At 42.1% G+C, this 57,671-nt stretch carries 64 protein-coding genes (2 of these 64 only partly in view); 10 read left to right on the forward strand and 54 right to left on the reverse strand.

The window, feature by feature from the left end:
* From NLX78_RS03860 to metH, 14 genes are all read right to left on the reverse strand, one after another.
* A protein-coding gene (locus NLX78_RS03860) for a hypothetical protein (protein WP_250261197.1) crosses the window boundary here: on the reverse strand, positions 1–597 show its 5' portion. It extends 261 nt beyond the left edge of the window; the window shows 597 of its 858 coding nt (coding positions 1–597); its start codon is at positions 595–597; its stop codon lies beyond the left edge, outside the window.
* The gene (locus NLX78_RS03865; RefSeq protein WP_061831508.1) at positions 594–1,307 is read right to left on the reverse strand and encodes a hypothetical protein; all 714 of its coding nucleotides are present in this window, start codon (positions 1,305–1,307) and stop codon (positions 594–596) included. Before NLX78_RS03865 ends, NLX78_RS03860 begins: the two co-directional genes overlap by 4 nt.
* A gap of 22 nt (positions 1,308–1,329) precedes the next feature.
* Complete coding sequence (locus NLX78_RS03870) at positions 1,330–2,316, reverse strand: SAF domain-containing protein (RefSeq protein ID WP_254349651.1); 987 nt, start codon at positions 2,314–2,316, stop codon at positions 1,330–1,332.
* A 41-nt stretch (positions 2,317–2,357) separates the two neighbouring features.
* Entirely contained in the window at positions 2,358–3,851 is a 1,494-nt protein-coding gene (locus NLX78_RS03875) for a protein kinase domain-containing protein (RefSeq protein WP_254349756.1), read from the reverse strand.
* 180 nt (positions 3,852–4,031) lie between these two features.
* Complete coding sequence (locus NLX78_RS03880; protein WP_254349652.1) at positions 4,032–5,090, reverse strand: 23S rRNA (cytidine(2498)-2'-O)-methyltransferase RlmM; 1,059 nt, start codon at positions 5,088–5,090, stop codon at positions 4,032–4,034.
* A gap of 22 nt (positions 5,091–5,112) precedes the next feature.
* A complete protein-coding gene (locus tag NLX78_RS03885; RefSeq protein WP_250261194.1) occupies positions 5,113–5,886 on the reverse strand; it encodes an ABC transporter ATP-binding protein in 774 nt (257 codons plus the stop codon).
* Positions 5,883–6,197 carry a thioredoxin family protein gene (locus NLX78_RS03890; RefSeq protein WP_061831513.1) on the reverse strand — a complete coding sequence of 105 codons (315 nt, stop codon included), beginning with the start codon at positions 6,195–6,197 and terminating at the stop codon, positions 5,883–5,885. Before NLX78_RS03890 ends, NLX78_RS03885 begins: the two co-directional genes overlap by 4 nt.
* Positions 6,194–6,532, reverse strand: a complete 339-nt coding sequence (locus tag NLX78_RS03895) for a cyclic-phosphate processing receiver domain-containing protein (RefSeq protein WP_254349653.1) — start codon at positions 6,530–6,532, stop codon at positions 6,194–6,196. Before NLX78_RS03895 ends, NLX78_RS03890 begins: the two co-directional genes overlap by 4 nt.
* A gap of 71 nt (positions 6,533–6,603) precedes the next feature.
* Positions 6,604–7,452 (reverse strand): deoxyribonuclease IV, encoded by an 849-nt coding sequence (locus tag NLX78_RS03900; protein ID WP_254349654.1) that lies wholly within the window; start codon positions 7,450–7,452, stop codon positions 6,604–6,606.
* Positions 7,442–8,260, reverse strand: coding sequence for an Fpg/Nei family DNA glycosylase (locus NLX78_RS03905; protein WP_061831515.1), 819 nt, complete (start codon positions 8,258–8,260; stop codon positions 7,442–7,444). Before NLX78_RS03905 ends, NLX78_RS03900 begins: the two co-directional genes overlap by 11 nt.
* Before the next feature lie 70 nt (positions 8,261–8,330).
* Positions 8,331–9,152, reverse strand: coding sequence for a TIGR01457 family HAD-type hydrolase (locus NLX78_RS03910; protein ID WP_254349655.1), 822 nt, complete (start codon positions 9,150–9,152; stop codon positions 8,331–8,333).
* 129 nt (positions 9,153–9,281) lie between these two features.
* Complete coding sequence (locus NLX78_RS26435; RefSeq protein WP_302057260.1) at positions 9,282–9,407, reverse strand: hypothetical protein; 126 nt, start codon at positions 9,405–9,407, stop codon at positions 9,282–9,284.
* 236 nt (positions 9,408–9,643) lie between these two features.
* On the reverse strand, positions 9,644–10,573 hold the full coding sequence (gene rnz / locus NLX78_RS03915) for a ribonuclease Z (RefSeq protein ID WP_103049124.1): 930 nt from the start codon (positions 10,571–10,573) through the stop codon (positions 9,644–9,646).
* A gap of 79 nt (positions 10,574–10,652) precedes the next feature.
* A complete protein-coding gene (metH, locus tag NLX78_RS03920) occupies positions 10,653–14,093 on the reverse strand; it encodes a methionine synthase (RefSeq protein WP_103049123.1) in 3,441 nt (1,146 codons plus the stop codon).
* Between the two features lie 280 nt (positions 14,094–14,373).
* Here metH and NLX78_RS03925 point away from each other — a divergent pair, with 280 nt between their 5' ends.
* Complete coding sequence (locus tag NLX78_RS03925; RefSeq protein ID WP_254349656.1) at positions 14,374–14,916, forward strand: 1,2-dihydroxy-3-keto-5-methylthiopentene dioxygenase; 543 nt, start codon at positions 14,374–14,376, stop codon at positions 14,914–14,916.
* Positions 14,917–15,017: 101 nt separating this feature from the next.
* Here the strand turns inward: NLX78_RS03925 and NLX78_RS03930 are convergent, their stop codons facing one another.
* From NLX78_RS03930 to NLX78_RS03945, 4 genes are all read right to left on the reverse strand, one after another.
* The gene (locus NLX78_RS03930) at positions 15,018–15,812 is read right to left on the reverse strand and encodes an HAD family hydrolase (protein ID WP_196765476.1); all 795 of its coding nucleotides are present in this window, start codon (positions 15,810–15,812) and stop codon (positions 15,018–15,020) included.
* 155 nt (positions 15,813–15,967) lie between these two features.
* Positions 15,968–16,477 (reverse strand): hypothetical protein, encoded by a 510-nt coding sequence (locus NLX78_RS03935; RefSeq protein ID WP_061831521.1) that lies wholly within the window; start codon positions 16,475–16,477, stop codon positions 15,968–15,970.
* Between the two features lie 120 nt (positions 16,478–16,597).
* Positions 16,598–16,804, reverse strand: a complete 207-nt coding sequence (locus tag NLX78_RS03940) for a DUF896 domain-containing protein (RefSeq protein WP_013310543.1) — start codon at positions 16,802–16,804, stop codon at positions 16,598–16,600.
* Between the two features lie 108 nt (positions 16,805–16,912).
* The gene (locus NLX78_RS03945; RefSeq protein WP_254349757.1) at positions 16,913–17,281 is read right to left on the reverse strand and encodes a LysM peptidoglycan-binding domain-containing protein; all 369 of its coding nucleotides are present in this window, start codon (positions 17,279–17,281) and stop codon (positions 16,913–16,915) included.
* Between the two features lie 188 nt (positions 17,282–17,469).
* Between NLX78_RS03945 and lexA the strand changes: the two genes are divergently transcribed.
* From lexA to NLX78_RS03965, 4 genes are all read left to right on the forward strand, one after another.
* Entirely contained in the window at positions 17,470–18,096 is a 627-nt protein-coding gene (lexA, locus tag NLX78_RS03950; protein ID WP_013310545.1) for a transcriptional repressor LexA, read from the forward strand.
* Positions 18,097–18,719: 623 nt separating this feature from the next.
* Positions 18,720–18,884, forward strand: a complete 165-nt coding sequence (locus tag NLX78_RS03955; protein WP_016821950.1) for a hypothetical protein — start codon at positions 18,720–18,722, stop codon at positions 18,882–18,884.
* 41 nt (positions 18,885–18,925) lie between these two features.
* Positions 18,926–19,066: a hypothetical protein gene (locus NLX78_RS03960; RefSeq protein ID WP_165177052.1), complete on the forward strand. Its 141-nt coding sequence runs from the start codon at positions 18,926–18,928 to the stop codon at positions 19,064–19,066.
* Between the two features lie 231 nt (positions 19,067–19,297).
* Entirely contained in the window at positions 19,298–19,837 is a 540-nt protein-coding gene (locus tag NLX78_RS03965; RefSeq protein ID WP_254349657.1) for a GNAT family N-acetyltransferase, read from the forward strand.
* A gap of 209 nt (positions 19,838–20,046) precedes the next feature.
* Here the strand turns inward: NLX78_RS03965 and tet are convergent, their stop codons facing one another.
* From tet to NLX78_RS03980, 3 genes are all read right to left on the reverse strand, one after another.
* The gene (gene tet / locus NLX78_RS03970; RefSeq protein ID WP_254349658.1) at positions 20,047–21,423 is read right to left on the reverse strand and encodes a Tet(L)/Tet(K)/Tet(45) family tetracycline efflux MFS transporter; all 1,377 of its coding nucleotides are present in this window, start codon (positions 21,421–21,423) and stop codon (positions 20,047–20,049) included.
* 223 nt (positions 21,424–21,646) lie between these two features.
* Positions 21,647–21,922 carry a hypothetical protein gene (locus tag NLX78_RS03975; protein ID WP_250268584.1) on the reverse strand — a complete coding sequence of 92 codons (276 nt, stop codon included), beginning with the start codon at positions 21,920–21,922 and terminating at the stop codon, positions 21,647–21,649.
* 72 nt (positions 21,923–21,994) lie between these two features.
* Positions 21,995–22,354, reverse strand: a complete 360-nt coding sequence (locus NLX78_RS03980; protein ID WP_250268585.1) for a helix-turn-helix domain-containing protein — start codon at positions 22,352–22,354, stop codon at positions 21,995–21,997.
* 223 nt (positions 22,355–22,577) lie between these two features.
* Here NLX78_RS03980 and NLX78_RS03985 point away from each other — a divergent pair, with 223 nt between their 5' ends.
* Positions 22,578–23,048, forward strand: a complete 471-nt coding sequence (locus NLX78_RS03985; RefSeq protein WP_250268586.1) for a hypothetical protein — start codon at positions 22,578–22,580, stop codon at positions 23,046–23,048.
* A 33-nt stretch (positions 23,049–23,081) separates the two neighbouring features.
* On the opposite strand, the gene NLX78_RS03990 is transcribed toward NLX78_RS03985, so the two are convergent.
* Positions 23,082–23,414, reverse strand: coding sequence for a YolD-like family protein (locus NLX78_RS03990; protein WP_254349659.1), 333 nt, complete (start codon positions 23,412–23,414; stop codon positions 23,082–23,084).
* A gap of 161 nt (positions 23,415–23,575) precedes the next feature.
* On the opposite strand from NLX78_RS03990, the gene NLX78_RS03995 reads away from it, so the two are divergent.
* Positions 23,576–24,466 (forward strand): hypothetical protein, encoded by an 891-nt coding sequence (locus NLX78_RS03995; protein WP_250260663.1) that lies wholly within the window; start codon positions 23,576–23,578, stop codon positions 24,464–24,466.
* A gap of 215 nt (positions 24,467–24,681) precedes the next feature.
* Here the strand turns inward: NLX78_RS03995 and NLX78_RS26655 are convergent, their stop codons facing one another.
* From NLX78_RS26655 to NLX78_RS04020, 6 genes are all read right to left on the reverse strand, one after another.
* Entirely contained in the window at positions 24,682–24,765 is an 84-nt protein-coding gene (locus NLX78_RS26655) for a putative holin-like toxin (protein WP_223822117.1), read from the reverse strand.
* A 366-nt stretch (positions 24,766–25,131) separates the two neighbouring features.
* On the reverse strand, positions 25,132–25,515 hold the full coding sequence (locus NLX78_RS04000; RefSeq protein ID WP_254349660.1) for a hypothetical protein: 384 nt from the start codon (positions 25,513–25,515) through the stop codon (positions 25,132–25,134).
* A gap of 14 nt (positions 25,516–25,529) precedes the next feature.
* The gene (locus NLX78_RS04005; RefSeq protein WP_254349661.1) at positions 25,530–26,672 is read right to left on the reverse strand and encodes a hypothetical protein; all 1,143 of its coding nucleotides are present in this window, start codon (positions 26,670–26,672) and stop codon (positions 25,530–25,532) included.
* 254 nt (positions 26,673–26,926) lie between these two features.
* Positions 26,927–27,973: a fibronectin type III domain-containing protein gene (locus tag NLX78_RS04010; RefSeq protein ID WP_254349662.1), complete on the reverse strand. Its 1,047-nt coding sequence runs from the start codon at positions 27,971–27,973 to the stop codon at positions 26,927–26,929.
* Between the two features lie 180 nt (positions 27,974–28,153).
* Positions 28,154–29,206, reverse strand: a complete 1,053-nt coding sequence (locus tag NLX78_RS04015; RefSeq protein ID WP_254349663.1) for a fibronectin type III domain-containing protein — start codon at positions 29,204–29,206, stop codon at positions 28,154–28,156.
* Positions 29,207–29,379: 173 nt separating this feature from the next.
* Positions 29,380–29,808, reverse strand: a complete 429-nt coding sequence (locus tag NLX78_RS04020) for a NucA/NucB deoxyribonuclease domain-containing protein (RefSeq protein ID WP_254349664.1) — start codon at positions 29,806–29,808, stop codon at positions 29,380–29,382.
* 237 nt (positions 29,809–30,045) lie between these two features.
* Here NLX78_RS04020 and NLX78_RS04025 point away from each other — a divergent pair, with 237 nt between their 5' ends.
* Positions 30,046–31,191, forward strand: a complete 1,146-nt coding sequence (locus tag NLX78_RS04025; RefSeq protein WP_254349665.1) for an SPRY domain-containing protein — start codon at positions 30,046–30,048, stop codon at positions 31,189–31,191.
* Positions 31,192–31,325: 134 nt separating this feature from the next.
* Here the strand turns inward: NLX78_RS04025 and NLX78_RS04030 are convergent, their stop codons facing one another.
* Positions 31,326–31,979 carry a hypothetical protein gene (locus tag NLX78_RS04030; RefSeq protein WP_254349666.1) on the reverse strand — a complete coding sequence of 218 codons (654 nt, stop codon included), beginning with the start codon at positions 31,977–31,979 and terminating at the stop codon, positions 31,326–31,328.
* A 442-nt stretch (positions 31,980–32,421) separates the two neighbouring features.
* On the opposite strand from NLX78_RS04030, the gene NLX78_RS04035 reads away from it, so the two are divergent.
* The gene (locus tag NLX78_RS04035) at positions 32,422–32,847 is read left to right on the forward strand and encodes a hypothetical protein (protein WP_254349667.1); all 426 of its coding nucleotides are present in this window, start codon (positions 32,422–32,424) and stop codon (positions 32,845–32,847) included.
* A gap of 45 nt (positions 32,848–32,892) precedes the next feature.
* Here NLX78_RS04035 and NLX78_RS04040 read toward each other — a convergent pair whose 3' ends face one another.
* The 5 genes from NLX78_RS04040 to NLX78_RS04060 are packed head-to-tail and all read right to left on the reverse strand — an operon-like array spanning position 32,893 to position 35,917.
* Positions 32,893–33,453 (reverse strand): phage holin, LLH family, encoded by a 561-nt coding sequence (locus NLX78_RS04040; RefSeq protein ID WP_254349668.1) that lies wholly within the window; start codon positions 33,451–33,453, stop codon positions 32,893–32,895.
* A 2-nt stretch (positions 33,454–33,455) separates the two neighbouring features.
* A complete protein-coding gene (locus NLX78_RS04045) occupies positions 33,456–34,430 on the reverse strand; it encodes a GH25 family lysozyme (protein ID WP_254349669.1) in 975 nt (324 codons plus the stop codon).
* Complete coding sequence (locus NLX78_RS04050; protein WP_113050232.1) at positions 34,408–34,911, reverse strand: phage holin family protein; 504 nt, start codon at positions 34,909–34,911, stop codon at positions 34,408–34,410. Before NLX78_RS04050 ends, NLX78_RS04045 begins: the two co-directional genes overlap by 23 nt.
* A complete protein-coding gene (locus NLX78_RS04055) occupies positions 34,886–35,107 on the reverse strand; it encodes a hypothetical protein (protein ID WP_254349670.1) in 222 nt (73 codons plus the stop codon). Before NLX78_RS04055 ends, NLX78_RS04050 begins: the two co-directional genes overlap by 26 nt.
* 39 nt (positions 35,108–35,146) lie before the next feature.
* Positions 35,147–35,917, reverse strand: a complete 771-nt coding sequence (locus NLX78_RS04060; protein ID WP_254349671.1) for a BRO family protein — start codon at positions 35,915–35,917, stop codon at positions 35,147–35,149.
* Between the two features lie 237 nt (positions 35,918–36,154).
* Here NLX78_RS04060 and NLX78_RS04065 point away from each other — a divergent pair, with 237 nt between their 5' ends.
* Positions 36,155–36,760: a CPBP family intramembrane glutamic endopeptidase gene (locus tag NLX78_RS04065; RefSeq protein ID WP_254349672.1), complete on the forward strand. Its 606-nt coding sequence runs from the start codon at positions 36,155–36,157 to the stop codon at positions 36,758–36,760.
* 549 nt (positions 36,761–37,309) lie between these two features.
* On the opposite strand, the gene NLX78_RS04070 is transcribed toward NLX78_RS04065, so the two are convergent.
* The 20 genes from NLX78_RS04070 to NLX78_RS04165 all read right to left on the reverse strand — a co-directional run.
* The gene (locus NLX78_RS04070) at positions 37,310–37,891 is read right to left on the reverse strand and encodes a 2,' 3'-cyclic nucleotide 2'-phosphodiesterase (protein WP_254349673.1); all 582 of its coding nucleotides are present in this window, start codon (positions 37,889–37,891) and stop codon (positions 37,310–37,312) included.
* A gap of 64 nt (positions 37,892–37,955) precedes the next feature.
* On the reverse strand, positions 37,956–40,100 hold the full coding sequence (locus tag NLX78_RS04075; RefSeq protein WP_254349674.1) for a phage tail protein: 2,145 nt from the start codon (positions 40,098–40,100) through the stop codon (positions 37,956–37,958).
* A 12-nt stretch (positions 40,101–40,112) separates the two neighbouring features.
* Entirely contained in the window at positions 40,113–40,742 is a 630-nt protein-coding gene (locus NLX78_RS04080) for a phage distal tail protein (RefSeq protein WP_254349675.1), read from the reverse strand.
* Positions 40,743–40,822: 80 nt separating this feature from the next.
* Positions 40,823–41,932 carry an acyltransferase family protein gene (locus NLX78_RS04085; protein WP_254349676.1) on the reverse strand — a complete coding sequence of 370 codons (1,110 nt, stop codon included), beginning with the start codon at positions 41,930–41,932 and terminating at the stop codon, positions 40,823–40,825.
* A 53-nt stretch (positions 41,933–41,985) separates the two neighbouring features.
* Entirely contained in the window at positions 41,986–43,485 is a 1,500-nt protein-coding gene (locus NLX78_RS04090; RefSeq protein ID WP_483311668.1) for a hypothetical protein, read from the reverse strand.
* A 9-nt stretch (positions 43,486–43,494) separates the two neighbouring features.
* Positions 43,495–43,905, reverse strand: coding sequence for a phage tail fiber protein (locus NLX78_RS04095; RefSeq protein ID WP_250268612.1), 411 nt, complete (start codon positions 43,903–43,905; stop codon positions 43,495–43,497).
* Between the two features lie 12 nt (positions 43,906–43,917).
* Positions 43,918–44,472: a phage tail domain-containing protein gene (locus NLX78_RS04100; RefSeq protein ID WP_254349677.1), complete on the reverse strand. Its 555-nt coding sequence runs from the start codon at positions 44,470–44,472 to the stop codon at positions 43,918–43,920.
* Complete coding sequence (locus NLX78_RS04105) at positions 44,472–49,886, reverse strand: phage tail tape measure protein (RefSeq protein ID WP_254349678.1); 5,415 nt, start codon at positions 49,884–49,886, stop codon at positions 44,472–44,474. The genes NLX78_RS04100 and NLX78_RS04105 overlap by 1 nt, the downstream gene beginning before the upstream one ends.
* A gap of 88 nt (positions 49,887–49,974) precedes the next feature.
* Positions 49,975–50,118 (reverse strand): hypothetical protein, encoded by a 144-nt coding sequence (locus NLX78_RS04110; RefSeq protein WP_179085966.1) that lies wholly within the window; start codon positions 50,116–50,118, stop codon positions 49,975–49,977.
* 53 nt (positions 50,119–50,171) lie between these two features.
* Positions 50,172–50,597: a hypothetical protein gene (locus NLX78_RS04115; RefSeq protein WP_254349679.1), complete on the reverse strand. Its 426-nt coding sequence runs from the start codon at positions 50,595–50,597 to the stop codon at positions 50,172–50,174.
* A 65-nt stretch (positions 50,598–50,662) separates the two neighbouring features.
* Positions 50,663–51,451 (reverse strand): hypothetical protein, encoded by a 789-nt coding sequence (locus NLX78_RS04120; protein WP_254349680.1) that lies wholly within the window; start codon positions 51,449–51,451, stop codon positions 50,663–50,665.
* 44 nt (positions 51,452–51,495) lie between these two features.
* Positions 51,496–51,708, reverse strand: a complete 213-nt coding sequence (locus NLX78_RS04125) for a hypothetical protein (RefSeq protein ID WP_254349681.1) — start codon at positions 51,706–51,708, stop codon at positions 51,496–51,498.
* A gap of 10 nt (positions 51,709–51,718) precedes the next feature.
* Positions 51,719–52,153: a hypothetical protein gene (locus tag NLX78_RS04130; RefSeq protein ID WP_254349682.1), complete on the reverse strand. Its 435-nt coding sequence runs from the start codon at positions 52,151–52,153 to the stop codon at positions 51,719–51,721.
* Positions 52,150–52,728: a hypothetical protein gene (locus NLX78_RS04135; protein ID WP_254349683.1), complete on the reverse strand. Its 579-nt coding sequence runs from the start codon at positions 52,726–52,728 to the stop codon at positions 52,150–52,152. The genes NLX78_RS04130 and NLX78_RS04135 overlap by 4 nt, the downstream gene beginning before the upstream one ends.
* Positions 52,725–53,300, reverse strand: coding sequence for a hypothetical protein (locus tag NLX78_RS04140; protein ID WP_254349684.1), 576 nt, complete (start codon positions 53,298–53,300; stop codon positions 52,725–52,727). The genes NLX78_RS04135 and NLX78_RS04140 overlap by 4 nt, the downstream gene beginning before the upstream one ends.
* 10 nt (positions 53,301–53,310) lie before the next feature.
* Positions 53,311–53,877 (reverse strand): hypothetical protein, encoded by a 567-nt coding sequence (locus tag NLX78_RS04145; RefSeq protein WP_254349685.1) that lies wholly within the window; start codon positions 53,875–53,877, stop codon positions 53,311–53,313.
* The gene (locus NLX78_RS04150) at positions 53,874–54,272 is read right to left on the reverse strand and encodes a hypothetical protein (protein ID WP_254349686.1); all 399 of its coding nucleotides are present in this window, start codon (positions 54,270–54,272) and stop codon (positions 53,874–53,876) included. Before NLX78_RS04150 ends, NLX78_RS04145 begins: the two co-directional genes overlap by 4 nt.
* 53 nt (positions 54,273–54,325) lie before the next feature.
* Positions 54,326–55,327, reverse strand: coding sequence for a hypothetical protein (locus NLX78_RS04155; RefSeq protein ID WP_254349687.1), 1,002 nt, complete (start codon positions 55,325–55,327; stop codon positions 54,326–54,328).
* 3 nt (positions 55,328–55,330) lie between these two features.
* Positions 55,331–56,386 carry a 3-oxoacyl-ACP reductase gene (locus NLX78_RS04160; protein ID WP_254349688.1) on the reverse strand — a complete coding sequence of 352 codons (1,056 nt, stop codon included), beginning with the start codon at positions 56,384–56,386 and terminating at the stop codon, positions 55,331–55,333.
* Positions 56,387–56,539: 153 nt separating this feature from the next.
* Positions 56,540–57,671 carry the 3' portion of a phage portal protein gene (locus NLX78_RS04165; protein WP_254349689.1) on the reverse strand. Its footprint extends 224 nt past the window's final position, so the window shows 1,132 of its 1,356 coding nt (coding positions 225–1,356); its start codon lies off the right edge, out of view; it ends in the stop codon at positions 56,540–56,542.

Here is a 57,671-nt window from a genome sequence, read left to right on the forward strand (position 1 = left end):
TTGAGAATGCACATCATATTTCCCAAGTACTATTAATAAGGGCAATGATGAGTAGGTAGATAACGGAGACACGGATTCAAAATAAGCATCTAATTCTCGCATATTCTGAGTGAGTGAAAGAACGGCCAGTTTGGCTCGTGCACATGCTTCATGCTGTACAGCCCCCCACCCTGCTCCACTTCCTGCATCAATCAGCGTTAAATCATAATATTGATTCGCTGTATCTATTACTGCCCGTACAAGCCCTGGAGATAGTAACGGCGGTGCAGCTCCAAAGGTGGAGGTTCCCTCCAGTACATCCAAAGTATGTTCGAGTACAGGTGTCGTATAATTACGAATATTTTCTTTAGACAGTGTCCCTCGCAGAACTAAACGTGCGGCAGCATCCCAGCCCCCTTCCTGAAGCTGTAGGGTTGGATCGTCCATACCATACTCTTGTATAGGTAATCCTGATTCAATACCGGTATATCTACGACCTAAATGTGTCAATAATAGTCTTCCTCTATATAGATTCCCTATGGTAATTGCTATTGCTGCCGCCAAAGAGCTACTTCCACTAGCCCCCTTAATGGGGCTCCAAAACAAAATGGTACTCATGCCCTACTCCTTTCCGCACGCTTTAGCGCACGACGACTCACTTTTAATTCCCAACTCATCCATTCCCCAATACAACGGCATAATTCTTTCTTATACATTCTGGATAGCGGTTTTAGTAGTAGCTGTTTTTTATGCTCATTTTCCAGTTTCAGAGCAAGCAGCCCCTCATCCCATGGCAGAACATATGGCTCTTGCTGCCAAGAAGCCGGGAAATGGTTCATGTATTCCCACAGATACGGCTCCTCCACACCACAATCCACAGCCTGTAAAAATAGCTTGTGAAATACAAGATCTTTGGGGAATTCGGGTTGACTGAATAAATGCTCAAGCCAATTCTGTCCGTTGTGCATTAGCATACGGCTATAATCACTGACCCAAACTCGCAGTTCTGCCCCTTTCCAAACAGAAATTGGACAAAAATCAGGTAACTCTACATCCAAAATAACAATGTCATAAGCCTGCTCCGCCTTTTGATCAGTCATCATAACGGTATGCAGGTCTTCCCATGCTGTAAATCCAATTGCTACATCAAAACCACTAAACTGCGTAATGGGAAGTGGTTTGTCGAGCATCCCTATGCTATACCGATACTGTCCCCGCAGCGTAGCATCCACAAGCAGTACCTGTTGGCCGGAAGCTGCTAATATGCTGCTGATATATAACAAGGTATCGCTTTTGTCACAAAGCCCGGCAAATATCCATGTTTTCATACTTCCGTTCCTTTTCTCTCATTTATTTGGCATACGGATCAGAGCTTCCGCCCTGCGTCAGAATCTTTGTTTGTTCTTGATGATCCTGCTCGTTCTCATATTCATTTCTTGTAGCATCAATCCCGCTTGCTGAGTTTTCTATAGTAGAACCCGCATGCTGAGCTGCAATTTCCTCACTCAGACTTCTTTCCACGGGTGTTGAAATCACATTGTTTGAGGAATTAATTGCATTTTCAAGCGAATCCCGCAGCTGCTTGGACAGCTTTTGTTCAGCCACACGTATCAAATTCGGATCCCTATTCATTAACGCTAACACCTGGGCATTAGGCGGATAGGTCGGGATTGCCTTGGGCTGAAATTGGGGATCGACATATGTTAGGGCATAGATAGATGCTTTATGCAGATAAGCATCAACAATCGCACTCGAAAGCGATAATATTTCCTGCTCATTCAAAGTGACCCAGACAATTGGACCTTCCAGTCGAGAAATCTTCTTCTTAGATAATAGAATGTAATCCTGCCCTGTTGGAAATTGAATGCGGATATCCACTTCGTCACCCGACTTGAGGCTGTTGGGCAATACTACCACCTTTAGCTCACGGTTACGTAAATCTTTAGGTGTGGGCTCATCAGCAGTAACCATGGCCGATGTAAGCACAGATCCCTTTTTTAGCTCAATCTTGGCTGTGGTACCGGAAACCTCACTTTTATCTGTCAGCAAATTTGATGGGGCCTGAGAACCGGGAACTTTAATTCCCTTCAAATCATTAGATGCAATCTGTTCGCCGGGGGAAATGTCACGGACAACCGCCCAACCTTTTTTCGCGGTTCGTTGCTCCTGTTCGTACACTTTCCATTTCTGCTCTGCCTCAACTTCAGCCTGTTTCCTGACCTCATCCATTTGATGGATATTAACCATAAGGTAGCCAGCAAAGATAATGCCAACAATTCCTGCGCCAATACAACCGGCGTATAGCTTTTGCTTACTGCTTTTTCTTAGCTTGGACACACAACTTCTCCCCTGCCTCTTTTTGATATATGCCGTTCTATTTAGCGCTGTCGTTTAAGGAATCCGAAGCGTTTTTTCCGGGTATCTGGAATGACTCCGCGAAACAGCTCGTCCAGCACCTGATCCACCTCATCATCTCGTTCGAAGGGGTCTGAGTGGAACGGTAAAGCAAATACTTTATCGTGATCCAGCTCCTTACGAAGCCTGCGAACCGCCTCCGAGGTTGCCAATGGCAAGCAGTAATTCCATTTATGCTGTGGGTGGCGCTGAAGAGATCGGGCTAGCCCTGCTATATCCTGAACTCTCCATTCGGCCCCTGAGCCAACGACAAGCGGATAATCGGCTCTCAAGAATTCTTCCAGTCGTTCATTGTCCTGCCCACTCCCCAGGTCCAGTACGATAAATCTATAGGAACCACCCAACAAAGAAATGACATCCGCACGAGATGTTTGCCGCCAGTAGTGTACTCCATCAACTTCAAAACGCCGACTTGAACTCGATTGTCCAACGGATGTGCCTTCTACGATTTCTTGAAGTCGGGCAAATGCTTTGGCTGTGCTGTGCAGCTCAACCAAAGCTACGGAGCGGGACCTTCGAGCCAGATAGTGGCTCACCGCAATTGCTGTATGAGTAGCACCGGAGCCGGCAGAGACACCCAATACAGCCACTACCCTTGTACCTGCATAATCCATTGAGGCATCATTAACGGATATTCCTTGTTGAGCAGGCTGAAAATCCGCACTGTGCCGCAGTTCTCCAATGACCTCCCCGGCAGATTGAAATCGTTCCTCAGGATGCTGACGCAGCAGTTTTCGAATCACCGGGATCAATTGGCGGGGCAATTCTCCGCGAATATACCCTTCTACTCCCGCAGTCCACTCGCTATATTTGCCTCCTGTACATAGATACAATAGCAGCGCTCCCAAACTGTATAAGTCTGAACGAGCATCCGTCTGACCTGCTCCATATTGCTCCGGGGCAGCGAAGCCCACTGTGCCCAGCTTTACCGTATCTTGATCCAGTTCAGCCTTATAGCTCCTCGCTATTCCAAAATCAATCAGTATAAATTCCATTTCCGGTGTCAGCATAATATTCGTCGGTTTCAGATCCCGGTAAATGACTGGCGGTTGACGGGTATGCAAATAATCCAACACATCCAGTACCTGCAAAGCGAATGGGACGATTTGCTCCTGTGGAATATAGCCTTCATAGCCCTTCATGTATGCTTCCAGCGTAATTCCTTCGATGTAATCCATGACCAGGTATACCGCACCAGATCGAGGATGCTCAAAAAAATCAACAATTCTCGGTAAACGTGGATGACTTAGCGAAATCAGCATCTCTGCCTCCGTACGTACAAGCTTCATCACTTGTGGCCCGGCAACCGACTCCTTCACCGCCCATTGCTTGCCTGGCAGTTTTAAATCCTCTGCCATGAACACGCGGCTCATTCCTCCCGAACCCAATGTGCGAACAATACGGTAACGCTCACCGACAATGGATCCGAATTCCAACTGTGATGGTTGCTTCATTATTCCCCTACCTCCTTTCTAAAGCAGACAACGCAAAAAAGGGAAAGCTGCCGCAAAATCAAATTTCCATGTCGCCATGAAAACCGTTTTCGCGGGATGCTTTCCCTTGATTTAAAACTGATTATTATTTTTAAGGAACAATTTGGATTTATTATATAGCACACCTGTATCTATTGTAAAGTATTATTTTCCATACTTGATCATGTACAGGGTAATTTCATCTCGGTTATGGAATAGCTGCTTAGCTCGCTGAATCTGCATGCCGGACTCCTCAAATGACGCAATTACATCATGAATGAGCGCCAAGGGCTTTTTATGCATTAGCTTGACCGTAACGATAGCAGTACCACCACTTCGCAAACTATATAGTAAATCAGTAACGAGCCTTGCCATTTGCTTAGGACTCCAGCTCATATCACAAACCAGCAGATCGAACGAATTCTCTTTAAATTTGACTTCACTTGCATTTTTACGCAAAAAAGTCAGATTGGCGTACTTCATCAGTGATGGCTCCATCTTTGCCGGATCAACCGCTGTAACTTTCAGTCCCCGCTCCAGTAAGAAGGAAGTCCATCCACCTGGTGCTGCCCCAATATCCAGTCCCTGACGGAAAGCACCAAAATCTATGCCGAACGTTGCTTCTGCTTCCAATAGCTTGAATTTGGCACGAGAAATTTGTCCATCTTCTTTTTGAAAACGAACCGCGCCTCCGCTCCAATCCGATAGGTTATCCTCAGGACGTGATACACCTGCATACCACGTATCTGTATCTGCAAAAACGGACACAATAACATCGGCGCCTTGTACTGTCTGCTCCATAGGTAAATCACTTATTTGTTCACTCAAAGCCTGCTTGAGCGCACCTGCGCTTTCAGTCCAACTGCTATTAGATCCTTTGCGCACTTGTAAAGAAACACGTTGATCCATCAGTTCCTTGCGGTTACGGATGAATGCAACCAGCCGTTCCTGCACCTGAACCAGGTCCGTTCCTTCTTCCTGAAAATGAACAGGAAACAAGTGACGTAAAAACATCGGCGGCTGAGCTGTAATTGTCCTCACTGCCTCAATTTCTTCCTCAGGTAATGTAGCCAGAAAAATTTCACCAGGTAAAAGCATTGTGCTTTTTACAGAGCCAAATAATCTTCTAAGCTCCTCTTGAGCATAGGGTGCAAAACCGTGATTGGCCGTACAAACAAATCTTGATGATGACAAAGTAGATTCACTTTGTTCATCTGTACTCATATATAGTTCCTCCAAAATAACATTACCCTCCAGTGCACACCCGAATCCAGGGACGTTCTCCATCCCAATCCAGCTCAACCGGAACTTCATATGTGTGCATAATCAATTCTTTCGTTAAAACTTCTTTTTTCGGTCCAGCTGCTGCGACCTTACCATCACGAATCAATGCAACATGCGTAAAGAGGGGGACAATCTCCTCAATGTGGTGAGTCACATAAACCACTGATAAGTCTCGCTTGCGGAGCCGATCAATCTCGACCAGCATTTTTTCCCGCTCAAATAGGTCCAACCCGGCACAAGGCTCGTCCATAATTAGCAGACGAGGTTCTGCCATCAGTGAGCGGGCCAGCATCACCTTTTTACGTTCTCCTTGAGATAACGTCCCCAGTGGGTGATGAATCAAGTCGCCTAAATTCATACCCTCCAGCAAAGATATGGCCTTTTCTTTTGCCTCTGTCGGAATTTCCTGATAAAAGCGCAAAAAAGCATACGCACCTGTAGCGACAACTTCCCAAACGGGATCTTTTAGCGCCAGCTTTTCCAACAAGGTCTGGCTGATATATCCGATTTGTTTGCGAACTTCCCGCACATCACATTGACCATACATTTGCCCAAGCACTTCAACCGTTCCATGACTTGGAAACATATATCCTGTCATCATTTCCAGCAATGTTGTTTTACCGGAACCATTGCGACCCAGAATAGCCCAATGTTCACCTTCTCGTATGTCCAGGCTTACATCGTCCAAAATCCGTCTTTCTTCCCGCTGCAACGTAATGCTCTTCATGGATATCATTCCATCACGCTCCTTATTTTGCTCAGCAAGTGTTCTACAGATTCCATTTTGTAGATGATTTCAGGATTTTTGTTTTCACCATTATATATAAGAAGCGCGGGAACGCTGGATATCCGGTACTCCTGTACCAGTTCAGGAATATAGTTAATGTTGCTCTGCACCACTGCTTCTTCAGGGAGCAAATGCTCTGCTACCTCCAGCATTTTACGGGCAGCCGCGCATGTTCCGCACATGGGAGTGTACACAAACAAAGCCAGCTTGCATCCCTCCCATATGGCACGGCGCGCCTCTTTTTGTCCGATCTCTTTCATCGTTCAGACCCTTTTCTGATCTCTCGCATACGCTGTTCGGGTATGGGCCCGTTATGTACGGTGACTCCCTCTGGCTTATTCGCATAGAGTAGCTCATACATGGCTCGCCGCCCCTCTGGACTGGACGAATGCAAGTAAATTTCACGTGGATATAACCGTTTCTCTGCGATAGCAGCAGCCACATCCTTTCCCGTAGGCTGACCTGGACCCAAATCATAATCTAGCGATAGTATCGAAATAGGGTATTCATGAAGCAGCAGCAGACACTCATCCGCATCTCTTGCCAGCTTAAAGCCCGGAGGACAAGGCCGATAATCGTCCATAAACAAATACATCAACTTCTCCTCCTTTTTCCATATATGCAAGCTCACAAGCCTCAAAGATAGTTATTATCAATCAGACCGATTTACTCCCAGCTTAGAATCATTTGAATATCCTCCTGATGTGTCCCATCAGGTCCCGTCTCACTCTCCAAAACGATAGGAATACCTCTTACAGCCTCCTGTTCTGTCATCCAACGCATGCCCTCAGTACCAATGTAGCCTTGTCCCACACGGGCATGTCTGTCTTTTTTAGAGCCATATGGGTATTTAGAATCGTTCAAATGAACTCCACACAGAGCGGACCAATAGCCGAGACGATTCCCTTTTTCGATCAAAGCCTCGTCCATTCCACCGTTCCACAATCCCGCTGCATATGCATGACAAGTGTCTAAGCAAAAGCCGATACTGTCAGGATACCGGCACAGCTGACGGATCTGCACCATTTCCTCAAGCGTGGTTCCCATGGGTCCATGATCTCCCGCCTGATTTTCGATCAATATTTTAGCTTTTCCTTGCCAGCCTTCCAATACATCATTAAAACAGTTAATGATATTACGATAGCCCTCTAGAGGGTCTAACGAATGCATATGACCAAAATGAACGACAATCCCTTTTGACCCACAGGCTTCAGCAATATCCAGATCATTGCGTAATGAAGCAATCGACAGCTCATAAAGTTCCTGACCACGCTGGGACCCATGAGCCGGATTAACGGGATATGGTGAATGAGCAATGGATTGAAGCTGGTGCTCTAAACAGTAAGCGTTGCAAGCAGCAGCATCAGTAGCACTCCATTCCTTCAGCCTAAGACTACGAGGATTTTTCGGGAAATATTGAAATGAACGTCCCCCCTGCTCTCGCGCACGCATAGCGGCTTTGGAAAAGCCACCACGCGTACTCACATGGGAGCCGATGAGCAATTTAGGCATCATGCTGCTGTACCGGGCAATAAAATGCTTTTTTCCCCGCCAGTTCAACCCTTACAATTTTTCCGCCACTTGGAGACTCTTCTCCTTCGCGGTCATATACTCGACACTGATGATCAAATCCACCTGTTAGCGTGTCCCCCTCCATTAGAGGCATTTCCATGTACCCGCCTTCCGCTGTAGCTTCACGTAGTACGGATTGAGTGGCATGATATAGCTTTTCCACTTTTTCTGGCGACTGCACAATGTTCTGTACTTTGGAACCCGGTGTAAATCCGGCGATATAAGCAATTTCGTCTGAATAACAATTGCCAATACCCGAAAAAATCTGCTGATTCACCAGCGTTGTTTTCAAAATCCCCCGGCGTCCCTTCAGCCGTGCTGTAAACTTTTCCAACGTCATGCGACGGTCTAACGGATCAGGTCCCAAGTCTGACAAAGCTTCTTCTGTTTCTTTAGCCGTTAGCAGGTGCAGATAACCTAAGCGCAGTCCGATAAAATAAAGCTTTACTCCACTAAAATCTAATTCGATTTGAACTGTACGATCTGGACGCTGCTCCTCTGTTCCCAGATATAACAGTCCTCCGAGCATCAGATGAAGTACGAGCCGCCCGCCCGTGTTTAAATGAAAAATCAAATGCTTGCCTCGACGCTCTAAATATACAACGGTCGTTCCCAGCAATTGCTTCTCAAACGTTTCCACTTCAGTATTAATGGACTTTTCACGGCTAACCGTCACTCCAGTAATCGGAATGTCCAAAATTTGTTTTGATAATAAGATTCTGTAGTTTTCCATTTCAGGAAGTTCCGGCATAACAACATCTTTCCTTTCGTAGCTACATAGCTTTTAATTCTCGCAAGTTTTGTAAGACATATACTTTCTATTATTTCAGCTCTTCTTTCATCCATTCCTGCAGTTCAGCGAGATTGTCAAACATCAGGTCAGGTTTCACTCCAACGGTACGCACATGCTCGTCCATATTAGCGCGGGTCGTCACGCCCGACAGGATCAGAGCTGTTTTACAACCTGCTGCTGCACCTGCCGCAATATCTGTAAGCATATTATCGCCCACAACCAGAGCTTCATCCGCCCTAATGTTTAAGCGGTTCAGCGCATAGTTCATCAATACGCTTGAAGGCTTGCCGATGACAATAGGCTTTACCTGTGAAGCCGCTTCAATTGCAGCTCCAATCGTACCTGCACCTGGCGTTAGCTCATCATGTGAAGGCAATTGGAGATCCGGGTTTGTCAAAATAAAAGTTGCTCCTTCCCGAATCCAGCGCATGGCAGCGGCCAGCGCATCATATGTAAATTGACGATCTATCCCCTGCACCACATAATCAGGATGGTTCTCAACAAGCTGCAAACCGGCTCCTGTGAGTGCATCGCGTAATCCTGTTTCACCAATACAAAATACACGAGCTCCAGGACTTTGCTGTGCAACATATTGTGCAGCTGCTAACGCCGAAGTATATACTTCATGGCTGGCCGCTTCAATTCCCATACCAACCAAATGCTCAGCCACCGATTCGGGTGTACGTGAAGCATTGTTTGTAACATAAGCATAAGGTATCTGGTCTGTACGCAATCGGGATATGAACAGATCCGCACCCTTGATCATCCGATTTCCATGATAAAGTGTTCCATCCAGATCAATTAGTAACGATTTTATCGCAATCCCCTCCCCTACTTCAAATCCATTCACATCATAGCATTAAAAATTATAATTCATCCCATAAACGATGTTCTCCTTCTTATTTAACCACCTTAATTATTCAGGTCATAAAATAATCGGCCGTCTCTATTCATCTCATCTATCTTAAGTCAAAAATGCTTATGAAGTCCATGAATTGCTGGTAAAACGTCCAAAATAGTGCCATTCCTCGCTAAAAGCCGTCGCTTTCCCATGACATAAGTTCACTTCTTCGTCGAAATCCATCGAAGGCGCTATTTCCTCCAAGGAAATCTCCTGTATTTCCTGGTCATGCTCAAGAAGTATAATCCTTTAAATTCGATATATAGAAACTCGAATAGGACACGCCTCCATATGTGGTAGAACAAATTCATCCCCCACCACCCTGCACGGGTTCTCATCTCTTGTCGCATCCTGCGCTTTCCCGGAAAATAATTTCGGTGAAAAACAAAGGCACCGAGGCAAGCCCCGGCACCCATGCACATATCTTCTCCAATCGTTTATTAACCGATATCGGGTACCGGTAACAACACATGCTGCTCCGCAAGCAATGAATTAGGAAATATGCTTTGCGCTTCCTCCAGCAATGGCTGAAGCTGCTCCTGATCTTTATACCTAGAACTAAAATGCGTCATGATTAACTGACCCGCACCTGCAGCTTTTGCAGCTTCCGCTGCCTGAAGCGCTGTACTATGATGATACTCGTAAGCTGTATCTGCCAGTTCATGCAGAAAAGTGGCTTCATGAACGACGACAGTTGCATCTTGAGCCAGCACTACCGTATTCGGACAAGGTCTCGTATCCCCTAAAATCGTGATGATGCGCCCTTTTTTCGGCGAACCCAGTACATCCTGAGGATGCAAAATGACTCCACCCTCTACCTCCACGCTTTCCCCACGCTTTAACTTACCGTACACCGGGCCGGGCTTAATACCATATCGCTCCAACAGCTCTTGGTTAAGCTTACCGGGCTTATCCATCTCTACAACTCGGTAGCCATAGCTGTCAATCCGATGATCCAGCAAAGCTGACTCTACCCGGAATTGTCCGTCATCAAACAGAACCCCGCCCGTATGCTCCACAATATGTAGTTGGTAATTGATACGCGATTGGCTGATCCCTAAAGATAGCTCGATATATTGCTGGATTCCAGGCGGCCCATATACCGTCAGTGGTGTCGTTCCCCCTTGATAAGCTCTGCTCGACAGCAGTCCCGGCAGACCAAAAAGATGATCCCCATGCAAATGGGTGATAAATATTTTTTCAAGTCTGCTTAGTTTGAGCGGCGAACGCAATACCTCTTGTTGAGTGCCTTCGCCGCAGTCGAACAGCCACATGCTTCTTCGTTCTTCCAGCAAACGAAGAGCGATGGACGTTACATTTCGCTGAATCGTAGGCACCCCTGCATTTGTACCGAGAAAATAAAATTCCATAACATTAACCTTCTTCCTGCTGACCAGCAAAAAACCTCCGAAGCTCGGAGGGTATTTGCTATCCCATCTGATAAAGGTGTTAAACCTTTTCGACGTTAAAATACTGCGCCTGAGGGTGGCTGAACACCATGGCTGATACAGAAGCCTCCGGTTCCATCATAAACCCTTCCGTCAGCTCAACGCCAATATCCTCAGGTTTTAACAACTGGAACAACGGCCCCTGATCCTCTAGATCTGGACATGCCGGATAGCCAAAGGATACCCGAATGCCTTGATATCTGGCACCGTGTCGCTGTTTCATTGTCATATCGGCAGGGTCCGGGAACCCCCAGCTATCCCTGATAATATGGTGAAGCCGTTCCGCTAACCCTTCTGCTACTTCGAGTGCTACCGCTTGAAGTGCATGCGAGCGCAGATAATCTCCTTTATCTTTCCACTGGGTAGATATCTGCTGAATCCCATGACCAGCTGTAACGACCATGAAACCTACATAGTCCATAACTCCGGATTCCACTGATTTCAAGAAATCAGCCAGACATAGATAAGGCTCTACCTGCTGGCGCGGGAATGTAAATGTGTGCAGTACCTTGCTCACATCCGAGGGATCATAGATCAGAATTTGATCTCCTTGGGACTGCGCTGGAAAGAAACGATACATAGCATGTGCTTGAATGATTCCGTCTGTCACAGCTTCAAACATGATGCTGTCCACGGTTTCCTTCAACTGAATCGCTTTCGGATCTTCCGAAGCCAGCAGCTGTTCAACATTGCCTTTTAAACCAAGATGATGCCCCATTAGCATCTGCATATTCACGTAAGGCAAAATATAATTCAGTGGATAGTTGCGCAGTACATGGCGATCCGTATCTGGTGGAATATAAACGGGCAAATCCTGAGCAATATTAGAGCGCACAGCTCGAGTGAGCTTAGGGAGCGGCTTGGCTTCCACGACGATTGCCGCTTCCGCCTCCCGCTCAGCCTCCATGTCCTCAGCCATTTTTTTGCGGGACTCAGGATTCATAAGCTTATTGGCAATATCCAGACCATCCATAGCATCCTTTGCATAGGCAACCAGACCATCATACTCAGGACGGATACGATTTTTAGTGAACTTACGTGTTAAAGCAGCTCCACCCACCATTATTGGAATATCAATATTCGCATTTTTTAAATCCTGTGCGGTCAGCACCATTTGTTGTGCCGATTTAACAAGCAGTCCGGATAAGCCTATCATATCGGCCTTTTCTTCACGGTAAGCTTCAATAATGCGTTCTGGTGGTACTTTTATACCCAGATTCACGATATGGTAACCATTGTTGGATAGAATAATCTCCACCAGATTCTTACCAATGTCATGCACATCACCTTTGACTGTAGCCAACAAAATCTTACCTTTTACTGAGGATTCATTCTTCTCCATGAACGGCTCTAAATAGGCTACGGACGCCTTCATCACTTCAGCGCTTTGCAGCACCTCCGCAACAATCAATTCGTTATTGTTAAACAGTCGTCCTACTTCCTCCATCCCCTTCATCAGCGGGCCATTAATAATCTCCAGCGAAGAATATTTCACGAGCGCCTGCTCCAGATCCGGAATGAGTCCCTCTTTACTTCCCTCGACTACATAGGAAGCCAGTCGTTCTTCGAGCGAAAGGTTTGATATCTTTTCTTTTTTCTCCACTTTCTTGTTACGGAAAGCTGCTACAAAAGCGGATAAAGTATCGTCATTTGTTTTATAGATCAAGTCTTCCGCAAGTTTCCGCTCATGCTCTGGAATGGATGCATAACGTTCAAGCTTCTCAGTGTTTACAATCGCATAGTCCAGACCTGCTTTGGTGCATTCATATAAATAGACGGAATTGAGCACTTCACGACCCGCTTCCGGCAAACCAAAAGATACGTTACTGATGCCCAGGATGGTATGTACCCCGGGAAGCGCTTCTTTAATAATGCGAATGCCCTCAATCGTTTCCTTAGCTGAACCGATATATTGCTCATCACCTGTTCCTACTGGAAATACGAGTGTATCAAAAATTAGATCCTCCGCTGCCAAACCGTAACGGTTCACCAACAGATCATAAGAACGTTTAGCTACCTCAAGCTTATCCTCACGTGAAATAGCCTGTCCGCGTTCATCAATGGTTCCAACAACAACAGCGGCGCCGTACTTATGAATAAGAGGAGCCATTTTCTCAAATTTCTCTTCACCATCCTCCAAATTAATGGAGTTAATAATCGCCTTACCTTGCGAATATTGAAGTGCTTTATCAATGACTTTAATATCCGTGGTATCAATCACCAAAGGTACTTTCACCTTGTTTACAACCAGTTTCAAAAACGCTTCCATATCCGTCATTTCATCGCGATCCGGGTCCTGCACACAAATATCAATGACATGCGCTCCGCTTTTTACCTGAGCGCGGGCAATTTCAGATGCCTCTTCATATTTGCCTTCCACGATCAAACGCTTGAATTTGCGGGAGCCTAGAACATTCGTTCGCTCACCAACCATATACGGACGATTGTCCTGTTCAATATATACAGGCTCAATGCCTGATACGGCAGGAGGATGATGACCTACCAGCGGACGTGGCTCAAACTGCGCCATACTTTCACTCATAACTCGGATATGCTCAGGCGTGGTACCACAACAACCCCCAGCAATATTCAGCCAGCCTTTTTCAGCGAAAGCAGCCATTTTACGGGCTAATGAATCAGGCGATTCATGGTATTGGCCATTTTCATCAGGCAAACCCGCATTTGGATAACAGCTAATAGCTGCAGAGGACATTTCAGACAGAGAGCGAATATGATCACGCATAAACTCTGGACCTGTAGCGCAATTCAATCCAATCGAAATTGGATGTAAGTGTTCAAGTGATATGCAAAAGGATTCGATATTTTGTCCGGCCAACGTCGTTCCCATAGGCTCAATCGTGCCTGAAATCATTAGCGGAAGCTCGATACCTGTCTGCTCAAAAGCCTGCCGAATTCCGATGCTTCCAGCCTTGACGTTAAGCGTATCCTGTGAGGTCTCCAAAAGGAGTACATCCACGCCGCCTTCAATAAGCGCCAAAGCCTGCTCTTGATAGCTGTCAATCAGCTCAGCAAATGTAACACCACCTGTGACAGACAAGGTTTTCGTGGTTGGACCCATAGCTCCTACTACAAAACGAGGCTTGTCCGCAGTGCTGTATTTATCCACCGCGTTACGCGCCAGTTTGGCTGCCACCAGATTAATTTCACGGGCACGTTCTGGTATATCGTAATCCGCCAAAACGACGGATGTTGCTCCAAATGTATTCGTTTCAATTAGGTCTGCTCCAGCCTTCAAGTAAGCTTCATGAATCCCTTGAATGACATCTGGTCTCGTTAAGACCAGCATTTCATTACAGCCCTCCAGCTCTTCCCCACCAAAATCATCGGGGGAAAGGTCTTCCTGTTGAATCATGGTGCCCATGGCCCCATCAAGAAGGAGTATTCTTCGTTGTAATGCATCCTGCAAGCTAACTTTATCCAAATTTCTTCACCCCCGCAAAACGTTAAATCCTAGTTTAGCAGAAACCGTATCATTTAGATAGATTGAAGTAAAAACATACGTTTTATACAGGTTGTTCTTTGTAAAAACGATTTCTCTAATCCATTTTTATAGTTTGTAGCATTACAGAACGTACTTAACCCTGACCCTTTAGCTATAGTCATTTGCATTATAAAATGTTGAAATCCTGTATTGTACAACGTTTCAAGACATGGTATTCTTTATACAACATTAATCCAAGTGGAAAAGAGGGAATAAGCATATGGCCGAAATCTTAATACGTAATACGAACGAGCGAATTAGCGGTGAAGCACAAGTACGTGAATTTCTGGAGAGTCACGAGATATTGTATGAACATTGGGATACTTCCAAATTGTCCGGGGAGCTGCATGAGAACTTTACCTTAACAGATGATCAAAAGGCCGCTGTTCTCCAAACATTTGAACCCGAAATCAAGGATTTAGCCGCACGTCGCGGATATAAAATATGGGACGTTATCACTTTATCTGAAGCAACGCCGAAATTAGACGAGCTGCTGGCCAAGTTTGAGCAAATTCACACACACACCGAGGATGAAATCCGTGCCATTGTCGCTGGTAAAGGCATCTTCATCATTAAAGGCCCTGAAGAGATTGGCTATTTTAACGTAGAGCTTTCACCGGGGGACGTTATCTCCGTACCTGAAAATATACCTCACTTCTTCACTTTAATGGAGAATCAAAAGATCGTCGCAATCCGATTGTTCATCGAAGAAAATGGCTGGATTGCCGAACCGTATGAAGACCCAACCTTCATTAAAGCATAATTACGAATTTATCCTTGTGTGAATAAAAAAACTCCCTCTGCTCTGTAATAATCGAGCGAAGGGATTTTTTTTAATACTCGTTTCTAAAGACTATGGATTTCTTACTTTAACGTTTGAATAATTCCGTCCAATTCAGACAGATGCTTGATTTCGAACTTCGGCTTGATCTCTGTGGTATTGGTTTTAGCGTTCCGGTTCACCCACACTGAGTGTACACCTGCTGCCAACGCTCCTTGAATATCAGTCGTCAGCTTATCTCCTACCATTAAAGCATGTTCAGGCTCAATACCAAGAAGCCCCAAAGCATGCTGGAATATAGATGGATCAGGCTTGCCTCGACCAAAAGAACCTGAAATGACAACATGATCAAAAAAAGGAGCTAATTGAGGAACTCCATCCAGTTTCTCCTGTTGTAGATCAGGGGAGCCGTTTGTCAGCAATAACAGTTTGTAATGTCCCTTCAATTGTTCTAGAATCTCAAACGTTTCTTCATATACATGTGGACGTGCGCGTCTTTCCGAAGCAAATTGGGTAGCCAGCTTTTCCGCCAACTTCTCATTATCTATCCCTAGTTGCTGGAGTCCTCTGCGCCATGATTCCTTTCGATAAACAGGGGCCAACTGTTCCAATTGGCGGAATTCAGGTTGCTCACCTGCTGTAAAATTCGCCCACAATCCTTCAAACGGGTTAATGCCGATCATTTGAGTAAAACTAAAGGTTTCATAGGATTCATACAAAGCGCGTGCTTCCTTACGTACCGCTTCCTCCAGAGTTTTCGGATCAACGCCTGCTTCACGGGAGCCTGTTTGGCACGCTGCATCAAATGCCTCTTCTACACTACGTTCATCCCATAAAAGGGTATCATCAAGATCAAACATTACCGCCTGAATCGTCATCTGAATTATCCACTCTCTTTCCACAGTATATGTACACCTATTTGCTCGGTTAAGTATTTGAATCGTTATGTGTGCCCATATTAAGCAAGCGGCCGCAGCATGTTATATGAAATAACATCATACGGCCTTTGTTAAAGAGCTACAGGCTAAATCAGTTATTTTTTGTCCACCTGTATCTGATTGGATAGCGCAAACTTCTCAAGTCGCTCTGCAATGGCATCCGTGTCATAGCGACCTAATGATTTTGTGAAAATGAAATTACCGCCCTTACCTTTTCTTTCAACGGTTACGTAACCCTTTTCAATCTTGATGGCTTTCATGTCCCCAGCCGTCATTGGACGTTCTCTACCACCTTTCAGCATGTAGAGAGTATCCTTTCCCACTTTCAGATAAGGACGACGGATGAAAAAGATAACAGCCAGCATCAAGTACAGGCCGAATACAAGCCAATCCATCCCTCGCATGCCAGTCTTAGTCAAAAAGTAACTCATAAGCATGTACAATACAGAAAGACCAGCCAGCATAATTGGCACAGTAATGTTACGGCCACGGAAAATATCCATTGCAGAACCTGCGCCGTTAATGGTTTGAATGCCTTGCTTTTTGCGCGATTTATTTAAATGCGCTGTGTTTTTGCGTACTTTTCTTTCAAATGATCGGGCCATCTCTCAATTCCTTCCCAGATATATTACAATAAAACAATTGCCTCAAAGCTGATCTATATAGATACCCAGAACGGTACCTAAAACAAAAGGCAAATTGCAGGCTTGGGCGCTTTAACAACATTAATGCTTCAGCCCGTCATTTCCCTTCGATGTATCATCGTCCACAAATTCAATTGTTTCAAGCTGCTGCCGAAAATTACGGCGAATGTTACCTAAATAAATTTCCCGAAGATTGGCGCGCTCTGTGGCTTCCTCTTCCGTCAAACCCTCGGATTTTGCTTTGCGCGCTAATTCATTGATGCGCTGTACCAAGCTGTCTATATCCAAATTATGTCCCCTCCATAAAAGCAAAGATATAATACACTTTGACATGTAGAAAAGAGCTTGTCAAGGCTCCCGCATTACGCTCCCTGACAAGCTCTAATAGTCTATAGGTCAGAAGTTAGGAAGCTTGAGTACCTGACCTGCCTGTACTCCCCGATCCTCTAAACCGTTAATCCGCACAATTCCTTCTATATATACCCGTGTATCCATTCGTTCCGGTTTATGATTTGCGGCAATCTCCCACAACGTATCTCCAGGTTGTACGGTCAGTTTAGTCACTTCTTCCTGGGAAGCTGAAGGTGCCGCGAAAACCGTAAGTACACCTGCCCCTGCAATCCAAGCAACAATCACTAAAATAAGAAGCTTAAGTAAAAGAGTATTAGTAATAATTTGCATAAAATGCGCTCTACCCTCTTTTCGGGTCTCCTGCAAATTTTCTGAATTCATCGGAAAAATACTTTGATAAGTGCTATATTTCATCATTGGCTGCGACCTCCAAACGTTTGTTCTTATGTTTTCACAATATAACACGAACATTTGTTTTGTTCAATAGAAAAGAGAACAAAAGTTCGCGATTATTTTTAGGGATTATTTAGAACTTATGTTTGTACGAACGGAGGTTCTATGCTATAATTTTCCCAAACGTTACTAAATGGGGTTGATACGGTATGTCTAAGATTTCGAGCCGCCAGCAGGCCATTCTTGAATTTATCCGCAATGAAGTGCGTCTAAAGGGATACCCCCCTTCTGTACGCGAAATAGGCGAGGCTGTCGGATTGGCCTCCAGTTCTACGGTTCACGGTCATTTGGATCGTTTAGAGAAAAAAGGACTCATTCGACGCGATCCTACAAAACCACGGGCTATTGAGTTACTCGGTCAAGACGAATCGGATAACAGCAACTTGATTAATTACTCCATTAGTCGTGTCCCCGTCGTCGGCAAAGTAACTGCTGGCCTTCCTATTACGGCGACAGAAAATATTGAAGATTACTTTCCTCTTCCCCAACACTTTGTTGGTGAGGATAAAATATTCATGTTATCTGTTGTAGGCGAAAGCATGATTGAGGCTGGGATTGCTAACGGAGACTATGTAATCGTACGTCAGCAGCAGACCGCTGATAATGGCGATATTGTTGTAGCTATGACAGATGAAGACGAGGCTACAGTTAAAACCTTCTACAAAGAAAAAGATCATATCCGGCTTCAACCTGAAAATCCAGCCTTTGAACCGCTTCGCCTGACACACGTCAGCATTTTGGGCAAGGTTGTAGGACTCTTCCGGGACTTCCACTGATTTCTCGTTCTTTCTTCCCCGTTATTCTAACCACTAATACAAAACCGGCTGCCTAGGGTAAGCCGGTTTTGTATTGTTATTGTGTTTACTATGTATCTCACAACTATTTTTTAATTTCAGCAACCTATTCCTATTGTTTCTACTATAAAATCAGCCTCCTCATCTCAAATAATCACCCACTGATCTTGAGATCACACATAACAACCTACGATCGTATTCAGTACATACAAATACTTATCCATTTCAGGTACTTAGAAAAGCAACTCGAAGCTGTAATTTCCGAAAGAAACAATTACCCAGAAGACAGCCAAGAATATAAACTGCTCTCTGAACAACTGAATCATATTCTTGCTCAAGAGGCGTACTACGAGAAAAAACTTAACACTCTTAATAGTAAATAATTTTTATACTAAACTGCATATTATTTATCTACACTATTAGACTCATGCCGACCTGCCTGTAACATTCTCCTGCAACATGGCGAAGACAGGTTCGCATGAGTTTTTTGTTAACCATTAGTAATATAGGTACCAGCTTCTTTTTGCTTTTAATAGATTTATGCTGATACATTACTATCACAATTGACATAGTATATAGCAGACCTAAGCAAAGGAGATATGCAGATGATCAGAAATAGAGTTAAAACGTATAAGCATCGCATCGGGAAAAACAGATATCTGGTCGTTAAAGTCTTTCAAGCCGCAGCTGCTAAAACAGGAAGCGGAAATGCACTAGCAACCAATGCCTTGAATATCAAGATTTCCAAGCGTAAGCATAAACACCACTAAGATTCATCCGTACCTTCATTTCCTTGAAGGGAGGTGATCATATGAGCAGAAGACATTGCAGACGTGATTTGAGAAGAAGAAGATCAAACATCCGTTCGAATCAAAGAGCCGTTGCGCGTGCAAGAGGTAACGCACTGGCTGTTAATCTGTTTAGCGTGAATGATAGACAACGCAGACGTTAATAATCGTTTTCAAGCAAAAGCAGGAAGGATTCTTCCTGCTTTTTTTTGTGTTAAACGCTACACCTAACTACTGCTATGAATCGTTGAAGCAAGCGGACGAGATCGTAGAATATCACACATAGTTGAACAGTCGCTACAATTTTGCTCTTTTTATAAATCTAACAGACAGGAAAAGGTGGTTCTCTTTTAGAATAGTGTGCATAGAGAAATTAAACCAGGAGGAGACAAGCCATGATAATTAAAATGTCACTTTCGAATATGGGAGATTTTAAGAAGTCAAATGAGAATAACGGCTTTATTGTGTCAGGAAGGATTATACCTAAATACGAGAACGATAATTGGACATATATAGAAGAAAGTTTCCCCGAACCATATTTTAAACAGTATGAGGATGATGACGTTGACATCAGTTATATTGATGAACAAGGAAAATCTATTTTTTTATATTATGATGAGAACGACTGTGTTGGGCAAATTAAACTTTGTACTAATTGGAATCGCTTTGCTCTAATTGAGGATATTGCCGTCGCTAAAGACTGGAGACACAAGGGAATCGGAGCAGCCTTATTGAGTAAAGCAACCGAGTGGGCTAAGCAGAATAACCTTGTTGGTCTTATGCTTGAAACACAGGATGTGAATGTTTTAGCTTGTCGATTCTATGCTAAAAATAACTTTGTTATCGGCGGAGTTGATACTATGCTATATTCTAATTTTTCCACAGCCCATGAAAAAGCGATTTTTTGGTATTATAAGTTTAAGCATTCAAATTAGCCTATCCTTCTGTAACAAGGCTGAATTTGAAATAATACCATCTTGTACGCACACTTTGCGTTGCCATCTCTAGTAAAATCAAACTGATCAGCAAACAAAGCTCTGCCAACCAATTAAGGTTAGCAGAGCTTTTGATTTATTTAGAGTATCCACTTACTTCAAACGTGAGGATGCGATCACTTTCAGCATGTAATCCTTTTCTGCTCTTATCAGGAATCTGAAACTGAACGTCTATATACAATAACAGTTAAAATCCCGCTAATTATAATGACCACTGTAAAAATCAATAACATATTGCTATATAAATAAGCAGATGGAAAATTAATGATTGGTATAAATTTTTGATGAATAAAACGTATTGATAATAAGCCTCCTACAACTGAAATCCCTGTTCCTTCTGATAAAAAGCTTATAAAATTAAGCAAGCTCATTCCTGCGCCAGCTTCTTCTTGTCTTAAACTACTTGAAACAATAGTGGATATTACTGTTTTAATAAAAGAAAGACCACCGAAAACAAAGACTATAATAATAGACATCAGCCAAGGTGTCATTTCAATAAAGAAAGCAGCTATCAAAAAGCTGACGGCAAGAAATGCAACGCCGACTGCTAGCACATGTAAGGAACCTTTCTTATCAACAAGTGCTCCTCCAAGGAAACCAAAGAAAATAACACTCATCGTTCCAGGAAAAATAATTCCACTGCCAATCATTGCGGTACTTAAGTGATGAACGTCTTTCATCATATAAGGGACCATAGAAACAAATCCAGCTACGGTACCAAACATAAGTCCGCCACAAAGGATTCCTATCATAAATGCAGTATTTTTCCCCAATGAAGGATCAACAAAAGGATTGGTTACTTGTCTGATATGTTTTAAAAAGATCAAGAAGAAAAGAATACTTATCACCAGAAAAGAAATTCTGTAAGACGTTGTATACAACATAAACATTACAATGCCTAGAGATATAAGCACGATTCCTGCAATGTCAAGTGAACCCTTTGATACGACTTCCTTTTTCAATAATTTTATTAGGAAGGGAACAGTGACAAACGTTAGAACAGGAAGAAGCAGTAAATGTGACCAATGAATATAATGAGCAATCATCCCACCAATAGCCGGTCCTATCCCTTCACCCATTGCTACGATAGACCCGATGAGGCCATATGCCTTGCCCCTATTTTCTTTTGGGATATAGCGAGCAACTACGACCATCACAAGTGAAGGAAATGCAGCTGCACCAATCCCTTGTATAAATCGCCCCAAGATAAGTGTTGGAAAAAAAGTATGTCCCATAAATCCAATTAATGATCCTATGCAATTCACTATGATTCCAAACAGAAGCAACCTTTTAATACCTAACTGATCAGATAGCTTTCCGTATACAGCTGTTCCTATAGAAAAACTTAGCATAAAGGCAGTATTTACCCAATTTGTAACGGCTGGTGTTTTATTGAATTCATCAGCAATATCAGGTAAAGAGATATTAAGAACCATTTCATTTAACACACTAAAAAACGAAAGAACACAAAGCCACATTAAAATTTGGTTATGGCGTAAAACAGACTGTGAATAAGGGGTTTTCACTTTTGACCCTCCAGAAATGAGGGTTAACGTAGTTTATAGGGTCAAAAATATAACATTCGGATACGTTCAGTTTTCCGCAGTATAATAGGAAGGAAAAAATTTTATTCCGATATCTTAGGGTCTGTTATGGTTCAAATATGGTCAAAATATGGTCAAAAGCCACATGTTCTTTCTTGTCTTGGTCCTGGGGAATTCCAGGGCCTTTTTGCTCTAACTTCAGTTCTTAATCTTCATCAAATTCAAAATGATGATATTTGATTTTATTTACTACATACTCGACAGTTCTTAAAATGTATTGACCTTCTGCATAACATAAAAGTTCCCAGCCATCAATTGATAACTCATCTAAAACATATAGAAGATCCAATTCTCCGTATTCCTGTATAACATCCTCAGACTTAAATCTCCAACACTCTTCAGGATGTTTGATTTTTTCCAGTATACCATGGCGTTTGAGTTTGACTTTCTCAATTTCAATCTTTTTCATTCCTGCTTCCACATGTATCCCTCCAGATCAATACTTTGTTTGAACAAAATATTCTTAGTACGGCACAAAAAGCGGCTGTATAATCTATTCTTTACTATAACTATCTCTTTGTTCTTGTTTACGTTTTTCAATCCAATCTAAAAAGTCGCTTTTCATGACTCTTCTGCTGTTACCCACTGAAAAATTAGGAATACCACCGTAGTCCTCATTTATTTTTAATAACTCATATACAGTACGTCTGGAGATGCTCATATATTTAGCAATATCATTAGATGTAAGTACGTCTGAAAGCGTTTTTAATGTCTTCCTTTCTTTACCTACAGTCGATATATCGTATTCGCTATCGCTTAATATCCTTTCGTTGTAACGTACTTCAACTTCTCCATCTATGTATTGATTAATGTCCTTCAGTAATTTTTCAAGAAAGTCCTGTTTACTCCTCATTCTGTCCCTCCTTTTTAGAAGATATATTCTCAATAAATGTACCATTACGCATTGCCCTCAAAATCGCCTTTGCGCAAAGTTCATGGATATAATCCTGTGTCTCCTGAGAAAATTGATTAATATGCATTCTACATACCGCCTTTTTTATTTTGTGATTATAGAAAAATATCCCAAGGTCTGATAGACTGGGTCGTGAATATAGTCATCTATCTGGAGGTTATTTATGGTTTTATTATCAATAATGTGTTTCCTCCTCTTTCTTTTTTTAATTGTCTTATCTATAGTGCATGTATTTAAAAAAACGGGGAAAGCAAAATGGATGTTTCTATCATCTATCGGATCGTTTGTTATATGTATTGCACTTGTTGTAGGCAATGCCTTGGCATTAGTGTCATCCCCGCCAGATGCAACTCAACAAAACGGCCAACTTGAGCCTGAAAAAAAAGAAATTGTCGAAAACCCATTAACGATTAACTTAAGTGAGTTCAACCGTCTGGAAATGGGTATGTCATACGATCAGGCGACTGACATTATTGGCGGTTATGGAGAGGTGCTCTCTGAAGGGGAAGCGGAAGGTACACCATTACATACAATTATTTATCAGTACGAAGGAGAAGGTTCCCTTGGAGCAAATGCAAACTTGATGTTTCAAGGTGACAAGCTCACAAACAAAGCGCAATATGGTCTGAAATGATTAAACGCCCTGGAGAAATTCAGGGCGTTTGTTTTAGCCTGCCGATATAATATCCTCCAGCTTAATCCAACTAAAATCATCTTCCTCATGAGACAGCTTCACTTCGCGTCTAGCGGTGTTGATTACTTTTATCACACCAGTCATAACCTCGTCATCAAACGGGCTAAATACGGTCACTGTCACGATCGTACGTGTATTGTAAGACTCTATTAAAGCCTGCTCAATCAACTGTACCTCTTGATCGTCCAGCTCGGGTTTACCGCGCCGCTGACGGTCTTTCATTAAACGTAAGTATCCTTCTTTATGCTCTGGCAAGATAATCCGCGAACTCTCCCATAAACCATTTCCCTCAAGTTTCTTTCCCATGTATGTAGCCTCCTGATGTAATATGTTCAAATTATATCCCGAACATATGTTCCTTACAAGGGCTTTTGTTTTCTACTTCTAAGACTTTTGTGCTAGAAAATTATTCCTAGGTCATATATACTAATTTTACTATAATATTACCAATAGATAGGGGTTATGTAATGACTGCAATTGCTGTGATTGCTTTGCTGGCTTTTTTTGTGTTTTTTGTTTTGTGGGCTATAGCTTTAATAAAAAAGAACGGCAAGGCTAAGAAAATGTTTCTCTTTGGTTTAGCTGCTTTCCTAGTATTTATTATTGGAATATCAGTCGCTGATACTCAGAAACCAACCGAAACTAATTCCAAACCGGTAGCTACCACGCCTGTTAAAGAGAACAAAGTTACTACTGAACCAGTTCAAAAGGAACAGACTGATGCTAAAAAAACATTGATAGACACATCGCTTCCTTTTGATAAGTTTTCATCTGCTCTCTTTGCATTGCCAGTATCCAAGCAAGGGGAAGCATTCGACAGTGTAAGAAATCAAGTTGTTTCATGGTCAGGTGTTGTTATTGAAGCTGGATCAAGCAGCCTTTATGTCTATGGTAAACCAGCAGATTACAACGGTGAATCATGGTCAGATATTAGCGCTGAAAAGAAAAAACTCGGGGATGTTATTGTTGTAAAAGTTTCAGATCGTTCAGAATTAAATGGTCTTAACCAGGGGGATATAGTTACCTTTAAGGGTGAACTTGGTTCCCGTGGTGCTAAGGGAGAAGCCAATTGGAAACTATACAACGGAAAAATAGAGGGTCGGACAGTAGCAGAATCGCCAAACCTCGGAACCATTACCAAAGCTAAATATAACAAGATTAAAAATGGAATGACTTATGAGGAAGTTGCGAAAATTATAGGTGGTCCCGGTGAGGCTCTTTCAGAAGTTGGTGAAAAAGGAGACGAATTTTATACTGTAATGTATTCGTATAAAGGTGAAGTCGGACCTGGTGCAAATGCCGTTTTCACATTCCAAGGCAACAAACTACAAGCAAAAGCACAATTTGGTCTCGAATAAAACAGCCCCGGAGCAATCCGGGGTTTTAATATTTCTATAACCATTATGACTATTGTCAACAGAGGTAATTCCATTGCCTGTATAAAATGAATATGATAACATAAGAATAGAAAAAGGGAACGGCTACCACCGCTCCCTTGTACGACTTACCGCTATAAGAGCGGTCAGCAATTGAGGTTTGATCCAGAAATAGACCGTATCCTCGCCAGGGCGGTCTATTTCCGTTTATGGAAAGAAAGTATCAGAATCACCAACGTTGCGAATTGAATCATCAACATCAGCGTGTCTTTAACTTCCATGGCGTCACCTCCCTTCCGGGAGATTAGCCGACCACCCTTTATAGCTGTTTTGTCGCACAATCCAGATTATACCACAAACAAGCCCTAGGTAGGTCCCGAGACTTGTCTAATCAATAGAATTCAATTTTCAACTAGTGTTCCAGACGCTTCATCGTCTAAGATTTTGTAACCACTGTAAGGACAGATATATTTTCCTACCTCTATAAGACCTCTCCTTATTATGTATCTATTTATTGTTCCGTTTGCAAGTATGAGAGTCCTTCATTACTTGTAATTAAAAGAGATACTCAACCTAAAGAGTATGTTAACTTAACCTTTGTGAACTACTTAAAGCTCCCTTGCTACCACATTTGCTCATGATGACTTCTATTTTTCCATTAATTTATTAAATATCTCTCTATCTTTGGAGGTAAAGTCGTTAATCCGTTTCTTTTGCTCGTACGTGTTGGTACTTGAATCCAATTTAATGAAGCCATTTTCACCAACCACATATACGATATTTTTTTTTATCTTATATGACACAATATTATCAACAGCATTTTCCAGTGGATCAGCAAGATGATTATAAAGTATTAAGGGGTCGTGCGGCCCTCCTCTAAAAATTTGAAAAGTCCCGTCACCAAAATATTCTACGGTATCTTTGCCTGATGGATATTTATACTTCGTATTATCTCCAGAACTCACCAGGAAAATTAGAGTAGAAGTTGTAACTAGTATAGCAATCAAGATAATGATGTATCTACGCTTCATCTGCAATTCATACCTCACTTCCAAGCTTTTCTTATATCAGTTACTGTAACATAAGATGTATACTCATTGAGCGTTCCCCATGATTCCATTAAATTTGTTAGATTGGCCGCAGCCCAACCAAGTTTGTTATCCCCAGTAAACATTTGTTTAAAATTATATTCGAAATTATATACATCATAATATATTGCAGTAATTTTCCATTGCCCGTGAACGTAATCTCCATTTATTTTATAATACATGTTATGAAAAGCATTATATAAATCTCTATTACTTTCTAGCCCCTCAGATCCATTATATGAAAAACTTTTAACTTTATTAGCGTTAGCTTTTTTGACTGCGGCATTAACTATGGCGATGTGCTCTTTAGATTTTTTAACTTGCTGCGCCTCGTATGACCATTCGTTAAAGTTTAAATTTCCTGGTTTGTAATCAAGTGAATGTTTAAGTAAATTGGCTGTGATGTCCCCGTACTTTTTTCGAGCTATAGGAACAGCTACTAATGTAAATGCTTTACGATCAGGATAATGTATTACATTGTCTGTCGAATCTTTTACCTTCTCTACGCCTCGTACCCAAGTCTTTTCTAGTTCTACCATAGGATTTTCAAACGGAAAAGTAATATTTCCTGCATATACTAACGTATTCTTACTATATGCACCTTCCAGTACTTTTTGCGAGACATCAGACTGATCCTTTTCTCTTGTTTCCTTAGGTTCTAACTGAGGACTGTATTGAATTTTTCCCAATTGATCTTCTTTTTGTTTTAGAACAAGTTCAAACTCAAGGATCTCTTTACTGGTATCAATCTGTTCTTGATACTTAACTACATAAGCGTGTGTAAACGTAATATCTCGGATTGTGTTTTCATTTCTAACGATTTGGATATTACATTTGCGATAGTAATCCTCACTATCAGGTTTATATTCTGTATTTGCCCATGTATACAGCATGTTGGAATTATCCGCATTGCCTATAACTGAAGGAAGCGAATGAAGCGGAATTTTGCTTCGAATATGTAGCGAATGAGCCAAGTTTGTAGACTTAGCTGAAAGGTTTATGGAACTATTATTCTTATATGTAAAGCCAGTGATTTCACCTTTTACAAACTCAATTGGCTCACCACCGGATTTGCGTTCAATTCTTAATGAAATACTCATTAAAATAATCTCCTTTGTTAATTTAATCTGGTTTTGTAGGAAAAATTTATGAAAACTAATTTCCAAATATTAATATATACGAAAAATATTAAATAGTAAACATATTTTCAACGTGGTAAAGGACGACAATTGAGTTTCGTAACCTCGGCAAATTATATGAAGAAGCTAAAACGAAATATAATCCAGCCTAACACAGGCCTGTTAAAAACGATAAAAGCTCCGCCGACCAATTAAGGTTAGCAGAGTTTTTTGATTTATTTAGAGTATTCACTTACCTCAAACGTTAAAATACGATCATACAGCATATAGTCCTTACGGCTGCTGAACGGACCTTTATTGTTATCGTGTTTATTAATGGCATATGAAGCCGATCCAGAACCAGCTTGCTTGCTTTCGTACCACGAGATAAAGTCCTTAACCTCTTTCATGCTCAGATCAAATTCTTTTTCTAAGCCAGATGTCATAGTGACCACCAGAATTGCACGCTCTCCAGTAGTTGGCTCTGGGGCAGGTTGACTACCTCCTCCTTGTGGAGTTGCCGAAGCTTCATTGGAGTATTCAGAATCAACGCCATTCACCTTAGCACTTACAATAAAGTAGTACTTCGTTCCGTTAGTTAGACCGGGAATAACAAAGTTTCCATATGCATCTTTTGTTGCTGTTACTGTTTCCGTATACTTACCAGACTCAGTTCCATATCTGACCGTGTAGCTTTCAGCGTCTTGAACCTGGTCCCAGTTTAAAGTAGCCTGACTATCATTTCCAGTAGCATTAAGCTTTATCGAAGCCTCATTATCCACAAGCATTCCATCTTCATTGATATCAATCGCATCTAAATTTAACAGTCCATCGGCACTTTCTAGCTTAATCACTACTTCATGAATCGCATTAGTCAAAGCTTTCTTCTCATAAACGAGTGTTTGTCCAGCAGTCTTAGAATATTCACTAAAATACTCAACATTTCCATCTATCGAGATAACGGCTCTTTTAGTTTTAGAATCCCAATTATCTGATAGAATTCTCAATTGTGTACCTTTAAAGGAAAAAGAAATGTACGCATCGGTATCCCTTGTTTGATGTATGGCCCCATCGGATAGTTTGATCCCATCTTTGAATAGATACCATGATCCATGATATTTGATGAACTTATGAGCATCATCGTAACGATGCCAGCCCTTTTCATAAGTATAAAGATTCTGACCTAATGTAGCTGCATAGGAACTTGAGTTTAAAAACGTAACCATTACAAACAGAAGAACTCCAAACAAAATACCAAATTTCTTAGTAAAACCGATCTTCACAAATATTCCCCCTAAGTAATCTATTGAACAGTAATTGACTACAATGTATGTTACCCGCAAATGGACAGACCGTTGTTCATGAGATCGTCTTCGTTCTGGTTCGTTGGGTAGGTACCAACAATTTCTATAGAAAAGACGATCTTTTCCCTACCATTTTTCAGGCCTGGTGTTGCATATTATTTAGTATTCACTTACTTCAAAAGTCAGAATGCGATCATACAGCATGTAATCCTTGCGACTGCTAAAAGGTCCTTTATTGTTATTATGTTTATTGATCACATATGAAGCCGATCCAGAACCAGCTTGCTTCCCCTCATACCAAGCAATAAAGTCGTTCACCTCTTTCATGCTTAGGTCGAATTCTTTTTCCAATCCTGTTGTCATGGTGACTACCAGAAATGCACGGTTTCCTGTTGGTTGCTCAGGATCAGTTTGACCTCCTCCTCCTTGTGGAGTGGCAGATGCTTCGTTGGAATATTTAGAATCTACTCCATTAACTTTAGCACTGACCACAAAATAGTATTTTGTTCCGTTGGTCAGACCTAGAATGACGAAGTTTCCATATACGTCTTTTGTAGCTGTGGCAGTTTCAGTATATTTGCCTGATTCTGTTCCATATTTGACTGTGTAACCGTCAGCTTCTTGAACCTGACCCCAGTTTAATGTAACTTGACCGTCTCCAGGGGAGGTTACAAGATTCATGGGAGTGTAGATATCAACCAATTTTCCATCAGTATCTATTGCATCAAGCGAAAATATATTATTTGTGCTATTCGTAGTTAACTTTACTTCATGAACAGCGGGTTGTAGATCTAAGGCTTCAAACACAAGTACTTGATACAGATTTGCAGGATTATTTGGATTATATGTCGAAACTTTGCCATCAATTTCTATGGTCACATTGTTTACCCTATTGGTCCAATATAGATCAATAATTCGCAATTTAGTTCCGTAGAATTTGAATTTTATGGCATTTGTTGTTGCTCCAGATAGTTTCATATAGTGACCTGTTTTTGCATAAACACTATTAGGTTCATTTGTAACATATGCCCATCCATTACCTTCATACTTAATGGCAGGATCCATATCGTCATATCTTTCCCAACCTTCTTCGTGGGAAGTTAATCTCTCACCGATTGATGCTGCATACGTATTTGAATTTAAAAATGTGACCGTTACAAGTAATAAAGCTCCAAACAAGATACCTATTTTCTTTATAAATCGAATTTTCAATATTTTCTCCCCCTATAATCTATTGAACAGATACTAAGGTAATATATTCCTCAAAGCATGTCTAAACATAAACTTGCTGATTTATAAATATAATCAATATATTTGCATATTTATTTTTTATTGGATATAAAAAAGGACTCATGCCAGCTTCTATACTGGTTGAGTCCTTGTTTTTATTTCACGATAAATCTTACCTTTGTACCATCAGTATACTTATCTAACTGATGACTTACCCATGATCCTGCTCCCCGGTTATCACTAGGGGTTATGTATCGGATATCAGCACCTACTCCACCTTCAGCACACATTGCCATAGGCCATTCATCGCGGTCATATCCTTTTTTAGTCGGATAGCCTTTTAGCGACTCCTTCCTGTTTTCCTCCGCTCCATCCCTATCAATAGTACATACAGCAGAATGTCCGGCTGCTATTGCATCTCTAATATGTGCTCCGGTTTCAGGGTAGCGTGAGCTTGGGAAATCCAGAGTGTACTCAGTTGCTGCTTGTACACTTCTCGAAACAGGTTCTGCATAAACACCTTGTACGGAAAAGATAGACGCCAGTAAAAATACAATTAATCCTCGCGCGATTCCTTTTATCATATGACACCTCCATAGTATTTAAATCTTCTCTATACTAATTGGAGAGTCATGTCGAAGTATCGCATATGTTGTCGCATAATAAAAAGACTCTTACCAGTTTTCTGGCAGAGTTCATTACTTCGGAAATTAAAAACCACATTTAAACTTATTTTTGAATATATAGTCATTAATGTTTAGACAACCCATATAAAAGTTGCTAAACTCGCATAATAATAAATGCTTAAAGGAGAGATTAATTTGAAGCGAGTTATTACGTCATTATTGCTACTGGGATTTTTTACTTTAATAAGTATTAGTTCCTCGGCATATGCTGCTACAAAAAACGTAGTATGGGAAAAGAGCAATTCTGTTTCAGTCACCGTAAATGAAAATGGAACCAAAGCAAATGTGGGAAAAACCAAAGGAAAATGGTATTGGGAAGTAACAGTAAATGCTCAATCAAATGCCTCGACAGGTATCGGTATCGTTGGTGAAGGTAAAATATATAATGGAGCAGGTGCATCAGCTCTTCAGAATTGGATGTATTATGCTGCAAACGGAAACACTTATCCGGGTATAGTTTCTTCTGGAAAAACCTACACAGTTAAGGACGTTATTGGTGTGGCGTTAAATATGAGTGATGATAAGATCAGCTGGTATAAAAATGGTGTACTCGTTCATACAAGCACCTTTAAGCCGAGCGATCTTCCAGGAGAGATTGTGACTCCTTCGATCACAGGTGGAACAACTGGTAGCTTTTCGTTTGATGCAAATTTCGGTGCAACTCCGTTCACGTATAGCATTCCAGAAGGGTTTCTCCCCTACCAACAACCTGAAAATTCATTAACTCTTTCTGCAACAGGTAATGAAGAAAACATTCAATTGAAGTGGGATGGAATACCGGGAGTTACGACTTATAAAATTGAAAGAGCGCTAACCCCTGGAGGTCCGTATGAAGAATTAGCCTCTGATATTTCTGGTACAACTTACACTGATAATAAGGTTGAAGAAAACACTACCTATTACTACGTAGTTACAACAAATATCTCATCCACGGATCAAGTTGTATCAAATGAAGCTAGTGCTACTACTTTAAAGAAATCCACGCCTGATCCGTCTGAACCTACAGATCCAACCGAACCAACCGAACCATCACAACCAACTGGTGACCGTGCTATTCTGACTGTAACAATGGACAATGGTTTTGATAAAGAATTTGATCTAAGTAAAAAAGAACTCAGTGCATTCATTGCTTGGTATGACGCTAAAGATGCAGGTAGAGGTCCTTCATTCTTTGCCATTGATAAGCACAATAACAACAAAGGACCATTCAGTAATCGCAAGGACTATGTTATATTCAATAAAATACTGACGTTTGAAGTAAGCGAGTACTCAACTAAATAAACAACAAGAAGGACTCTATCCCGCTATATGCCACTAGAGTCCTTCTTTACATCTACTCTAAATTCAAACTGATCAACGAAAAAATTCCTGCCGACCAATTAAGGTTAGTAGAGCTTTTATTCATGGTGTTTGAGTTACTGATTGTTATCTTTTAGTTTATTGATTGTGTTTTTATATGACTCCATATTTTGCCTGAAATCAACGAATGCTAAGCTAGGTTGAATCTTTCTATTTCTAACCGCTTCGAATTCGCTAACTTCTCCATTTCCTGTAGTAGTAATCTCCGGTTCTGGTTGTTCTGTGCTTTCAATAACAAGTCTATAGGTGAAATTTAGATTATGGTATGCAGAAACCAAGTTACTAAACGCTTCACCAACTACTTTATCATCTTGCCACTTTGGATTTAGTTCTACTAACTTTTCATTCATCGGTTTAAGAATTTCCACCTTGGATAACGCTTCTTCATAGGTTACATTATCAACCATTGTATTGATGCCATCTCCAAGCGACTTTAGTTTTCTATACATTTCTTCTGTATCTTTTGTAAAGTCATCAATAACTTTCTTGTTCTCGCTTTTTTCCTTCTTTTCTTTTGCCTTTTTCATCAGCGCAATTGCATCTTTATTAGTCGGTTCTTCTATAAGTGCATTATCAAGGTTTTTAATGGCTTCATTGTAGTTGGCATTTATCAGTGCATCTTTACCCTTTCTCATATACGTGTCAAATGAACTGTCGAAACATCCTGAAAGTAATAGCGCTGAAATTATAACAGTTATTATTGGTTTCATAATTTTCATCTCGCTTCTTTATCTATTCATCTATATTATCGTCATTTCCCACTATTCCTTTTGGTAGCATTTACCCATGACCCGTTGATACCTGGGTTACTGGAACGGCTACAGGGTCGCTTTAGTGGTCTTTACAACGTCTTGTTGTACACTGCTTCCAGCTAATAGGACTGTTATCAACACGGTAAATATCCATTTAAACATATGTATTCCTCCCCCTGTAAAACAGAAAAATACCCCACCAGCGTATGCCAGCAGGGTATCACCGATGCTTTCGGATTGCACAACGGTGCTTCCGTATGTATTGTTATCAGCATAATACAATTGGACTATTTTGTAAATATATATAGAAAAATATTCCTAGGCCTGATAGACTATATCAAGAACTTTTGTAATCTTTGGATATAAAAAAGATTGATTATTCGAGAAAGGAACTGCAAACATGAATGGTTTATCACTTACTAAAATAGTTGGAATTTTTGGTGCTGTTGTTGGAGGAGCTTTAGGGATTTATATCAGTTCGTATACTGATATAGTATGGCTAAGTTACATTATAAGATTGTTATTTGCTGCCCTGTTCGGCTCTCTTTTTTCTTTTCTTGGTTGGTACCTAAACAAAGAGGGCCTTTTAGTTAACATATTTCAATTTATAAATTTATTAGTAGGCCTTTTATTATTCTATTTATTATTTTGTGTAGTTTCTTTTATAGTGTTGTCTTTTACACATTTCTCTAAAGAACTTATAAATGTCTATGGAACCTATGTTCCAATCCCCTTGTCCTTTTTAGCAATAATAATATATATAAAAAAGAAAAAAATTAATTTCAAAAAGTCGTATGATACAACAGAAGACGATATATATTATTAAAAAAAGCTACCCTACCAGCAAAAGCGGTAGGGTATTTGCTTTACCTTACTCCGTAGTTACAGGCGTTTGAACAGCTTCTATCGGCGCTGAAATAGGCTTAGGTTCAGGTTGAACTAGAGCACCTGGCGCTACCTCTCTTGTAGCCTGTGCCAAGAAATCATTAAGCTTTGCAGCCAGGCCAGATACAGCTTCTTTAGCTGCGGCCTGTGTCGCCTCTTCACTTGGCTGAGCTTCGGTAGTCAGCACTGTCTTTGTCTTAGCCTTATACTCCAGATATGCCTTCTCAATTGCAGACCTTAACTCTACTTGGGATACTACAATACCTTGACTGGTAAGAGTAAGTGAAGCATACTGCAAAGCCTCCTGAAGCTTACGTTCTCCTCCAGCTTCTTTAAATGCTGTTTGAGCAAGTGCAAATGCCTCTCCTGCTACTTTATGGATTACCTCACGTTGTGCTGCCGTTGTACGCGCTTCTAGCCACACGTTAACCTTAGTTTTGAGTTTATTCAGACCTCCTAAAACAAATGCTGTAAGCACACCCGCAGCGGCTGTGACGATGGTATTTACGTAAGGTTGTACATTTTCAATAATGGTTTGTGTTTGCATGATTATTTATCCCCTTTCAATTTCAAAGCAGCGATTTTATTTTTGGCATCCCATGAAACCTCAGCTCCGTAAGATTCTGCAATTAGCCGGAGTTGCACGTAAGCTGCACCTTCAACAAGTTGCACAGACTGCAATTTACGACCGTCCAAATACGCCACCTTATTGGAGTTATCCCAATTGCAAGATACCCCAAGAGCCGTAGCCAAGGCCCGCAGGGGCACATGAGTTTTCGAGCCAAACAGCAGCGCCTTTCCCAGCGTCTTACCACCCACCTGGAACACAGAATCTTTTACGGACTCCTTCTTCAGTGCAGCAGTTCCCTTACCGAACCGCGCCCGCAGCTCGTCTACCGTGCCGTTGTACTCATTCAGATCCACCGGGCCAGCGATGCCAGCCACCTTACGTGTGCCACCAGCCGAGCCATCGCTATACTGCCAGAAATCCCAGCGTGACCAACCAGATGCGCCAGCCGGGACCTGTGTGGCGCTGTAACGGGCAATCCACAATGGGTAATCTGATAAACCGCTGAAATTACCGATGAACGAAGGATATGTGTACACGATTGGTCGTACTCCAGTAAGCCGCTCAACTTCCGCCAGAAATGTCCTAGCTACGGCTGTAAGCGCCGCTTTGCTTAATCCGGACTTGTTGGACTCATAATCCATAACCGGCGGCAGATCGAAGGCCGTGATGCCTCCGGCTGAATTAATGGCGCTCACAAAGTTTGCAGCTTCCTTTCGGGCATCCTCTGGCGTTTTCGCAGAATCGTCTAAATAGTGATAGGCCCCGACCAGGACTCCGACAGCTCGTGCAGCCTGTGCATTACCGATGAATGTTTTGTCGCGGTATAACTTACCCTGACTGGCCTTAATAAAGGCAAAGGAAATGCCACTTGCCTTGACCGCCTTCCAATCAATCTTTCCTTGATAACGGGATACGTCTATTCCTTGGGCATTACCTTTTTTCCTTGCTTGCATCTTCCCTATCCCCTTCCTGACTTCCGCTTTTACTTTTTAGAACCTCAACCGCTTGTCGGATCACTGGTGGTATTGGCGCTCCAAGCCTGCCCCCGTTTTCCAGAATCGAAAGCAGCTCATTTGCCATATAAAAATAGGCGACCGCATCCCGGAATAGGTGCGAATCGCCTAAAACTCCATCAATCAGATGGGATACTGCTACCATTGCAAAGATAAATACCTTTCGAGCGATACCGATAAGACCAATCTTGCTTTTCAAACCGGGTCCGGTTCCCTTCTTACCTTCAGCGCCAGCCGCGAATAATCCAGTTACGTAGTCAATAATGACCAGAGCAAGTAACACCCCCAATACTCCCGACCACCCACCGTAAAAATACGTCACAGCGCTACTTCCTAAAGCAGTGCTGAACTTAAAAACCTCCCACTTATCCACCTTGCTTCCCCCGTCTCTTTGTTCAGGAAACTTTTCCTGAGCTATCATCGTCTACTTTCTGTTCCTTTTCCTCTTGGGCCTGTATCTCTGCTAATGCATTTCCTACTGCTATATCCAATCCCTCAAGTATTTCTTTACGTTTATGTGGTTGTGAAGCAATTACAGCAGAAATGATATCAGTCAAATCCTCAATAGGTCTGGTTAGATCTAGTTGTATATCCAATGTGGATTTTATCTTTGCCACGGGTTTCATCACCTCCCTCGGACACAAAAAAAGACACCTTTAGTTAGCAGATGCCTTTAATTGCTCCTTATTATAAATTTTCACAAGCCATTCACGGCCTAATTGAGTAAATCTACGGTGATAGATCACTTTTCCGTTATCAAGAACTTCTTGTTTGATTTCAACATAACCACAATCTGCGTATCTGCTGTACAGTAGCCATGTATCATTCTGTCTGAATTGAATCTTTCGATTGCCTAAATCATGGTTAAGCGCAATTGCTGACTTAAATCCGAGTTCCTTTGCAATCTCCGTAGCAGTATAGGTCTTGTTAACGTGCATCAGAATTGCATTTGTTCTTTCAGCCTCTACTCTGGCAGTGCGCTCCTCTTTGAGTCTAGTCAAAAGTTCAATTCCGAAGTCAGGATTGTTTAGTATTTTATCCATTACGTCATCTGTTGCATAAACACCATGTTTTTGGATCGAAGGAAGAATATCTTCATATAACCAATCTTGAAACGTTTCAGCCTTGGATTGACCAGATTGTCCAAGTACACGATTCAAAGCAAAACTTGTTATAAAAGCCTCTCCTGCATTATTCATTTTTCGGACATTCCGATTCAGAATGTCCGAATTCTTTACTCGATATATATGAGATTCTTTGCAGAATTTCAATACATTATTAGTCGCTTTCTCTCCTTGGTACTCCAGGATTGAAGCAACATCTTTTGCACTTATTAAAAAGTCACCTTTGAAATCAATTCCTACGTCTTCCCTTGTCAGTATTGTCACTTCATGCTGATTTTCAAAAACAGCTAAACCATTATTCATCCCTTTTCACTCCTATAATTTATTTTGAGACGCAAAATAAGCCCCTGATTTATCAGAGGCTTTCATACTTATATCTTAAATTGGTTCTAGTGCTATAACGCTGCGGATTTTAAGAGAAACAGTGTTCTATTTATCCCCAATAAACGCCAATACAAAATCACTACAGATATTAGAGTTACAGAACAATTTATGGTAATATTAAACTATCAGCTGAAATTTATTAAAGGAAACAACAAAATGACTAAAAGTAAACTTATTCTCTTTATATTGTTTTTTTACATAGGCTGGACAATTAAGGAACTAACATTCCATCCAAAAATATCTGATTTGAATCTTTATTTGATATCATTCTTAATAAAACTGATTTTTTGGATCGGGCTGGTAGTCATTTATTTCGTATATATCGATCGAGTAAGGTTGCAACAAATCATTGACTACATAAAATTAAAACAAAATATTATCAAGGGAGTATTTATTGGCGGAATTATTGGATTATTATTGGTAGTAATCGAGGTTACTATCTTTAATGGTTTTAGATTTGACATAGGAATCAGATGGATCATTACACCATTAGCGGCATTTTCTGAAGAAGTGGTGTTCCGAGGATTCATTATGAATAAACTAAGAGACCATCGGGTAAAAGGAAATAACTTTATACAAGCCATACTTTTTATGGGGGTACACTTTCCAATAGGTATTATTTCAGGATATTCACTTCTTAACTATGTGACCATATTTCTCGTAGGATACATTCTTGGATTTATATATAAAAAGACTTCTTCGATATGGGCTCCAACGATTGCACATAGTGTCTATAATATTCTTATTTATTTAAGGCAGTGAATTTACCTATTCCTTTTAAGGTGGCAATCATTATTGCACTATCGGAGAATGAGAACTCAATTGAAAAGGATGGATAAGAATGTGGAGAGATGCCCAACATGCTTGGAACCCAAACCAAAAGGACATTAGAATATGGGCATACAGCGATATGAAAATACCGGACCAGGATTGGGAACTAGCTGTGAATAGCTTTGAAAACATACCCATGATATGCAGCTTTGTCGATGACGAAAAATGCAATCACATTCCTTTTTTTCTAAGTAGTCTTTATGTTTTCACTGGTGATGTTGTTGAATCTTGAGAAGAGAAAGGTATTAAAGAATTATCCGTACTATTAGAAAAGGTGAGCACCTTCGCTAAGACTAAGGAGCTTAATGTCTGGATTGAACGCTCAAAACACCTTATACAACATCCAAGGGATTATAATTATGATTATTGGGGCTTGGGATCTAAGTATGTGTATAAATAAGAGTAAAGACCTCTCCAGAACGGAGAGGTCTTTCTATATATCTCTGTTGTATTTTATTTAATACCTTGGTAATACTTATTTTATTTCAATGCCGCTATAGCTTTATTTATTTCTTCTAGTTCAGTCTTATATTTAGCTATATTTGTTTCAGCTTCTTGTATATTTTTCTTCGTTTCTTCAACATTTTTTTCTCTGATTTCCGCAAACTTATCTGAAGTAGATTCTGTCTTCTTAGAAGAAATCTCAAGAGACTTCACCATATTTCCCTTGTCACTTTCTGTATCTGCTACAAATTTCTCAAGTTCAGTTTTCCTCTCTTCCAACTTAGAAATAGGCCATCCTTGGTATTTACCTGAGACAGTTTTCACTTCAGCATTTGCTTGTTGTGAAGAAGAATTATTCGATGAATCAATTTGAATTGTCTTTCCATCCACTTTTAAGTTCACTCCTAAAGAGTCGGTTACAGCTCGCAAAGGTACGTGCGCCTTCCCGTCAACGACTATGGCATTTTCGGAAAGTGAATTTCCATTTACCTTGACTACATATTCCCCAGCGACCTTCTCTCCGACTAAAGATTTGATTTGATCCGCAAATGCACTGCCAGCCGTAGCAACAACCGCACCAATCAATACACCACTAAGCAAATAAGACCATTTCTTCATTAACCGTACCTCCTGCATAGTATATATGTCCTAATATTACCATCGGCAGAAGATACAGTAAACATCATGTTGTCGAGCTACTAGAACTTCCGCCTGCTGGAATATTGACGGTGACTACCGTTCTTCCTTGACTGTATAGTTTTAAATTTCTAGTACCCGGATCAAAAGTTGCATTAATGATTAAACCGTTAAAAAGATCGCCGCGAATTTCTCCAATTTCATTTTGTAAACTGGTCAATTTGTTCTGAACGCCTTCAACGGCACTTATCTTTAGTCCGCTTACTGTCGCATTACTGAAATCTACTTCACCGTCAAAATAAACCATGTCATCTGTGGATTTGATATAAACTCCAGCCATATTCCCTAAATGGAACCCATCTGAATCTCCGTAAGCCGATCCTCTTGGACTTCCGTTATCCATAAACAAAAGAGCAGCACCATCATTATACTGACCTAAAGAAATGGACTCCCCACCCCTTGAGTTATAAGCAGTCAAGCCATTGGAGTTTATCTCTATTCGTCTGCCTTCCTTGGCTGTACGGAATAAAGCTCCTGTAATAATACCGCCCTCGATCTCATTACCGATTAACTTACTCCCTCGTATGGTACTTGCATTAACTGTACTAGCCCTAATATCTGAAGCGTTCATTTCTGAATTGTCAATTTGGCCTGTGAGCTTGATTGATCTAGCTACTACATTACCCTGCATATCTACCCTGAACGGTGCAATAGTATAGTCGTCATTTCCAGCACTTATTCCGTTGGTATTGATTTTGGTTACGTTATCACCGCTACCAATAACCAAAGATACAAAGTTACCCAGTTGCCCGACAATCTGCTCGGCTACCACCCCACGCGCTGTAATAGCTGTTCTTGCCGTTTTGCCTCCATCTGTTGTCAGAACAACACCGTTTGAAGTCATAATGACCTGGTTCAATGCGTTGGTTTGATCCTGCAAGACGATACCGCGCTGATCGTATTTAATTTCTGTTTTGGAATTATCAATGTCGATCACGGCCTGCTTTGCAAAGGATTCAAACACTTCCGTTCGGATCTTACCATTTGAAAACAGATTATTGATAATATTCTTACTCCGCTCCAGATCAGAAATGATATCCGCATAGTCACGTAAATTGACATTGGATATGGTAGGCTCACTGTGCTTGTCTTTGCTATACGGATACTCTGTAAGTTCTGTAATTCGGGCTTTGAGTTTGTTCATATCCATAGCCGGGTCAATGCACATTACATTGTCGCCTAAAGCTGGTTTAGGTTCAGTATTGTCTATTTTGAACAGGTCCGCCGTCGATACGGTTACCTCCAAAGTCACGTTTTCCTGTTCAGCAAGCGCCTTACGTGTAGCCTTTAGCAAGTCCTCTGGTTCCTCTATGTCCTGTTCAATGATTTCCCCATCGTAAAAAGGAACCGACTCGCTGGCCCAATATTGAGCATAAGGTGAAATTAAATAGTTAACAGACAGCTTCCCGTTTACGATCGTTCCCGGCACACCGGAAAGCAAACTCCGCTCCTCGTCCGTCAGTTTGGACGCATCCATTCCGATAAAAGTTCGTCCGTCCTTCATCTGAGCGAACATCCTGGTCACCAAGGACTCGCCTTTATCCTTAAAGGAACTAGATACGATATTCTTCTTGAGTCTGTATTGAAGGCCACTATCAGTCCCAATCTTTTTTCTCAGGTTGATTACAAAGTTGTCCGGCTCAACTTCACACTCGTACATCTGAATGATCTTGTTGAGAGCTTCCAAACATGTACCTCGCCCGAAATCCTTAACGTCATGCAAATCAAAAGTATCGTGAATCACGAACTTGAATTTCCCAGCCGTAGCTGCCGTAATTAGATCCGTGAGTTGATTAATATGGATACCATAGGCTTCTGCAATGTATGAAGCATAAGGAAACTTGTAATCATTAAGTTTGAACATGATGTGGTTGCAGTAGATATTTGCAGTCAGCTTTTTTCCCTCGCGTGATCGGCTACGAGACTGAATGACATAAAATTGGCCACGCTCGTCTCGAACGTGACCTTTGATTGCTATCTTCTCTCTATAGTCTTCGCTGGTCATCGGGACCATAAAGGTTAATTCATAGTCGCTGTTGATCCTGCGCCGCCGCTGAATGTCATAAGAGTCCACTAGCGTTCCAACGCGCCGCATATTCTTATCAAACACTTGCATAGTTGGAGTAGGCATAATCCACCTCGCTTAATATAAGTATTTATCTCGGTGTGTAATGCGGAACAAGACCGTCCTGCCTGTCTCAGGGTCCGTCCAGGTCAGGTTGTTGTTACCGAGATTCAAATCGAAAAAGTCGCCATTATACAAATGGGAAACATTCTGACCATTCCTAGTAATCTTGAATTTACCAGAATCAATGACAATGACTTCTCCCGGCTTGAATGCGTCTGTAAATTCGATGAAATCCGTATGGAACTTGGACAGCTCCGCCGACATCCTTCCTTCACCGGACATAGGCACAACCTGCGCTAAGATTTCACGGATATACACAGCATCCGTTATACGTCCCTCGCCCGACATCGGTACAGCTTCCAAGGCATACTCACGTACAAAATCAGCCTGCGCCTGACCTTCACCAGACAGATTAGCCGCTGCTGTCATATCTAAATTAAAGTCCAATATATATTCAGTGATCGTTCCCGGCTCCGTAACGTTAAATGCCGTAAGGTTAAAAGCATTATCACTTTCAGCTCCGTCCGTCTCTACCTTTCTGGAATACATCTGCCCGCTGCCGGATAAAGAAACAGAGAGGTCTATTACGTTCCCCTCTGCATCCCCTGTATTAAATCCAAGGCTATTAAATCCACCATTAAACATAGCGTCCTCCTATCAGGCAAGGAAAAATTCCCTGAAAAATGAAATGACCAAACCCATCAAACGGATCTGGTCATTTCATTTTAGTTTTTAGATATTACAAAATTATTTTTTGAAGTATTTCTGTCTCTTAATTTCATAAATGGTTTTTCAATATAAGTGTTAAGTAAATAGGCTACCCCATAAACAACCACTATGCATAAAATAAGAATGAAAGCCCGCGTTAAATTAGACGAGTCAGTCATATACTTCTGTACGGCAATAAACAACTCATAATGTACTAAATATACAGCATAACTTGTTATGCTTATATATGTTACTGATTTATAAAAAGCAGAGTTAATCGGAAGCTGATTGATCCACTTGTTACTTTCTAATGAAATTATCATAATCCCGCTTACCACGGTAATAACACTAAAAAATAAAGTCCTTCCAAAAAAGGAATGGTTCATATAATCCTTACCAGCTTCAAGATAAAGTACATAAAACAAAGCACAACCGACCAGCCCCACAATTGATGTTACTAATAAGATATTGCTCTTTTTCTCGATCTCGCTATAAAACTGTTTGTAGTAGGTTTTTACTCCAGCTAATATTACGCCGAATAATAAAGCGTCAAATCTTAAAAATATTTGTTTTCTAACTCCAAAGTCCCATGTCGGCTGATACATTTGTACATAAATTATTCTAGTTAAAGTGATAACTAAAATCGCTGCTATACAAACTGAGATAAACATTCTGCCTCCGTTTTTTGGCTTTAGTGTTCTGAAAATCAGAATCAATAATAGTGGGATGATTAAATAAAACCATTCTTCTATTGCTAGGCTCCATGAAACAGGCATGAAATTCAAATGAGAGGCATTGAAGTTTTGTAAGAATATGATATTGCTCCAATGAAAGTCTTTCCCTAATAATACGAGCATAAATGTCACAAAAAAGTAAAGTGGTAATGTACGCATCCAACGTCTTTTATAGAATGTTACTAAGGAACCCCAACTGTTATCAGTAATTAGCGTGTCTATAATGATTCTACCAATGAGAAAACCGCTAAGGACAAAAAATATTTCAACTCCAATGAGGCCATTATAAGACAACCATTGCAAATCATATTTCCCGAAAAACATTCTACTGTGGCTTACTAGAACCATTATTATAGCAATGCTCCTTGCCACATCCAAGCCGAAATTCCTCAAAAAAAGTACCCCTTTTCTGATTTATACTTGAATTATACCATGTATAACGGGTACTAAACGATTGTTTTATCATCCGGATCAGCAAGAAAACTAACACCTTCAAGAGACGTCCATCCAGCTCCAGAAGGCGATGGGAGAACCTGTCCAGACATAGCGGCTGGTGAACTGCTGTCATTACCCACTATGTTAAGCCGTATTGGACTATTTTCTGCCCAAACAATAAAATTGCAACTGTATTTAGGTCGATATCCTTTCTTCAGTTGGAATATATATTTTGAAATATCATCGACATTCGCATTCTTACAGATACCCGAGAGGTGAACTCTTCCATAATTATCTTTATAATATCTTGGTGCTCTATCGTGTTCTGGATCAAACAGACTCCAATTGTTTGCAAGCTCTGGCTTGATAAAATTATTCTTAATATTGGAACGGGTTAATAATTCAAGTTCGCCAATTTTTAAATTTTTCACTATAACTACTTTATTCTCCGCTCGATCATTGAATAAATAAACCCCGTTATACTTGCACATGCCTTGTGTCGAACCAAAAGTAGGCGGAACAATTGTTTCAACGTAGGAAAAAGTATTATTCGTAAAGGTGAATTTATCAATTCCACCTGCGAACTCACCCCCCTTGGCATTAGGCCCGTGCATATTTGCGTATAACGCTCCATTCTCCCAAAAGATACCCTGATATCCACCATAAGCTTTGGCGGTTGTTGGCAAAGGGTAGCTTTCTAAAAGCGATAATGTTTTACTGAACTTCTTGATTACTTGTTGGTCGTGATAACTAACCCACAAGTATTCGTCATGGTCTATAATGCACTCTGCCGCTCCAGCCCCGATATCTGTTGCGCTAATTTCATCGAATCCATCATCGTAGGTTTTATATTGAACAACTTTAGATTCATAGGGTATGGCCCCGCCTGAATTTAAATTATAGACCGTTATATATAAACGGCCGTTAATGAAACTTATATCACCAAAAGACATGAATAAACCGCCTGAATCCTTACCCGTATATGCATTTCTTTTCTCATCCACAAAGTTACCATACATATCATAAACACTTATAATGTTTTCATCGTCCTGAATGCCACTTTCGGGATTGTCAGTAACCAGATAAATATACTTGCCGTCGGTACAAACGCCCTGCCACGCCCGAAAAGGAGCATGCGCAGGAAAAGACAAAATCTCTGGAGAGATAAGTTTCAAGTCACTTTCCATGCGTTTATTGGTTGCATCAAGTTCACTGATGTTGGTCTGTGCCGCTTTCCAGTCAGCAGCTGTAAAATTACGTGCAATTCGTGTGCCAACAGGCCATGCCCTCGCTACGCCTTCATATCCACGCACACAACCTTTCAGAACGTTATCCTCTACGCTTGTATATGTGATTGTTTCTGCAACATCTCCGTTGCCCAAAACCGCAATACCCTCGCCTTGCAGCAGCACGGACGCATCAGCCACTGTGATTTCAGTCTGCGTGTCTGTAACTAGCTCTGTCAGTTCTGTTTTCGGTGAATTAACAACTGGTGGATACATTTTTTCCACGCTTCACACCTACCCTTCATCTACTTTTATTTGCCCAGCAAGAAACCGAAGCGTGTCATTGGTCTGCACCGTGCGCGGTGTTTTGACTGCTCCATGGTATACAAGGTTTCCCCCGGTTGCCGCCGTGCGGATGCCGATATGAGTAATCAGGCCCCAATCTGCTCCAGCGATAGGGAAAGAGACATCACCCACGCTGGAAGTAACGGCTCTACGATCCACTATAACTGGTTCTGAGAACGTCACAGCACGGCGCGTATAGCCTCCACCGCTTACCTCTTGCCCTGTATCCGCATCCGTAGGACTACTGGTGTATAGGGCAATGTAAAGCGTTTGAGGAGAAGCAAAGTTAATCCCCCGCAAGGCTGCATTAATACAGGCTGTTTTCCACCAGTTGCTTTTGCTCAAAAGTATGTCTGCCAATATAAAAACCTCCTACTCTACCTGGTATTCATTCGCAATACGAAAATTCCTTATGTCGTTGTTTCCAATGTTGGTAAGTACTATTACAGGACTCGCCCGTTCATCCCCTGTAGAAATAACTGACACTGTTTGTGGAGACTGTGTGATAATTATCTCTTTTATGTTCTCCTCCGACTCTGGAAACGGATGTTCACCCATCTTAATCGGGATAGTCAGTTCGCCATCCCAAAGTATTTTTTCGATATCTAATGTTCCAGCATAGCGCCCGATATATCGCCTTCCCGGTAAGTCTGAAAACGTGAATATAATATCCCCTTTTTTTGCATTAAAAAGAGCCGCCACTTGGGCGACTCTCCTATGGTAATCAAGGGTTGTATCATCTGCCATAACCACACATTCAAGGTTAATTGTCCGCGCTCCGTAAGTACTGCCAAAGTCTAATTCCCCATCTCTCTCGGCTATTTCAAGAGAATGGTCCTTTGTTGGCGGCAGCACAGGTATATTGTGAGTTTTAAGCCCTAATCCAATGGATTTAAAGGACTTACCATCTGCCGTAGCTTCGATCATTAAGACTTACCTCCCCTCGCTTGCAACCTCCGCACCAGATTATCTCGTTCAGTCCAAAATACCTTTGCTGCGGATTCGTCTTCAATATAAGTATCGCCTGATTTTATTACGAACTGATTGCTAATTTGCTGCGGATTTGATCCACCCGAAGCCATTGGCATAGAAAAGTCAGGCATAGAAAAATTAAGTTTCGGCATCTTAAAATTGATAATCTTCCACAAGTTGCTCTGTTGCTGACCATTCAAATACATTTCCCCTTCTCGGGCAATGACGGGCACCTCAGCTCCCTTTTCTCCCTGGACTATCCCTCCAGAATGGAATTTTTGAAGCTTGCCTGTATCCTTCTTAATCCCATACTTATTCCGCAGAGCAGCATTTTCTTCGTGCAACTTGGCCTTCTCAGAAGTGCCTGCCGAATACCATTTATCAATATTAGAATTGTATCGCGCCAAATCGCTGTCCTTTTCTGATATTGAGGAACCTGTATCCAAGGATGTAGACAATGAGGTGGCATTGATTTCAGCCATCTTCATCTGATAGTCAGCAATAAACTGATCCAACTGACGCAAAATCTCCGCGTTCTTCTCGGTTTCTTTTGAGATTTGGGTATTTTTCAAATCTTCAGCTTTGGATTCAACTCCATCCGAATACTCATCGTATTTCTCAGCAAGCTGATCATAATGCTGTTTTGCTGCTTCAATCTGGTCATTGTAATCCTTTTCTCGCTCGGTCTTTTCATCCTGAAGCTTTTTCTTCTGATCTTCCAGCCCTCGTTTAGCCAACGTGCGGTTATGCTCCCGTTGCATATCCTCTATGTCTTTCTCAACCTGTTTTCGCTCCGCGATTCCCTCAGGTCCAACAGCAGATTGAAGCAAGGCAAGACGAGCTTGTTTCTCAGCCATAGCACGATCATAGTCCTCATCCTCGTTGGCTGTTTGCATTTTAGCAAGCAAATCGTCTATGGCCTTGATTTTAGCGTCCTGAGCTTCGATAAAAGCTTCACGTTCCGCCTCAATACGCTTTACTTCCTCATCCCGAGTCTTTTCAAGTGCTTCTTTTTCCTTCTTGGCAGCTTCAGTAGCAGCCTTCTTCTGATCCTCCAAAAGTTGCTTCTTCAAATCGTGAACCTGCACATCAATTTCCATCCGCTGTTCTGATCCTTCTTTGTAAAGAGCCTGCATTTTTGTCCATAAATTGAGCTGATCGGAAACTGATACAGCTTCCATACTCTTTTGGTAATTGATTCGTTTTTGGAAATCGGACAGGAACTCATCTTCCTGAGCTTTGCGTTTCTCATAAATCTTCTGCTGCAACTCAAAACTTTGTTCGGCGGTACGATCCTTTGCCTTACTCATACGCATATAAGCGTCATATTCCATTTTCAGCATAGCAATCTGGCTTTGTCCCGCCATTTCCATTTTGGAAGTCTCTTTATCAATCCACTTCTCACTGTTTTGATAGCGCAGCTCATTGTATTTGACGGTTAAATCGTAGATTTGTTTGGCAATCTCTCTACGGTTAGCAGGAAGCAGATAATTTTTATTTTGCTCCTTCTTGTAGAAATCCAGACTGGTTTTAACCATCTCAATTTCCTGTTTATTGGCCTGCCGCATGCGCTCGGTTCTTCGCTCAAGATTCTCAACGTCTTCCTGAAATCTGGAATCATTCAGTTTCTGAACATCGCGGCTCCATTGCTTCATTGCATCCTTATCTTCAGATAGATACTGCTTATGTCGTTGAGCCAATCGTTTGTATCCTGCAATCTGCTGGTTTATAGACCATTCATTTCGTTCAGATATATACTTAAAGTTATCAAGATCGTTATCATAACTATCTTTTCGTGCCCCAGATGCGTCCTTAGCTGCTTTTTCAGCTGCACGTTCCGCATCGCTCTTGCCTCTTTTGCCCCCACCCCCCTTCGCTTTTTTTGAACTAGAAGAACTCACACCAAATTTAGGATCATTATATAGCTTGGTTAAAGCATTAATCTGAGTGTCGTACTGCTTCATATCTTTCTCGTATCCACTATATATTTCGCCTATATCTTTTTTGCTTTGCTCCATGTTTTTCTTATCTTGGTTTAACTGGTTCTGAAAAGGAGCATTTAGGAAAGATTTCACTCCGGTCATGTTGTTAAGTTCTTTTTGTTTATTAAAAACTTCTAATGAACTTTGAGCCATAACTCCATTCAATCTAGCTTTTAACTCAGCAAGACTTTTAATCGCTCCAGCCTCTTTAATATAAACTGCAATACGATCATCAGACTCAAGTTTTGTACTTAAACTGGAAGCTTTTTCTGACTTTAAATCATCTATAGCCTTTTGTATTTTAGCTTTACGAACAACTTCGAGTGCATTCTTTTCAAAAGCCCATCCCTCAGATGTTTTGTAAATCTCCGAAGCTAATTGAGGGTATTTGAGAATTAATTCTGCCGCAGCTTCTGCGTTCATGGACTGTTTATTGGCAAGATCATTTAAAACAGTGTTCATCTCAGAGATAGCCTTGCCATTACCCTGAATCTGCTCTCTTAAATCGGCAAGGGCTTCCTCCTGTGATTTAACACTTTCAGTTGCTGTTCCAGCTTTCCCAGCAAATTGGTCAGTTTCAATAGTTGCTTGGCTTAAAGCTACTCCTACTTCTGTTACAGATAAAGTGAGCTTGTTATTTTCTTGTTCTAACGTTTTGATTTTTTCTTCTAACTTCGCTGCATCTTCCTTAAACTCGCCTGTCCCTAAAAAATTCCCAATTGGATTAGCGATAATCTTCTTTACTCGTTCCAGTTCTTTTGTAGCTTCTGTGATTTCATTTATTTTTTGCTTTTGCTGGTCGAGTAGTTGCGATTGTTGATCTTTCAATACATTTTTTCGAGCTTCATTCTGCTTCTCGATGAGTTTGTTCAAAGCAGCAACTTGCACCTGTACAGCTTCATCGGTATAACCAGCAGCTTCAAGTTGCTTGGCCCCTTCTTTTCCAAGAGTAATAACCAGCGCCTTAGAAATCTCTTCAAGCTGTTTTTTTACCTGTGTTTCCTTCTCTGCTGAAATGCTTCCCGCTTTCATTGATTGTTCAAGTGAGCGATGAGCATTTGCCAGTTTAGGCAACAATTCAATCTGTCTTTGATATTGGCTAACCATTTGCTGCGATGCCGAGTCCTCATCCTTTAAGTTTTGAATCCGATCCCTCGCAGCTTTTTCTTCTTTACCACTATTCATCGCTACAAGCGCTATTGCACCAACAAGTAAACTTAATCCTGCTGTAGCGGCTGCTGTTGTCACAGTCGCTGTGGCTTGGGCGACAGACAATGATTTCGTAGCAACTGTAGCTCCCTCGGTTGCCACCGTTAAAGCTCCTTGTGCTACTGTAGCTCCTTCTGTAGCAGCTACCCTTTGAACTGTTGAAAGAGTTGCTCCTTGTGAGGAAACGATATTAACATTATTAGCTACCGTATTAGCGCCAATAGCGGCAGTTTCCGCGGCCTTTGTAGCCGTTAATACTTTTACAGCAGCAATTACATTCATGATCGGGCCGCTCAGAGCTTTATATGCAAGCAGTAGCCCACCAATAGCCGCGGTTCCCTCAAATACACCAGGAGGCACTTTTGTTAGTCCAATAAGTAGTTGGTCAATTGCATCCAATACATCCTTGATTGTTCTTCTCAAGCCATCGTCGCCTGCATTATTAAATATCTCAAGCAAAGAAGCTTTGGTCTGAGCTGCTTTACGCTGAATGGTATCCATCTGAACTTTCAAGTACTCCATTGTCGATCCGGTGGAACCGATAGACGCTGCTGTACCCAGCAAGATATCCCCTGCGTTTAAGGAAGCAGCCAATTTAGCGTACTGGTAAACACCGCGGGAAATATCCGCGTAGGATTTCGTAAGGTCATAGTTTTTGTCGATTACTTTGGTCGACAACTCTAACAGAATATCTTCTGCCCTTTTCCACTGCTCTGTACCATTTACAACTTCTTTTGTTTGAACTCCTAATCTCTCAATCTCTGCAACGGCTTTATCTGTACGGATCGTACCCAGAACTGTCTTCCACATGTTACCCAGGTTTTCCCCACTCAGCGCCGTGTTACGTATACCGGCTGAAATTAAGCCATTCATAAAGTCAAATGAAACGCCAGTTTCCGCCGCTATCTTACCTGTCCGTTCAAAGGCAGCTCCCAAGTCTCTAGCCGGGGCCATCGTATCATGGGCAACCTTGGACCAAGAATCCAGTACGCGTCCACCAAGCACCATAGCGTCATTGCTGTCCTTGATTTGTACACCGTACTGAGCAAAGGTAGACTCCATAGATTTCGTCGCATCTTCCAAGGATACAAGGTCAACGGTACTGAGCATTGTTGACTTGCGTACCATCTCCTGAACAACGCCTGCATCCTTATACATCCGGCCCCACAGACGTGCTGATTCGGTAACATCCATGATTTCTGAACCAAGATCATGAGCCGTCCGGATAAACTTGGTTGTCTCGTCGTGCAGTTTCTCAGTGTTCATCACCATCTCCTTAGTACCCTCGTTGTACTCAAGGAAATAATGCTCATTCGTCTGGACGTAGCCCGCCATGTTAGATTCAATGCCGACTATACCCTCTCTTAAGGCTTCCTGAACCTTATGCATAGCTGCATATGCCGTGTGGAATACAGCGGCATGGGTAGCCATATCCCCAAGCTTGCCTATCCAACTTGGCGTAATGTTAAAGGTTTGCTTCATCTGCGTTTCGGTTTGGCTTAATGAACGCCTGATTTTCTGTTCTTCCTGAAGAACCTTCTCTCGGACTTGTGCCTCCTTCTGCTCTCTGGTCCGTAAAGCATTAATCCAGAACTTCTCATAATCTTGAGCACTCTTCCTTGCTTGCTGTGCTTCCTTATCAGCCATTTGTTGTAACTTCATACGAATAGCCTGTTCTTGCATAAGGACACGTTCACGCGTCTTATCATCCGTTCCTGCCCCTGAAACTTTAGCAGCTCTCTGTCCGGTTGATGTCGCCTTATTTTGGAGGGCTTCCATCCGTTTTAGATGCTCTCGTTCCTGCTGCTCAATTGCATCCTCACGCTTTTTTACAATGGCCTGTTGTGCTCTAAGCTTCTCGTCGGTTATCTTATTAGCCTGCTCCAATTGATTCTTCCGAGCAGTATTTAATTCTGCCTGTGCAGTGCGTTGCTTAACAAGAGCTTCGGATTCAGCAAGGATCTTCTTTCTTCTTTCCTCCGCTGATAGAGCAAACTTATCCGCGCTACTGGCGAGAGACTTATAGTTCTTTTCGCTTGTACCTAATTCAGCATTCAGTATTTTAAACGATTCTGCATTGGCTCTTGCTCCATTGTCGATAACCTTGAATGCAGGTAATATCTTGCTGGTATCCAGGTTTATTCGTGCGCCTACTACGTCCTTATTTAAGTCTGCCACTTAACTCACCTCACAAATGGTTCAGGAAAAGTTTCCTGACCTGAATACAGAAAAAGAGGCATCCTGCATAATTGCGGATGCCTCTAATTTACTTAGCGAAGAATCCAAGATCAGATAATGACTTGACCTTCTTCGGCTTTTTATTTTCTACCTTACCACCGTGGAGAATGATTTCGAATTCCCGGTTTCTGTTCTTGGCCTTCATGAGCGCTCTAATTTTTGGAATAGTCATGTTAGGCCATTCTGAATCTGAAATACCATTACTCACACATAAAGCCCAAAGTTCTAACCAGTCCGTTTCACGATCATCCTCAGCAGGATTAGACTCCTCTTGCTCATCTTCCTTATCTGACTCTTCATCTGGAGGAAACGACTCAATAGAAATCGATCTAACAAATCATCCAGTACTGCAATACCGTCCTGGTCAATCAGGTCGTACTCTTTTTCCGTTATTTCCTCAACCAGCACGAGATTAAACACCTTTTTGTACATTTCCTCCACTTTAGGCCAGTCAACTGCTTCACGGTCTTCAGTAGCCTCCCATTTTTTTCGGCCTATCGAAAAGGAAAACTTGTGTACTACACCGTCCATTTCTTTACGCACCTGCCGGATCAATGCAATGGTCCCGATCTTCACATGCTTTTTGATGCCCTCTGCCAACCGAATTTCTGAACCTATATTAAGCGTTTTATCCAATTGTTTGTCTGTCATTTAAATTTCCTCCTCAATGTATGTAACCCCCTACCTGAGCGATAGGGGGTTGGGGTAGTAATTGATTAGATACCGAAAATGATTTCTACAGCAAAGCCATTCGGGTTTTCAGGCGTGATATCCGGCTCCATGATCTCCAGTGACAATGTGTTACTAGTAGGTTTTTTACGCTCCTGGGATACATCTAATGTACCTCCGCCAAGCGCTTTCCAGATGGTCAACTGGCAAGGAACTTCTTTACCATCCCGATCATCTACGAGCGAGAAGCGATGAACCAGTTTAAATGGTTTAGGGCGGCGCTTTCCGCTCAGCATGCTTCGAGTAGAGTTTTCCTTTTTCCACTTGAATGTTACAACGATTTGCTTATCATCATTGGCGGTATCGGATGTGATCTTACCATCCGCAGTGATGACATACTGTTCTGCTGTAGGAGTAGCCGCCGCACGTGTAAGCTCCGTCAGTTTACCAGTGTCCTTATCTTTCAAGTATACCTTATCACTGGCAGCGACTAATGTACCTCCAAATTTAGCAGGAGCTTTTAGCATATATCCGTTGGTAGCGTCCAAGAATCCTTGTTCTGTCTCGTCAAAATTCACTGTGCCTTTTTCGGATTCAGCACCTTGCGACAGCTCCGCAAGAATGTCTGAATAACGCGGGATTTCAATGCTCGCTTTATCTGCCAAGTCCTGAGCAGTATAGTGGAATGCATAGCCGCTGTCGCCGCCCATTACCTTCTGCCAGTCGAATTGCAGTTGCAATGTTACCTTCGTGATTTTGTCATCTAAAAACTTCAACTTTCCGCCAGTCTCATATACCTGGACTGTGCCGACTCCATCAAATACTAATGGCTCCATGAACTTATTCCTCCCTTTAGTCCAATAAAAAAGAACTGATCAGATTATTTGACCAGTTCCCATAATCGTTTATCAATTTCGTGAATCCGCCGATACTCCTCAGTTTCGCCGTAACCCTGAATTGGTTCCAAGTTACCCATGATACCCAGCTTTTTAGCAAGGTTGATCTTCTCCGCAATCAGTTTTTCTAGCTCCGATAGTGGTTTTTCAATATTAACTGGAGCTTGCGTTTGTTGCTGAACTGCTTCCTCAGCCATTATTCTCACCTCAATTCATTCTGAGATAATCCACATCAAAAATTGCTTTGTAGCCTTTCGCACCTTGTATTCCGGTAGCAAAGTCTGAGTCATAAGCCAACACACAAAGGTATGACATAAATCCCTGAGCAAACAATCTTTTCTCATGTAAGGTTTTGAATACTCTTTCAAATAAGAGTTTTGCTTCATATGCTGTTTTCCCGTAAATGTCGATGCAGAACTTGCCTTCAAAGACTAACGGATTAGCTGCATATCGACCTGGCATGACGTACTGACAGATATGTGGAACTGTATCCTTAGAAACCGTTATCTCAGGCTCCATGCCTTTCGTAAATCGTTTCACGACCTCAGCAGATGGTGATGAAGGAGTAAGCTTCAGCATGGTCATAAGTTCCGAATCTGCTTTTAAAGCGCTCTGAACAGCATCAATAAGTTGTAGGCTCACTCCTTCACCTCCTTGAAGTATCTGTGATACGGAAACTCAGTTATTACACGGCTAATGCCATCCAAAATACGTTTCCGGTTAGACTGTATTGCAATACGCAAAAAGTAAGTCGGCGGTGTAGCTTTGAATGACGCATCAATATCGCCTCGCTCCGCAAGCTCCTCCAAGTCCACTCCAGCATAGCCCCCGCCTGATTCCTTCATGGTACCGTCGATTGCCCGGTACTTCCCACGGGAACGTCCTACAATGATACGATCGCCTTTTGATCTCAGTCGGTTCCACGCTTCACTGTTCATATAGGTCACCAATCCGGGGTTTTGGCTGCTGTCTGCCATCTTGGAGCCTTTACCGAATTGTTCAAGCCACGCCTGCCAGTAATCAGCGGTTATGTCGCCTGAAATCATCTGATTCGCCAGGACAAACATATGCATTTCCAAGTGGCCCCTAACTGCCGGATAGTACCGTATGCCGCTCTTGGCTGTCAGCATGACCAACTTCGTTAATCCGGTAATCTCAACAGCCAGCTTATTTTCCAAATCTTTAGCAGCCCGAGCTGCATCATACCCTGTAATCATCGTCGATCCTCTGAAAGCTGGACATGCAGCAGATTAGGATACTTGATCCTATCTACCACATCTACCTGGTATGTCTTCCCGCTCATTACAATCCGGTCAGGCGCGGATAGACTTGAGTCTTGAGGGTCTCTTACATCGACTGTCGTCTGTAACTGCAAGGTAAACACGGTACTCGGCAGCAAGCCCGGCTCCTGTTGTCGCAATTGTGCTGTGACATACTGTGCAGAACAAACAACATCAGCAGCGACCGACGTGAATTCCGCATCGCCCACCGGATTATCGTTTGCATCGTAAGCTTGCTGGTATCTTTGCACCTCTACCACAGCATTCGTTTTAACCAAAGAACAGTAGTTGTCCTGATCCACTGTTTTTCTTAAGGTAAGAACCAGAAATGTGTCCTCTGTCTGCACCAAAGAACCACGATTAATGAGTGATTCAGGCGAGAATACACCGTTATAGACGTATTCTTTGCCCATTACAGTCGTCGCTTTGGTTTCCCTTGATAGAATCACTACATCTTCGTTTCCGTCCACCACGCACGGCGTATGGCGGTGTGAGAACTCATAGAACAACTTTCATCACCTACCTAAATGACCTATGTTCAAACTCAGACAGAAGATCGGCTATTTCTGGCGTAATCATGCTGTTGCCAAAGTATTCAATGCTATAGTCGAAGTCCTTCTTCGATTTGACATTTGTGTTCGGATTCCCAGCCAACTGTCCTATTATCAGGCCACATGCCACCTTGACTTTATCAGGTATCGTCTCCCAACCGCTGGTATACGTCACTTCCAATTCTGCATAAGCTGAACCAAAAGGAGAGAAGCCACACCAGACTGTGCCAATATCCTTGTCGATATCAATGGTGCTGGTGTCAGTAATTGTTTCGAATCCTGGCGGGCCAAAGAAATTGCCCAACAATCCCTGCTTCGGCCTTCCCTTTACTTCCTTTACTTCTAAAACAGGATAATAGGACAAGTGACCTCGCTGCTGGTCTGTAAGAGGTATCCGTTCAGTATAAGATTTGACTCCAATCTCACGCCTACACCGTCCATCAATGATGGCAGATGCACGAGTTATGAGCGGTATAGTTAGTTTGGCTCCTATAGGAACAAAATCAGTATCCGTTAATTCTAGATACTGACTCATTCTACATGTCCAGCTTTAGTTAGTTCGTCCGCAAGTTCATCAGGTAATCGGGCTTCTCCATCAACAAAACTCACAATACTATCTTTAAAATGTATGGTATGAGCGCCCTTGCGCTGGCTTGGTGTACCGCGAAGCGTTACTTTACGAATTGCAGGAATCTTTGTAACCAGAAAAGAACTACGCGCATCATTAAGCGCTGTTGTTTGAGCGTCGAACTGGCTCGGTTCTACACCTTCAGTACCAGCCAAAACTTCTGCCTCTGCAACAGCTTCCCTAAATGTGTCTGCTGATTGTGGAGGATATTGACCGCCACTTTCTCCAATCTCAGCTTGATTCAATAATGTAGTACTCTCAGCAATCGCATCTTTCAGCTTATCCAGATTTGATTTCGCCAATTGGCTCATCCCCTTTCTAACAGGCGGTCTATATCAGACCGCCTTGTTCTTCTTTAGTCTACAGTTGGAATAGCCGGACGCTCGATTGTTCCATACGCATGAGCATAACTCGGACCCTTTGCAACGGGTGCTCCGTATTTAACTCCAACATATTGTTCTTGCAAACTGCCTGTTGTTCCAAGTTCGAACAGATACATGCCCTTTTCACCTACATAGTGATATTCAAGCATGGATTCGGTTACAATGGCGATGCCATAGTCCGTATTGCTTGCGGTAGTTTTATTCTCCGAAGATGGCATGAACGGTTCAGGAATGATCGGCAATAATCCAGCTGCTGTCATAATCGTCGGCACCTCAAGTCCAGCAACAACAGTTTTTCCGAATGGGTCGGACATTTTTCCGCTCTCCACCGCAAGACGAACTTCTTCTGTCATGTGGTAGTGCCCAATCGGATGGATATATATCCCTGTCGGCCTAACTTCATATTTTTCGCTACCTACCATAGCTGCAACTTTTGCGCGAATAGCCGCAACGATGGAAGCACCTACACCAACTGTGAAAGTATTGGTGATCTGATCTGGAATGCCAACATATTGCAATGTAGTTGGCACAGCCAAATTTGTGTCATTACCTCTCCAGAGCGCTTTACCGTGTGTCAAACCAATTCCATTCAACATGTCATCCAGGTCCTTGGCCTTCAACTCTGCGAAGTTTTTTTGTTGTTGGCCCAACGTTACATCGTAATGCCCAAAGTTAACTTGGTTTGTTAGCGCCTTGACTTTTACACCATGCGGTGTACGCGGATTGCTCGTCGCAGTCGCCGAAGGATTCCGCGGATCAACGAATCCTCCGCCGTTAACCGTATTTTGTTCGTAGTAAGTAGAAATGTCGCCAGTAGCCGGAACGTATTTAATTCGTCCGTCCAGAACTGAATTCCGGCGTAGAATATCCGTAATTTCTTTTTGATAATCATCCGTAATCAACGCACCCGGTCCCTGGAACTGAGTTGCAGCAGCGATTTCGACGAATTGAGCTGTTCCCACGCGATTGTTCATATATTACACACTCTCTTTCTCGGCAAATTGTGCTTTTGCCTGCATTTTTAGTTTGAAAGATTCAGAGGACGGAAGATTCAGAGCATCGACAGAAGCACAGAAGGTTTTGTAATCATTTACTTCCGCACCGGCTGCAAGATTTGTATTAGTGCCATACTTGGACAGTAGTGCAGCCGCGTTGAGCGTTTTGCGTTCCGGCTCTGCTGGAGGCGCACCCGCTGCTTTTAACTCTTTCAATTCTTTCTCTAAAGCATCTGCTTTATCTTGAGCAGCCTTCAGGTCAGCAGCTGCTTGTTCTTCAGCAGTCTTTTGTTCGGATTCTTCGCTTGCAGCCTTAATGGTGGTGATATCTGTTTTAATTGCTCCCACCTCTGTGACCACGCTTTGCACACTCGCAGTGATAGCGGTCATACCGTCTTGCAATGCCTTCATGGAGTCTTCCATCGCTTTAATTTGTTCCGGTGTCATATCGACATCCTCCTTGTCCTTTTTCATGTTACGAGCAGCAAAGCTCGTTGTTTTATAGGCAGCGGCATCAGCAAACAGGATGGCTGCTCCCGTACCGCAAAACTCAATTACATCCAACACATCTTCTATATCCGTTGCATCCTGTACAGCAGCTTCCATTTCGAGTGATGCGCCAAACTGATACTCGCTCCAGTCATATTCAGCCGCTAAACCGTTGTAGTAACGAATAGTCGCAACCACATCAGGAAAATCCTTTGCGTAAATGTATCCATCAATCCATGCATAACCATCAAGCGAACGGTAAGCTTTATCAATCACAGCAACTTTAAAACGCGGATCATGGTCCGCCATACCGTTGGCGTAGTCAATATTTAAGGCCATACCTACGAAGGTTTGAAGATATTGGTCGCAAACAGTCGATGAAATACGAATACGTTTCCCGCCAGCACCATGAGGTGAGCCATCACTTGGTTGATCAACTGCGAAAAGAGCACATTTGAAAGGAACCTTGTTCGGATGTCCTCCTTCTTCGGATAACTTGAAGTCCTGAACGCGCATCCGCTGGTTGCTCATTTTCAACGTTTTAAGCATTTAGATTCTCACCTCCCTCCGTGATACTTCTGTTGTCTGCGCTCCGCTCGGTTTCTCGGTGTCGGCACTGACCTTGGATATGTCAGTCTCACAACACTGCAAACAAACCTTGTAAACACGTCTTCACCGCCCCTCAGGGCAAAATAAAAACACCTACTCTTCAGCGGTGTCGGATTCATCGTCTTCTGTTTTGTCTTTGATTGGCGGATCATCTTCAGGAAGATTACTCAACAATTTGTCCCTCTCCGCCTGTATCTCTTCCTGAGTTTTATTTAGATCAACTACAGATAATTTGCTCGGCTGCAATAACACCTCACCGTGCTTGTTGGGGATTGCCTTGCGCCCCAAATCCGCACGGGCTTCGTCTGGAGTCAGTGTCCTGCGATCTATATAGATCGCGTGAATGTCAGCTTTGGTCTTCTGATCTTTCAATGAAGTTTCGTAGTGGAATTTGAATTCGACTAATCCTCCAAGCTTGAAAATCCCGTCGATAATATGATTGTTGATGTGTTCGACGATATTCTCCGCTATTGATTTGATTGTTTCATTCGTATCATCATCTTCACTATCCGCTGTAGAACGATTTACATCCTTCGTCTGTCCTAATTTCTTAGGAGAAATACCAAAGGCGATAGCGACCATTTCAATAAGGAACCGCTGCCATTCAATGAACAGCGCCTTATCATCAGTAGCACCAAGATCTAATACGGAAGTCCCTTCAAACCCGCCAACAACGGGCATCCTTCCTTGTCCCATAACTTCATCTTGCCAGTATTGCATAAAAGCTTTTGTGGCTTTGGCATCGGAACTTTTACCCAAGTTTATCAGTTTTTTCAGGAAAGTATTACGGGCCTGTTTCCCTGCTGCACGGTGCGAATCTATGAAATTATTCACCGATTCCCAAACCGTTTCAAGCGGTGCAAGTCCGAAAGGAGTATTCGTTCTTGGGTTCATCCGTATATACATCAGGTCGGAAGAGGTGAGATGCACATATTGTCCGCGAACCCTTTGAGCATAACGATATGAGTTTTCTTTACCGTCCCAATCAGGGTAAAGATCAATGGAGAAGGAATCCACTGGGTACATCCTAAAAGGCCGTTTCGGATCTCCTGCCTTTAAAACTTCGGATGAACCAGCACTACATACCAACATGTCTTCAACAACCTGCTCAGCCCATGACCGAAATGTGTCACCTGTATTAGGTTTCAAAAGTGACCGCTCGATCATCTTACACATCTCCTTGAATTGTTCCGTGTCATTTTCATCTACCGCCGCCACAGACCAA

This window comes from Paenibacillus sp. Lou8.1 (genome assembly GCF_024213565.1).
GTDB lineage: Bacteria > Bacillota > Bacilli > Paenibacillales > Paenibacillaceae > Paenibacillus > Paenibacillus polymyxa_B.

What these genes read in the sequence shown, in the direction of transcription:
- NLX78_RS03980 (WP_250268585.1), bottom strand. Translation starts at nt 22,354, where the DNA reads ATGAGGAGTAAACAGGACTTTCTTGAAAAATTACTGAAGGACATTAAT.
- NLX78_RS03890 (WP_061831513.1), bottom strand. Translation starts at nt 6,197, where the DNA reads ATGAAAGAGATCGGACAAAAAGAGGCGCGCCGTGCCATATGGGAGGGA.
- NLX78_RS04100 (WP_254349677.1), bottom strand. Translation starts at nt 44,472, where the DNA reads ATGATCGAAGCTACGGCAGATGGTAAGTCCTTTAAATCCATTGGATTA.
- NLX78_RS03905 (WP_061831515.1), bottom strand. Translation starts at nt 8,260, where the DNA reads ATGCCGGAACTTCCTGAAATGGAAAACTACAGAATCTTATTATCAAAA.
- NLX78_RS03895 (WP_254349653.1), bottom strand. Translation starts at nt 6,532, where the DNA reads ATGTATTTGTTTATGGACGATTATCGGCCTTGTCCTCCGGGCTTTAAG.
- NLX78_RS04045 (WP_254349669.1), bottom strand. Translation starts at nt 34,430, where the DNA reads ATGCAAGCAAGGAAAAAAGGTAATGCCCAAGGAATAGACGTATCCCGT.
- NLX78_RS04155 (WP_254349687.1), bottom strand. Translation starts at nt 55,327, where the DNA reads ATGAACAATCGCGTGGGAACAGCTCAATTCGTCGAAATCGCTGCTGCA.
- NLX78_RS04000 (WP_254349660.1), bottom strand. Translation starts at nt 25,515, where the DNA reads ATGAAGCGTAGATACATCATTATCTTGATTGCTATACTAGTTACAACT.
- NLX78_RS04110 (WP_179085966.1), bottom strand. Translation starts at nt 50,118, where the DNA reads ATGACTATTCCAAAAATTAGAGCGCTCATGAAGGCCAAGAACAGAAAC.
- NLX78_RS04115 (WP_254349679.1), bottom strand. Translation starts at nt 50,597, where the DNA reads ATGACAGACAAACAATTGGATAAAACGCTTAATATAGGTTCAGAAATT.
- NLX78_RS03900 (WP_254349654.1), bottom strand. Translation starts at nt 7,452, where the DNA reads ATGATGCCTAAATTGCTCATCGGCTCCCATGTGAGTACGCGTGGTGGC.
- NLX78_RS04160 (WP_254349688.1), bottom strand. Translation starts at nt 56,386, where the DNA reads ATGCTTAAAACGTTGAAAATGAGCAACCAGCGGATGCGCGTTCAGGAC.
- NLX78_RS04050 (WP_113050232.1), bottom strand. Translation starts at nt 34,911, where the DNA reads ATGATAGCTCAGGAAAAGTTTCCTGAACAAAGAGACGGGGGAAGCAAG.
- NLX78_RS04040 (WP_254349668.1), bottom strand. Translation starts at nt 33,453, where the DNA reads ATGCAAACACAAACCATTATTGAAAATGTACAACCTTACGTAAATACC.
- rnz (WP_103049124.1), bottom strand. Translation starts at nt 10,573, where the DNA reads ATGGAATTTTATTTTCTCGGTACAAATGCAGGGGTGCCTACGATTCAG.
- NLX78_RS04135 (WP_254349683.1), bottom strand. Translation starts at nt 52,728, where the DNA reads ATGATTACAGGGTATGATGCAGCTCGGGCTGCTAAAGATTTGGAAAAT.
- NLX78_RS03955 (WP_016821950.1), top strand. Translation starts at nt 18,720, where the DNA reads ATGATCAGAAATAGAGTTAAAACGTATAAGCATCGCATCGGGAAAAAC.
- NLX78_RS04145 (WP_254349685.1), bottom strand. Translation starts at nt 53,877, where the DNA reads ATGAGTCAGTATCTAGAATTAACGGATACTGATTTTGTTCCTATAGGA.
- NLX78_RS03880 (WP_254349652.1), bottom strand. Translation starts at nt 5,090, where the DNA reads ATGAGTACAGATGAACAAAGTGAATCTACTTTGTCATCATCAAGATTT.
- lexA (WP_013310545.1), top strand. Translation starts at nt 17,470, where the DNA reads ATGTCTAAGATTTCGAGCCGCCAGCAGGCCATTCTTGAATTTATCCGC.
- NLX78_RS03985 (WP_250268586.1), top strand. Translation starts at nt 22,578, where the DNA reads ATGGTTTTATTATCAATAATGTGTTTCCTCCTCTTTCTTTTTTTAATT.
- NLX78_RS03965 (WP_254349657.1), top strand. Translation starts at nt 19,298, where the DNA reads ATGATAATTAAAATGTCACTTTCGAATATGGGAGATTTTAAGAAGTCA.
- NLX78_RS03865 (WP_061831508.1), bottom strand. Translation starts at nt 1,307, where the DNA reads ATGAAAACATGGATATTTGCCGGGCTTTGTGACAAAAGCGATACCTTG.
- NLX78_RS03935 (WP_061831521.1), bottom strand. Translation starts at nt 16,477, where the DNA reads ATGGCCCGATCATTTGAAAGAAAAGTACGCAAAAACACAGCGCATTTA.
- NLX78_RS03930 (WP_196765476.1), bottom strand. Translation starts at nt 15,812, where the DNA reads ATGACGATTCAGGCGGTAATGTTTGATCTTGATGATACCCTTTTATGG.
- NLX78_RS04060 (WP_254349671.1), bottom strand. Translation starts at nt 35,917, where the DNA reads ATGAATAATGGTTTAGCTGTTTTTGAAAATCAGCATGAAGTGACAATA.
- NLX78_RS03885 (WP_250261194.1), bottom strand. Translation starts at nt 5,886, where the DNA reads ATGATATCCATGAAGAGCATTACGTTGCAGCGGGAAGAAAGACGGATT.
- NLX78_RS03995 (WP_250260663.1), top strand. Translation starts at nt 23,576, where the DNA reads ATGACTGCAATTGCTGTGATTGCTTTGCTGGCTTTTTTTGTGTTTTTT.
- NLX78_RS04070 (WP_254349673.1), bottom strand. Translation starts at nt 37,891, where the DNA reads ATGAAGAAATGGTCTTATTTGCTTAGTGGTGTATTGATTGGTGCGGTT.
- NLX78_RS04125 (WP_254349681.1), bottom strand. Translation starts at nt 51,708, where the DNA reads ATGGCTGAGGAAGCAGTTCAGCAACAAACGCAAGCTCCAGTTAATATT.
- NLX78_RS03945 (WP_254349757.1), bottom strand. Translation starts at nt 17,281, where the DNA reads ATGAAATATAGCACTTATCAAAGTATTTTTCCGATGAATTCAGAAAAT.
- NLX78_RS04035 (WP_254349667.1), top strand. Translation starts at nt 32,422, where the DNA reads ATGAATGGTTTATCACTTACTAAAATAGTTGGAATTTTTGGTGCTGTT.
- NLX78_RS04005 (WP_254349661.1), bottom strand. Translation starts at nt 26,672, where the DNA reads ATGAGTATTTCATTAAGAATTGAACGCAAATCCGGTGGTGAGCCAATT.
- NLX78_RS04075 (WP_254349674.1), bottom strand. Translation starts at nt 40,100, where the DNA reads ATGCCTACTCCAACTATGCAAGTGTTTGATAAGAATATGCGGCGCGTT.
- NLX78_RS04020 (WP_254349664.1), bottom strand. Translation starts at nt 29,808, where the DNA reads ATGATAAAAGGAATCGCGCGAGGATTAATTGTATTTTTACTGGCGTCT.
- NLX78_RS04080 (WP_254349675.1), bottom strand. Translation starts at nt 40,742, where the DNA reads ATGTTTAATGGTGGATTTAATAGCCTTGGATTTAATACAGGGGATGCA.
- NLX78_RS03990 (WP_254349659.1), bottom strand. Translation starts at nt 23,414, where the DNA reads ATGGGAAAGAAACTTGAGGGAAATGGTTTATGGGAGAGTTCGCGGATT.
- NLX78_RS26655 (WP_223822117.1), bottom strand. Translation starts at nt 24,765, where the DNA reads ATGGAAGTTAAAGACACGCTGATGTTGATGATTCAATTCGCAACGTTG.
- NLX78_RS03925 (WP_254349656.1), top strand. Translation starts at nt 14,374, where the DNA reads ATGGCCGAAATCTTAATACGTAATACGAACGAGCGAATTAGCGGTGAA.
- NLX78_RS03960 (WP_165177052.1), top strand. Translation starts at nt 18,926, where the DNA reads ATGAGCAGAAGACATTGCAGACGTGATTTGAGAAGAAGAAGATCAAAC.
- NLX78_RS04120 (WP_254349680.1), bottom strand. Translation starts at nt 51,451, where the DNA reads ATGGAGCCATTAGTATTTGATGGAGTCGGCACAGTCCAGGTATATGAG.
- NLX78_RS04065 (WP_254349672.1), top strand. Translation starts at nt 36,155, where the DNA reads ATGACTAAAAGTAAACTTATTCTCTTTATATTGTTTTTTTACATAGGC.
- NLX78_RS04030 (WP_254349666.1), bottom strand. Translation starts at nt 31,979, where the DNA reads ATGAAACCAATAATAACTGTTATAATTTCAGCGCTATTACTTTCAGGA.